Below are 57,036 nucleotides of genomic sequence, written 5' to 3'. Positions count from 1 at the left end.
GATGGTACTGATCACTTGACTGCAAGGAGCGCAGGATGCCAACCATCACCCCACGGGCCCAGGCGGTCATCTCCGCCTTCGGCAGCCGACCCGGTGTCACTCAGGACCACGTCAACAACCTCCAGGCCGTCATAACCGCATCGCCAGCACTGATCGACCAGATCAACAATGCAGTGGCGCAAGGACATCTCAAGCAGATCTTGCCGCTGACCAACCCCCACGCAGGCGGCGAGTATCACGGCCAGCACAAGGAAATGCACTTGCCGTTGGCCGGACTGGCGACGCCTCCCGCCGGGAAAGCGTTTGATGCAGGTGAAGTGACGTTCGTGCTTGGCCACGAACTGCAGCATGGCTTCAATCATGCCGCCACGACGCAGGCTTACCTGGACTTCATGAAGGATGCCACGCAGGCGGCCAGAACGGATCACGATTACACCGACGAGATCGACAGGCTGCTCGCCGCCAATCGCCGTGACGAAGCCGGAGCGGAGATCGCCGGCTGGAACGCAGTTGTCAGTCTCGTCAAGACCACGAAACCGAATCCGACGTTGGGTGACATTTACAGCGCCCAATCGGGGAGGATGAGGGACTTCATCGATCAAGCCGGAACCTATCCGCACTACACCTATACCCTGAAACCCAACCTGACCCTGAACCCCGATCTCACGCTGAGCTTCACACCCGCCAATCTCGAAGCGATGGGAAAGAACTTCTTCGACAAAGCGCCGGTCGACAGCAGGGCCGGGCACCGCGGCAATTCCGACTACGCCAACCACTACGGCGCGTGGCCCGTCCAGCAAGCGGCGCAGCTTGAGCGCCAACACAATCCGAAGCCCCAGGTGAGGGTCGATCTGTCGCAGCTGCGGTTGTCCGAGAAGCTGCTTGAGGAGAATGGCATTAATCTCGGAACCAATCAGCAGCCGATACCGTACCTGGACACGGGCACCAATCCGCCGAAGGCCGGACTGTTCCAGCATACGGCTGTCTCGCACGTACACACCTCACCCGTGTCAACGCTGGCATGGGAAGCCGGGAGCGCGCGATCAGGTGCGACCGGAGTGAATCCTGGCGCGCCCAGCCCGACCGATCCCGACCACCCGAACCACGCCATGCTGCAGCAGATCCGCGAGGGCGTGCGCAGGATCGACGATGGCATCGGCAAGCCTTACGACGACGCGAGCGAGCGCATGAGTCGATGCCTTCTCGCGCAATGCAGGGAAGCCGGCCTGCGTCGCGTTGACCACGTGGTCATGGGCGTGGACGGCGCCAACGTGTTCGCGGTCGAGGGGCAATTGAGCGATCCCGCGCACCTGCGCACGCGTGTCGCCACGGGCCAGGCAATCGGCACGCCCGTGGAGCAGTCGGACGAACGGCTGCTTGCTGCCAGCCATGCCTCCACCCGAAAACAGGAATCCGCGCAGCAACGCGAACTGGCGAAAGTGCCCGGCGACCCTGGCCGGAGCAGTCCGGTCATGCAGATGTAGGGGCCTGCCGTCGCGGAAGACGCACGCCGCAAAGAAAAAGCCCCGCAGTGATGCGGGGCTTTCCTGGTACTTCGCGGAAGGCGTGGATCAGAAGCCCATGCCGCCCATGTCGCCCATGCCGCCGCCGGCAGGCATCGCCGGCTCGTCCTTCTTCGGCAGCTCGGCCACCATGGCTTCGGTGGTGATCATCAGGCCGGCGATCGAGGCGGCGTTCTGCAGCGCCGAACGGGTGACCTTGGTCGGGTCCAGGATGCCGAACTCGATCATGTCGCCGTATTCGCCGGTCGCGGCGTTGTAGCCGTAGTTGCCCTTGCCGTCCTTGACCTTGTTGAGCACGACCGACGGCTCTTCGCCGCAGTTGGCAACGATCTCGCGCAGCGGCGCTTCCATCGCGCGCAGTGCGATGACGATGCCGTGGTTCTGGTCTTCGTTGATGCCCTTGAGCTCACCGATGGCCTGCAGCGCGCGCACCAGGGCCACGCCGCCGCCCGGGACCACGCCTTCTTCCACCGCCGCACGCGTGGCGTGCAGGGCGTCTTCGACGCGGGCCTTCTTTTCCTTCATTTCGATCTCGGTCGAGGCGCCGACCTTGATCACCGCCACGCCGCCGGCCAGCTTGGCCACGCGCTCCTGCAGCTTCTCGCGGTCGTAGTCGGAAGAGGTCTCCTCGATCTGCGCCTTGATCTGCTTGATGCGGCCTTCGATGCCACCGGTCTCGCCGGCGCCGTCGATGATGGTGGTGTTTTCCTTCGAGACCTGGATCTTCTTCGCGCGGCCGAGGTCCTTGATCGTCGCCTTCTCGAGCGACAGGCCCACTTCCTCGGAGATCACGGTGCCGCCGGTGAGGATCGCCATGTCCTCGAGCATCGCCTTGCGACGGTCGCCGAAGCCCGGGGCCTTCACGGCGCAGACCTTGACTATGCCGCGGATGGTGTTGACCACCAGGGTCGCCAGCGCCTCGCCTTCGACTTCCTCTGCGACGATCAGCAGCGGCTTGCCGGCCTTGGCGACGCCCTCGAGGACGGGCAGCAGGTCGCGCACGTTGGAGATCTTCTTGTCGTGCAGCAGGATGAACGGATCGTCCAGCTCGGCCGACATCGACTGCTGGTTGTTGATGAAGTACGGCGACAGGTAGCCGCGGTCGAACTGCATGCCCTCGACGACGTCGAGTTCGTTGTCCAGGCCCGAGCCTTCCTCGACGGTGATCACGCCTTCCTTGCCGACCTTCTTCATCGCGTCGGCGATGATCGTGCCGATGGACTCGTCGGAGTTGGCCGAGATCGTGCCGACCTGGGCGATCGCCTTGTCGTCGGCGGTGGGCTTGGACAGGTTCTTGAGCTCGGCGACGGCGGCCTTGACGGCCTGGTCGATGCCGCGCTTGAGGTCCATCGGGTTCATGCCGGCGGCGACGGCCTTGGCGCCTTCGCGGATCAGGGCCTGGGCCAGCACGGTGGCGGTGGTGGTGCCGTCACCGGCGTTGTCGGAAGTCTTGGACGCGACTTCCTTCACCATCTGCGCGCCCATGTTCTCGAACTTGTCGGCCAGCTCGATCTCCTTGGCGACGGACACGCCGTCCTTGGTGATGGTCGGGGCGCCATAGCTCTTGTCGAGCACGACGTTGCGGCCCTTCGGGCCGAGGGTGGCCTTGACGGCATTGGCGAGCGTGTTGACGCCGCGCACCATCTTTGCGCGCGCGTCTTCACCGAAACGGATTTCTTTTGCGGACATGGTGGAACTCCGGGATTGGGGATTCGGGATTGGGGATTCGGGACATCAAGGGCTGGATTCAGGCCTGCGGGACAGAGACTCGCAAGCGCGGTGCGCTTTCACGAATCCCCAGTCCCCAATCCCGAATCCAGGCGGGGGTCGCTTACGCGAGCACCGCGAGGATGTCGTCCTCACGCACGATCTTGTATTCGACGCCCTCGAGCTTGTAGGCGCTGCCCGAGTACTGGCCGTAGATGACCTTGTCGCCGACCTTGACCTTGGGCGCGCGCAGCTGGCCGTTGTCCAGCGCCTTGCCTTCGCCTACGGCCACCACTTCGCCCTTGGTCGGCTTTTCCTTGGCGTTGTCTGGGATGACGATGCCGCCGGCGGTGACTTCGTCGGCTTCGATGGGCTTGACGACCACGCGGTCGTAGAGCGGCTTGAGATTCATTGCGATCCTCACAAGTGGTTGATTGTTCTGGGAATGACGAACGAACGGGCGCGGATTCTAGCAGTCGCCTGAAACGAGTGCCAAGGCCGCGGGCGAACAAAACCCGGTGCGACCGGGATGCCGCTGAGATGGGGTGGCCGGCACGACTTTCAAGGGCCGGCGTGAAATTGCCTCCGCGTCCCACTTTCGACGATCCGGGGGTCGAATCCGGCCGCGCATAGGGTCGGCCCGGGTGGCAGCGGCCCGCCGGGCGTCGGCACGATGGTCCGATGCAACCCCCGGAGCCCGCCATGGCCCTCGCTTTCGCCCGACCCGCCCACCTCCTGCTTGCCGGCAGCCTGCTGCTGGCGTGCGGCAGCGGCCACGCGGCGGTCTTCGTCAACGAGCTGCACTACGACAATGCCGGCAGCGACAGCGGCGAGCGGATCGAGGTGGTCGCCACCGCTGGCGAAGACCTGTCCGGTTACCGGATCCACCTTTACAACGGCGGCAGCTCGCCGGGCAACGCCTCGGTCTACGGCAGCAAGGCGGTGCCCAACGGCAGCGTTTCGAGCTGCGGCGGCAGCGTGCGGATCGCCACGGTCGCCTACCCGCGCGACGGCCTGCAGAACGGATCCAACGATGCCATTGCGCTGGTCAACGCCGGCGGCCAGATGGTGCAGTTCATCGGCTACGAGGGCAGCGTCACCGCCGGCAGCGGCCCGGCAGCGGGCCTGACCAGCGACAGCCTGCCGGTAGCCGAGAACAGCAGCACGCCGGTCGGCACCTCGCTGCAGCTGCGCGGCAACGGCAGCGGCTACGACGACTTCAGCTGGGCGGCTTCGTCGGCGCACAGCTTCGGCGCCTGCAACGCCGGCCAGGGCTTCAGCGGCGGCGGCAACCCGGCACCCGTTCTGGTATCGACCACGCCCGCCGACGGCGCCACCGGCTTTCCGGCCGCCGGCGACCTGGAAGTCGTGTTCAACGAAGTGGTCGATGCAAGCAGCGGCGCGTTCTCGCTGGCCTGCGACGTGTCAGGCAGCGTGGCGCTGGCGCACCCGGCCTCGGGCGGCAGCTTCACCCTGTCCACCGCCACCGCGCTGCACGGTGGCGAACACTGCGTGCTGTCGATCGACGCGGCGAAGATCAGCGACGCCGGCGGCGCGCATCCGGGCACCAGCGCATCGGTCGGTTTCACGGTTGCCGATGGCGGCGGCGGGGACGGCGACTACTACGCGCACGTCAACGCCAGCAGCCCGGGCCAGCTGCGCTGCTCGCTGCACCAGACCATCCGCGGCCACACCGTCTATCCGTACAGCGGCAGCGGCACCAGCACCTGGACGATCCTGGAGATCGCCGACGAAGATCCCGCCAACGCGGGCCGCATCCTCGACGCCTACCGCAACCGCAGCTACGCCAAGGGCACCGACCGCGCCGGATCGGGCTCCGGACTGAAGTACAACCGCGAGCACAGCTGGCCCAACTCGCTGGGCTTCAGCAGCACCGGCGGCGACAAGGGCCTGCCCAACGCGCCCTACACCGACACCCACATGCTCTATCTCACCGACGCGGCCTACAACAGCGACCGTGGAAACAAGCCGTACGCCGACTGCCCGGCGTCGAGCAACTGCGGCGCGCGCGCCACCGAAGCCAACAACGGCAGCGGCGGCGGCAGCGGCGCGGGCGACTCCAACTGGGTGAAGGGCCCGGACGGCAACGCCGGCTCGTTCGAGGTCTGGGACAAGCGCAAGGGCGACATGGCGCGCGCCGTGATGTACATGGCGATCCGCTACGAGGGCGGCAGGGACATCCACAGCGGCCAGTCCGAACCCGACCTGGAGCTCACCGACGTCCGCAGCAAAATCGTCAAGACCTCGGGCTCGCCGGCCTACATGGGCCTGCTGTCGACCCTGCTGGCCTGGCACCAGGCCGACCCGCCGGACGCCGCGGAGCGCGAACGCAACGAAGTGGTCTTCAGCTTCCAGGGCAACCGCAATCCGTTCGTGGACCACCCCGAATGGGCGACCCGGGCCCTGTTCGAATCCACCCAGCCCGCGACCTGCCAGCTGAACTGACCCGACCCGCCGCAACCTCCGCCGCAGGCCAGCGCATCACCGCTCCTGCGGCGGCGGCATCGACGCCGGTACAGCCCAAGGGCCCAGACGGCCCAAGTACCCGCGGTCCTTGCTGGCACCCCTTTCATGCCGGCATCCGGGGTCGCCGGAGCACATGCACTTCCCTCCCCTGTTCAGCTACATTCGCGGGCGAACCCGGAGGGGCCGGGTCATCTAGGGGAAACCATGAAAGCGACACTGGCATCAGTGGTACTGCTGGGCGGGCTGTGTCTTCTGCCAGCCATGCCTGCACAGGCGGCACAAAGCTATGACGGCTGCAAGGGCTTCATCGACTCGGTGCCCGCCACGATCAGCACGCAGGGGACCTGGTGCCTGCGACGGGACGTGAGTACCTCGCAGGCCAGCGGCCAAGCGATCAACATCACGACGAACAACGTCACCATCGATTGCAACGACTACAAGCTGGGCGGCCTGGGCGCGGGCCAGGGCACGCTCACGATTGGCATCAATGCGCTGGAACGCTCCAACATCACGGTGCGCAACTGTGCGATCCGAGGCTTCCTGAAGGGCGTGGTGATCAACAACGGCACCGGCGGCGGGCACCTGGTCGAGAACAACCGCTTCGACAACAACACCTGGCTCGGCATCGACATCGGCGGCGAGGGAAGCGTCGTCCGCGGCAACCGCATTCTCGATACCGGCGGCACCACCGTCATCGGCAACCCGATCAAGGCGGTAGGCATCTATGCCACCGGGAACGTCGAGGTGCAGGAAAACCTGATCAACGGCGTGGCCGCCGCATCGGGCAGCAATGGCTATGCGATCGGCATCAATCCCGGCCATTCGGCCGCCGGCACGATCATCGGCAACAACGTCAAGAACATCGTCGCCGACGGCACCGGTTGGGCATATGGCATCAGCTTGTTCGGAACGACCGGCCGCGCCAGCGTCGAGAACAACACCCTGGTTGGAACCGACGCGGCCAACTCCGTCGCGGTCTGGTGCCCGCCCGGTAACCTGGTGTCGCTGGCCGGCAACCTGGCCATGGGCTTCGCCGAGCCCCACTTCGAGTGCGCATTCGACGATGGCAACATCGTCCACTGAACCCGGCTGACCGGGGGCGCGCGCCGCCAGGGCTGGCGCGCGCTTTTCCGCCGACCGGACGACGCATCACCGCAGCCGGCCGGCGGGATCGCGGTATCAGCGCCATCCACACCATCCGCGGCGCACCGCAGGCAGGGCCCTTACAATCGGGGCCATGCCACAAGCCGTCATCGCGTTCTGCACCTGTCCCGATGCCGCCACCGCCTCGCGCATCGCCGATGCGCTGGTGGGCGAGCGCCTGGCCGCCTGCGTCAGCGTGCTGCCGGGCGTGCAGTCGGTGTATCGCTGGCAGGGCGCGGTGGAACGCGCCGATGAAGTGCAGCTGCTGATCAAGACCGTGGCCGCGCGCATGCCCGCGCTGATGGCGCGGATCGTTGCGCTGCATCCCTACGAACTGCCGGAGGTGGTCGCGGTCGAAGCCGCCGCCGGCCTGCCGGCCTACCTGGAATGGATCTCCGCCCAAGTCTCGCCGGACGCCGGCGGACAGGAGCCCTGAGCACGTGATGTCGAAGTCGTTTGCAACCCGCTGGCCGCGCGTCGCCGCCGCTGTCCTTTGCCTTGCCTGCATCGCGCCCACGCTGGCCGCGATCGACGAGGACGACCTGCTGCCGGTCGACCAGGCCTTCGTGCTGACCGCGAAGGCGACCGCTGCCGACCGCATCGCGCTGGACTGGAAAATCGCCGACGGCTACTACCTGTACCGGCACCGGACCAAGGTGAGCGCGGCCGATGGCAGCCGGCTGGGCGAGCTCGACCTGCCGCGCGGCGAGCCGCACGACGACGAGTTCTTCGGCCGGGTCGAGACGTTCCGCAAGCACCTGGCCGGCGGCGTGCCGGTGCAGGCGGCCGACGGCGGCAAGGTCACGCTGAAGGTGAGTTACCAGGGCTGCGCGGATATCGGCGTGTGCTATCCGCCGCAGACGCGGACGCTGACCGTGGCAATGCCGGCGGGCACTTCGGCTTCCTCTGTTCCCGCGGGGAGCGCGGGCGATGCCGGCTTCGCCGCGCTCGGCCGGTCGCTCGGCAAGCCGCGCGGCGCGGGGCTGGCCGGCGCAGCCGCCGGTCGCGACGCCCTGCCGCTGCCGCCGGAACAGGCGTTCGGTTTCGACGCCATCGCCGACGGCGGCAACGCGCTGCTGCTGCGCTTCACCCCGGCACCGGGCTACTACCTCTATCGCGACAACACCACCCTGAAGCTGGCCGCCGATGGCATCGCGCTGGACAAGCCGCGCTGGCCGCAGGGCAAGCAGTACCACGACGAGCACTTCGGCCAGGTGGTGGTGTATTTCGACCAAGTCGAGGTGCCGCTGCCGCTGCGCCGCACGAAGGCGGACGCGCAGCAGGTCACCCTGACGGCCACCTTCCAGGGCTGCCAGGACGAAGGCATCTGCTATCCGCCGATGACGCGGACGGTGCGGATCGCGCTGCCGGCGGGGGTGGTGGGTGTCGTGGCCGCCGGGGGAAACCCCATCCCCACCCCAGCCCTCCCCTTGAAGGGGAGGGAGCAAGGGCCGGCGGCTTCGGATACCGCTGCAACAGCCGCCCCTCCCCTAAAGCCCTCCCCTTCAAGGGGAGGGTTGGGTGGGGACGGGGTTCCCACCGCAACCGACAAAACGCCGGCCATCGCCGCACCACCGACCGCCGCCGATTCGAGCGACGAACAGGCCGAAGACACCCGCCTGGCCGCCGGCCTGTCTGGCACCGGCCGCTGGCTGACCCTGCTGTGGTTCTTCCTCGGCGGCCTGGGGCTGGCGTTCACGCCCTGCGTGCTGCCGATGATCCCGATCCTGTCGGGCCTGATCGCCGGCGCCGGCACGCGTATCGGCACGCGGCGCGCGCTGTGGCTGTCCTTCATCTATGTGCTGGCCAACGCGCTGGTGTTCACCGCGGCCGGGGTGATCGCCGGGCTGGTGGGTGCCAACCTGCAGGCCGCGTTCCAGGTGCCGTGGGTGCTGGTGCTGTTCGCGCTGCTTTTCGTGGCGCTGGCGCTGTCTTCGTTCGGGCTGTACGAACTGCAGCTGCCCGCCGCTCTGCGGGCGAGGCTCGGCGGCGTCAGCGACCGCCAGCGCGGCGGTTCGCTGGCCGGCGTGGCGGCGATGGGCGCGCTGTCGGCGCTGATCGTCGGACCCTGCGTGGCGCCGCCGCTGGCCGCGGCGGTGCTCTACATCAGCCAGAGCCAGGACCCGGCGTTCGGCGGGCTGGCGCTGTTCCTGATGGCGATGGGCATGGGCCTGCCGCTGCTGGCCTTCGGCGCGGCCGCGGGGCGCGGCATGCCGACCAGCGGGCCGTGGATGAGCGGCGTGCAGCGCGTGTTCGGCTTCGTGTTCCTCGGGCTGGCCGCCTGGATGCTGTCGCGGATCGTGCCCGGGCCGGTGACCTTGGCGCTGTTTGGCATGCTGGCGCTGGCCGCGGCGGCCTGGGCGTGGGGCGGCACCCGCAGCGACAGCGCGCGCCTGCGCTGGTTTGCCCGCTTCGCCGGCCTGCTGCTGGCGGTGATCGGCACCGCGCAGCTGTTCGGCGCGCTGGCCGGGGCGCGCAATCCGCTGCAGCCGCTGGCCGGCTTCGGCGGCGGCCAGGGCGCGCAGGCCGAGCTGGCGTTCCGCGTGATCAAGTCCAGCGAAGACCTAGACCGCGAGCTGGCCGCCGCGCAGGCCGCGGGCACGCCGGTGATGTTCGACTTCTATGCCGACTGGTGCGTGTCGTGCAAGGAAATGGAGGCCTACACCTTCACCGACCCGGCGGTGCAGGCGGCGCTGGCCGCCGTGGTCCTGCTCAAGGCCGACGTGACCGCCAACGACGAGGTCGACCAGGCGCTGATGCAGCGCTTCGGCATCATCGGTCCGCCGGCGACGCTGTTCTTCAACGCCTCGCCGGAGGAGCGCCGCGGGCTGCGACTGGTCGGTTTCGAGAAGGCCGCGCCCTTCGTCGAACGCGTCCGCCGCGCGACCGGAGCGCCGTGATGCGCTCGACAACGAAGATTGTGCTGGTGGCGCTGGCCGCCGGCGCGCTGGGGGTCGTCGCCAGCCTGACGATGAACGGCCCCGGCCCGCTGCTGGGTACGGAAGCGGGGCAACGGGTGCTGCAGGAGGCCTACAAGGCCACGGCGCCAGAACCGCCCACGGGTGTGGTCGTGGCCGGGCGCGGGGACGCGATCCCGGCCTTCACCGTGCCCGGCCTCGACGGCAAGCCGGTCAACGTGTCCACCGCCTGGGCCGGCAGGCCGATGCTGATCAACGTCTGGGCCAGCTGGTGCGGCCCCTGTATCGAGGAAATGCCGGAACTGCAGCGATTCCATGCGAAACAGGACGCGAACGGCGTGCAAGTCGTCGGCATTGCACTGGACGACGCGGAGGCGGTGCGGGACTTCCTGCAGCGGGTGCCGGTGGATTACCCGATCCTGGTCGACGACGCCGGTCCCGCCGATGCCGGCGTGCGCCTGGGCAACCCCAAGGGCGTGTTGCCCTATTCGGTGCTGGTGTCGGCGGACGGCGTGCTGCTCAAGCAGCGCATCGGGCCGTTCGCGCACGGCGAGATCGACGCCTGGGCCACGCACTGACGACAGGCGCTCGCGGGCGCGGCTCTAGAGCCAAAACTCAAACAAGCGCTTAAATTGCGTAAATGGGCAAAACTTCGGCGATCTGGACAGCATCCGCCGCATCGCGCAGACTGGCCGCCCGTTTCGTCACGCGTCCCCATGGCCAAACTGCTGGTCCTGCACGGCCCCAACCTCAACCTGCTCGGCACGCGCGAGCCGGAGGTTTACGGCCGCACCACGCTGGACGAAATCGACGCCGACCTGCAGGCCCGCGCGCTGGAAAAGGGGCATGAGCTGGCCAGCTTCCAGTCCAACGCCGAGCACGCCCTGGTCGACCGCATCCAGGCCGCCGGCGACGACGGCACCGACTTCATCCTGATCAACCCGGCCGGCTTCACCCACACCTCGGTCGCCCTGCGCGACGCACTGGCGGCGGTCGCCATCCCCTTCATCGAGGTCCACCTGTCCAACCCGCACGCCCGCGAGCCGTTCCGCCGCCAGAGCTACTTCAGCGACCTGGCCGTCGGCGTGGTCTGCGGCTTCGGCGCGCTCAGCTACGGGCTGGCGCTGGTTGCGGCAGGCCGCCACCTGGAAGCCGCTGCCGGCGCCGGGGGCCGCGCATGAGCCGACGCCCCGGACCGGCACTCCGCTGACGCGGCCGCATCCGAACACCGCCCGCTGCCAAGCGGGCCACCACGACACAGCACGAGAGGCCTTCATGGACCTGCGCAAGATCAAGAAACTCATCGACCTGCTCGAGGAATCCAACCTCGCCGAAATCGAGATCAAGGAAGGCGAGGAATCGGTGCGCCTGGCACGCACCCCGTCGGGCGCCACGCCCGTCGCCTATGCCGCGCCCGCCCCGGTCGCGCCGATGGCGGCCGCGGCCCCGGTGATGCCGATGCAGTCCCCGGTCGATGCCGCCACCGGCGGCCGCCCGCTCGAAGGCGGCCCCGCGCTGCCCGACGGCCACGTCGTGCGCGCGCCGATGGTCGGCACCTTCTACGCCTCCCCGGCACCGGACAAGCCGGCCTTCGTCACGGTCGGCCAGGCGGTCAAGGCCGGCGAGACGCTGGGCATCATCGAGGCGATGAAGATGTTCAACCCGATCGAGGCCGACGTCGCCGGCACCGTGCTCGCGATCCAGTGCGAGAGCGGCCAGCCGGTCGAGTTCGACCAGCCGCTGTTCGTGATCGGCTGATGCCGATCACGACGGGATTCGGGATTGGGGATTAGGGATTGGCGGAGAACCTGCCCCTGCCGCGACCGCATGAGCGCCTGGATGTCTGGCAGGACGCGATGCTGCTGGTGGAAGCGATCTACCGGATGACCACCCACTTCCCGGCGGACGAGCGCTTCGGCCTGGCCACGCAGATGCGCCGCGCTGCCGTCAGCGTCCCGTCGAACATCGCCGAAGGCGCTGCCCGGCGTTCCACTCCCGAGTACCTGCGGTTTCTTTCGATGGCACGGGGCTCGTTGTCCGAGCTTTCCACGCAGATTGAAATCGCACACCGCCTGGACCTCGCTGGCAGGGAGTTTCCCGCTCCCGCACTCGTCGATCGCACGTTCGCCCGCCTCAATGCCCTGATCCGCACGCACGAACGCCGCATCCGCGAGCCGGATGCCTTTCCCGAATCCCCAATCCCGAATCCCGAATCCCATGCTCGATAAAGTCGTCATCGCCAACCGCGGCGAGATCGCGCTGCGCATCCTGCGCGCGTGCCACGCCCTGGGCATCCGCACGGTCGCGGTGCATTCCACCGTCGACCGCAACCTCAAGCACGTGGCGATGGCCGACGAGTCGGTCTGCATCGGCCCGGCGCCGTCGACCGACAGCTACCTCAACATGGCGTCGATCATTGCAGCGGCCGAAGTCACCGACGCGCAGGCGATCCATCCGGGCTACGGCTTCCTCGCCGAGAACGCGGACTTCGCCGAGCGCGTCGAGCAGTCCGGCTTCATCTTCATCGGGCCGAAGGCCGACACCATCCGCCTGATGGGCGACAAGGTGGAGGCGATCCGCGCGATGAAGGCCGCGGGCGTGCCCTGCGTGCCCGGCAGCGGCGGGCCGCTGGGCGACGACGCCGAGGAAAACCTGCGCATCGGCGCAGAGATCGGCTATCCGGTGATCGTCAAGGCCGCCGGCGGCGGCGGCGGCCGCGGCATGCGCGTGGTCCACACCGAGGCCGCGCTCAACAACGCCATCGCCACCACCAAGTCCGAGGCCAAGGCCGCGTTCGGCAACGACATGGTGTACATGGAGAAGTTCCTCGAGAACCCGCGCCATGTCGAGATCCAGGTACTGGCCGACGGCCAGGGCAACGCGATCCACCTGGGCGAGCGCGACTGCTCGATGCAGCGCCGCCACCAGAAGGTGGTGGAGGAAGCGCCCGCGCCCGGCATCAGCGCCGAGCAGCGCGCGCAGATCGGCAAGGTCTGCACCGAGGCCTGCGTGCGGATCGGCTACCGCGGCGCCGGCACGTTCGAGTTCCTGTACGAGAACGGCCGCTTCTACTTCATCGAGATGAACACCCGCATCCAGGTCGAGCACCCGGTCACCGAACTGGTCACCGGCATCGACCTGGTGCGCGAGCAGCTGATGATCGCCGCCGGCCACAAGCTGACGATCCGGCAGGACGACGTGGTACTGCGCGGCCACGCGATCGAATGCCGCATCAACGCCGAGGATCCCGAGACGTTCATGCCCTCGCCCGGCCTGATCCAGCACTTCCACGCCCCCGGCGGCCCCGGCGTGCGCGTGGACTCGCACATCTACGAAGGCTATCGCGTGCCGCCGAACTACGATTCGATGATCGGCAAGCTGATCGTCCACGGCGCCGACCGCGAGCAGGCGATCTGCCGCATGCGCGTGGCGCTGAGCGAGATGGTGGTCGACGGCATCAAGACCAACATCCCGCTGCAGCAGCGCATCCTCGCCGACGGCGGTTTCAGCGAGGGCGGGCAGAACATCCATTACCTCGAGAAGCGGCTGGCCGAACGCAAGGACAAGGCGCTGTCGATCGGGTAAGGGCGCGCGCCGTCAGTCCCGGGCCTCGTGCTTGCGCAGCTTGAGGGTCCAGCCGACCGGGTTGATCGGGATCGCGACAACCGTGCCCGGTGGCGCCGCCTCGAACCGCGTCGCATGCGAGCGGAAATCGAGGTCCGCGTAGGGCCTGACGACCCAGCTGGCCGGGATCGCCACCAGCAGCACCGTCGCCAGCAGCAGTCGCGCCGACCAGCGCACCACGCGGCGCCCGTCACGGAACGCCAGCCAGAGCAGCGCACCGTGGAAGGCCACGATCGGGATGAACGCGTAACGCCCGCCTGCACCTGGATTCATTAACACCGGCCACTGGGGCGCGGTGCTCGAAACCTGCGGGGCAACCAGCGCAGCGGCGAAGAGCGCAGCCCCCAGGAACATCAGCCCCGGTAGCAGCCGATCGGGCAACAACAGCGTCCTGGCGAACACGCCGGCAACCAGCAACGCGCCCGCGAGCGGCAAGGCGATGCCATGTTGCCAGGCGCCGGCATGGAACAGCGTCGTCGCCCAGAGGTTTCCAAGCAGGCCCGCCGCCGCGACCTGCCCGCCCACGATCCGCACCAACCCCGCCCACGACGCACCGAGCGGCGCCGCCGTGCGCGTCGCATCGCTGGTCATCGCGATTGCAAGCACCTGGATGGCCGCCGCCGCGGCAATGATCGCCAGCAGCGCGAACGAACGCCGGCTGCGCTCGCGATGCCAGCGCCACAGCGCGACCGGCGCGAGGAACAGCGCGAACGGCCCGCTCAGTCCACACAGCGCGACGAGCGCCACGTCGAACGCCTTGCGCCAGCCCCCTTCCCATGAGCCCATGCACAACACCAGCAGCGCGGACAGCGCCAGGTGCCAGTGGATGTTGGTGACGTTGGCGAACACCTCGAACGAATAAGGGTGCGCGAGGTACAAAAAGCTGGCCAGCAGCCTTGCCCCCGCATTCGGTACCAGCCCGCATCCGCGCGCCGAGTTGAGCAGCACGACCGGCAGGATCCGGAACGACAGCGCCGCGAGGTTGAACAACAACGGCGCGTGCGCCAAGGCAACCGGGAGGCTGAGCAGCGCGATCAACTTCGAAACGGTCTGGAAATAGCCGTTCTGCGGCAACAGCAGGCACTGCCAGCCAAGCTCGTAGGCCTGGCGATACCAGACCGCGCCATCCTCCGCCCAGAACTGGGCGTTGAGGACAGCGTCGGGCTTCCGGCTCAGCAGGATCAGGAACGATAGCGCCGCGATGCCGAACAGCGTGCGCCCGCGTGATCCTTCCAGCATCCGATCCAAGCGGCATCCTCCTTGTCCGTTCCGGGCCGACAGGATGCCGCAGCGACGCGGCGTGCGCCACAATGGAAGCCGGACGCCACCTGAATTCCCCGCCATGCCTTTCCTCGAGCTCACCGTCCCCTGCCGCGAATCCGAACAGCCGCGCTACGAGCACGCGCTGGCGGACGTCGGCGCGCTGGCGGTGACGATGCTCGACGCCAACGCGGACACCGACAACGAGCACGCGATCCTCGAACCGGGCGTCGGGCAGACGCCGCTGTGGGACGCGATCACGCTGACCGCGCTGTTCCCGCACGACGCCGATGCGCTGCTGCTGCTCGCCGCGCTGGAGGCGTTCGACCCGGCGCTGGACTGGTCGCAGGCGGCGTTCCGCAACGTCGAGGACCAGGACTGGGAGCGCGCGTGGATGGACCAGTACGCACCGCTGCGCTTCGGCGCGCGCACCTGGATCGTGCCGTGGGACCACGCACTGCCGACCGAAGCCGACGACCCCGATGCCGCGGTGGTGCGGCTCGATCCGGGCCTGGCATTCGGTTCCGGCACGCATCCGACCACGTCGCTGTGCCTGCAGTGGCTGGACGCGCTGGCCGCGCGCGGCGAACTGCAGGGCCGCGATGTGCTGGATTTCGGCTGCGGCAGCGGCATCCTCGCGCTTGCCGCGCTCAAGCTTGGCGCCGCGCGCGCGATGGGCGTCGACAACGACCCGCAGGCGCTGCTGGCCACGCGCGACAACGCCGACCGCAACGGCGTCGGCGATGCGCTGGCGGTGTGCCTGCCGCAGGATGAAGTGCCGGCGACGTATCCGGTCGTGGTCGCCAACATCCTGGCGTCCGCGCTCGATGCACTGGCCGGCACGCTGGCCGCTCGCGTGGCGCCGGGCGGGCGGATCGCACTGTCGGGCATCCTCGACGGCCAGCAGGACGCACTGCTGTTGCGCTACCGCGAGTGGTTCGATGACCTGCACGTGGCGATCGAAGGCGACTGGATCCGCATCGAAGGCATGCGTCGCGCATAGGTCGTGAAGCGCAGTCGCAACCGGCGGGTTTCGATCCCCTTGCCGCTGCAGCCGCTTTGCGCCGCATCCCCATCGCGGCATCTCGGGCTGGCCCCACCTACAAAAGCCATGGGCCCGTGATTGAATAGGCGCCATGTTCACCAACTGCCCATTTTGCAAGGCGCTGGTCGCCACCGACCCGGCCACCGACCTGCCGCCCGAGCACTGCCCGCGCTGCGCGGCGAAACTGCGCGGCATCGAGACGAGCGTGGCGGCTGCCGCGATGTCCACCGCGCCGCAGGGCGGCGACCTGGCCACCGCGCCGCGACTGGACCCCACCTTCCTGCTCCAGCCTCCGCTGCCAGAAGCATCACTTCCCGAAGGCAGGGACGGCACGACGCTTTCGGAGCTGTCTTCGCGGATCCACCAGATTGTCGCCCTGGAAACGCCGGCCCAGGCATCGCCCCCGCCGCCCGGCATCGCGCCGATCGCGACCATGCTCAAGCGCACCGACGACGAGCCCGCATCGCCGAGCCAGCCGGATACGGCCGCCCGCTCCGCGGGCACGGCGGCCTCGACGCCGGAACCCGCATCCGTCACCGGGTCCGCGCCGGCGGCCCCGCCGGCAGCGGTCGCTGCGCGTGTCGCGAAGGACAGCGATGCCGATGTCCGGAAGATGGATGCCGCGACCGGCGCGACGGCCATCGCGGATGCAGCCCGTACTCCCACGCAAGGTGCGACCGGACCCGACACGACGCGACGCGACGCAGCCGCGGACACGACTGCCGCGCCCGCGCCCCTCGTTTCGGATCCATCCGCCGCAGCCGCAGCCACGGCGGCGCCGACAGCCGCGGCAGCCACTCCCGCCATGCAGCCGGCAACCCGTTCGCTGCCCAGCTTTGCGCATCGCCGCGGCCGGCTCGGCGCATCCGGATTCCACTGGAAAACCGGGGCCGCGATCGCTGCACTCGCATTGCTCCTGGTGCTGCAGCTGCTGCTCGCGGACCGCGCGCGGCTGTCTGCTCAAGCACGCTGGCGTCCGCTGCTGTCGAACGTGTGCAGCGTCTTGGGCTGCGCGCTGCCGCCATGGCGGGAACCGGCGGCATTCACCGTGCTCGCGCGCGAGGTGCGCCCGCATCCGTCGACGCCCGGCGCACTGCGCGTCACCGCGACGTTCCGCAACGATGCGCGCTGGCCGCAGCCCTGGCCGCAGGTGCAACTGACGCTGTCGGACGTCAACGGCAACCCCGTCGCCGCCCGCGACTTCAGCGCGCGCGACTACCTCGACGCCGGGCCGGCGCAGGCCGAACTTGGCAGCGGCCAGAGCGCATCGATCGCCTTCGACATCGTCGAGCCCGAGTCGCGCAGCGTCGCGTTCGACTTCAATCTGCACTGAACCACGTGCGCTCCGACGGCAGCATGGCCCCGTCGTGCATCGCATTGGCGTGCGCGACGGCGGCGCGCTAGACTCGCTGTCCCGTCGCCCGTCGCCGGGCTGTCCACCCGGGGACGCACCACTTGAACGCCGACCGTTCCGACAACGCCAACCGCAGCGGTGCACGCGCGCCGCTGCGCGAGCACGTTGCGAACTCGGTGCGCCGCTACATCGGCGACCTCGACGGCTGCAGCGCCGACAACCTCTACGAGATCGCGCTGCGCGAACTCGAGATCCCCCTGTTCGTCGAAGTCCTCAACCATTGCGACGGCAACCAGAGCCGCGCCGCCGGGATGCTCGGCATCCACCGCGCCACGCTCAGGCGCAAGCTGCGCGAATACGGGCTGGCCTGAAGGCCACCACTGGTGGCTGCCGCTCCGCGGGAGCGGCGGAAGCGGCCGGCGTTTCCCGGGAGTACTCGCCGCAGTGCCCGTCAGCCAGGGGATCGCGGCTTCCACCGCTCCTGCAAGAACGGGCGGGGATCGACGCCCGCGCTGCCGCGCTCTCGTACAATGGCGCCCCCACCGCACCGCCTCCCCGACATGCCCGCCCATTCGCCCGCCGCGCCGGTGAAGATCACCCGCGCCCTGCTGTCCGTCTCCGACAAGACCGGCCTGGTCGAGCTTGCCCGCGCGCTGGCCGCGCACAACGTCGAACTGCTTTCGACCGGCGGCACCGCGAAGACGATCCGCGACGCCGGCCTGCCGGTGCGCGACGTGTCCGAGGCCACCGGCTTCCCGGAAATGATGGACGGCCGGGTCAAGACCCTGCATCCGGTGGTGCACGGCGGCCTGCTGGGTCGCGCCGGCCTCGACGACGCGGTAATGGCGCAGCACGGCATCGCCCCGATCGACCTGCTGGTGCTGAATCTCTACCCGTTCGAGAAGGTGTCCGCCAATCCGTCCAGCACGATGGACCAGATCGTCGAGAACATCGACATCGGCGGCCCGGCAATGCTGCGCTCGGCGGCGAAGAACTTCGCCCGCGTGGCCGTCGCCACCGACCCGGCGCAGTACGCCGGCATCGTCGACGAACTCGATGCCAGCGACGGCGCGCTGTCGGCGAAGACCCGTTTCGCGCTGTCGGTGGCCGCGTTCAACCGCGTGGCGCAGTACGACGCCTGCATCAGCGACTACCTGTCGTCGATCAACGACGACGGTAGTCGCAGCCCTTTCCCGGCGCAGAACAACGGCAGCTTCATCAAGGTCGCCGACCTGCGCTACGGCGAAAACCCGCACCAGCGCGGCGCGTTCTACCGCGACCTGTACCCGGTGCCCGGCACCCTGGCCACGTTCACCCAGCTGCAGGGCAAGGAGCTGTCCTACAACAACCTGGCCGATGCCGACGCGGCGTGGGAGTGCGTGCGCCAGTTCGACGTTCCCGCCTGCGTGATCGTCAAGCACGCCAATCCCTGCGGCGTCGCGCTGGGTGCGGCCTGCGGCGACGCCTACGAGCTGGCCTATGCCACCGACCCGACCTCGGCGTTCGGTGGCATCATCGCCTTCAACACCACGCTCGACGCGGCCACCGCCCGGGTCATCCTCGACCGCCAGTTCGTCGAAGTGCTGATTGCGCCTGACTACGAACCTGCGGCGCTCGATTACGCCACGAAGAAGGCCAACGTACGCGTATTGCGGATCCCGCACGGCGACGGCCGCAACAACATGGACGTCAAGCGCGTCGGCTCCGGCCTGCTGATGCAGGACAGCGACAACCGCGAAGTCTCGCGCGACGAACTGAAGGTGGTGACGCGGCGCGCTCCGGGCGCGGCCGAACTCGACACCCTGCTGTTCGCCTGGCGGGTGGCGAAGTTCGTCAAGTCCAACGCGATCGTGTACGCGAAGGACCAGCGCACCATCGGCATCGGCGCCGGCCAGATGAGCCGCGTGGTCAGCGCGAAGATCGCCGGGCTCAAGGCCGGGGAAGCGGGGCTGGTGGTGCCCGGCTCGGTGATGGCCAGCGACGCGTTCTTCCCGTTCCGCGACGGCATCGACGCCGCCGCCGCGGCCGGCATCCGCGCGGTGATCCAGCCCGGCGGCTCGATGCGCGACAAGGAAGTGATCGCCGCGGCCGACGAGCACGACATCGCCATGGTGTTCACCGGCGTCCGCCACTTCCGGCATTGATCGTTTGCCCGTAAGCCAACATTCCTTGTGGGAGCGGTGTTGAATGGAGATCCGCGCATGAAGATCCTGGTCATCGGTTCCGGCGGGCGCGAACACGCCCTGGCCTGGAAACTCGCGCAGTCCGCGCGCGTGGACGAGGTGATCGTCGCCCCCGGCAATGCCGGCACCGCGACCGAAGGCAAGTGCCGCAACGCCGACGTCGCCGCCACCGACATCGACGGCCTGCTCGCGCTGGCCCGTGATGAAGGCGTGGCGCTCACCGTCATCGGCCCGGAAGGCCCGCTGGTGGCCGGCATCGTCGACCGCTTCCGCGAGGCCGGCCTGCGCATCTTCGGCCCCACCGCCGCCGCCGCGCAGCTGGAAGGCAGCAAGGCCTTCGCCAAGGATTTCCTCGCCCGGCACGGCATCCCGACTGCGCACTACGCCGTGCACACGCACGTCGAGGACGCGCTCGAATACATCCGCGAGAAGGGTGCACCAATCGTCATCAAGGCCGACGGCCTGGCCGCAGGCAAGGGCGTGATCGTGGCGATGACCGAAGCCGAGGCCGAGGCCGCGGTCACCGACATGCTCGCCGACTACGCGTTCGGCGCCGCCGGCGCGCGGGTGGTGATCGAGGAGTACCTCGACGGCGAGGAAGCCAGCTTCATCGCGATGGTCGACGGCCGCTTCGCGCTGCCGATGGCGACCTCGCAGGACCACAAGCGCGTCGGCGACGGCGACACCGGGCCGAACACCGGCGGCATGGGCGCGTACTCGCCGGCGCCGGTGGTCACACCGGAAGTCGAGGCGCGCATCCTGCGCGAGATCGTCGCGCCGACGGTGCGCGGCATGGCCGCCGACGGCATTCCGTTCACCGGCTTCCTCTACGCCGGCCTGATGATCGACAAGGCGGGCGCGCCGAAGGTGATCGAGTTCAACGTGCGCTTCGGCGACCCGGAAACGCAGCCGATCCTGATGCGGCTGCGTTCGGACCTGCTCGAACACATCGAGCATGCCATCGACGGCCAGCTCGACCGCAGCCGCGCGCTGTGGGACCCGCGCCCCGCGCTGGGCGTGGTGATGGCTGCCGAGCACTATCCGGGCAAGCCGCGCACCGGCGACACGATCAACACCTGGGACGTGCCCGACGTCGAGGACACCAAGGTCTTCCACGCCGGCACCCGCCTGGACGGCGAGCGCGTCGTCACCGCCGGCGGCCGCGTGCTGTGCGTCTGCGCGCTGGGCGACAGCGTGGCCGATGCGCAGCAGCGCGCGTATGCGGAAGTCGCGGGCATCTCCTGGCCCGGCGAATTCCACCGCCACGACATCGGCTGGCGCGCGATCGAGCGCGAGCGCGGCGCGGCCTAGGCGTCGCCGGCGATGGACTGGGGGGAGATCGTCAAGGCGCTCGGCACCGCGCTCGGCATCGGCCTGCTGGTCGGCGCAGTGCGCGAACGCCAGCACGGCGACCACCCGGTCGTGGCCGGCATGCGCACGCACGCCCTGCTTGCGCTGCTCGGTGCGGTCGCGGCGGGCTTCGGCACCGCCACGTTCGCCACCACGCTCGCGGCGGTGGCGCTGTTTGCGGCCGCGAGCTACCACGCCACTCGCACCGAAGACCCGGGCCTGACCGGCGAAGTCGCGATGCTGGTGAGCGTGATGCTCGGCGGGCTGGCGCGCGAATCGACCGCGCTCGCCGCGGGCCTCGGCGTGGTGGTCGCGCTGCTGCTGTGGGCAAAGGAGCCGCTGCGCCGCTTCAGCCGCGAGCTGGTCAGCGAGCGCGAACTGCAGGACGCCTTGCTGCTGGCGGCCGCGGCGCTGGTGGTGCTGCCGCTGCTGCCGACGGGCGCGATCGATCCGTGGGGCGTCGTGCAGCCGGCGGTGCTGTGGCGGCTGGTGGTGCTGGTAATGGCCGTGGGCATGCTCGGCCACATCGCGCTGCGCGCGGTCGGCGCGCGTCGCGGACTGCCGGTGGCCGGGTTCTTCTCGGGATTCGCATCGTCCACCGCGGCGGTGGCGGGTTATGGCCAGCTCGCGCGCACGCAGTCCGCGCCGGTGCCGGCGGCGGCCGCCGCGGCGCTGCTCGCCAACCTCGCTTCACTGCTGCTGCTGGCGGCGGTGGTCGGTGCGGTCTCGCCGCTGCTGCTGCGTGCGTCCGCGTGGTCGTTCGCCGCCGGCGCGCTGGGACTGCTGGCGGTCGCCGCCACGGGGCTGCATCGCACCCGCGATGCGCCGACGATGCCCGCCGCGCCGCAGGCGCGCGCCTTCCACCTGACCCATGCCCTGGCGGTGGCCGCGCTGATCGCGGTGGTGATGCTGGTCTCCGAAGCGATGCGCCGCTGGTTCGGCGACGCTGGTGCGCTGGCGGCCGCGGCGCTGGCGGCGCTGGCCGAACTGCAGGCGGCCGGCGCCAGCGTTGCGCGCCTGGCGGGCACTGGCGGCCTCGACATCACCCATGCGCGCTGGGGCTTGGTCGCGCTGCTCGCGGCATCGGCGCTGTCCAAGTCGGTGCTTGCCTTCGCCAGCGGCGGCGCCCGCTACGGCCGCATCGTCTGCACCGGACTGGTGGCGATGGTCGCCGCCGCCGCGCTGGTCGCGTGGCTGGCGCCGGCCTGACACCCGGGCCTGGCGTCGACGCGCACGGCGCGCACATGGGACGCGCTAAGCTCCCGCCATCCACAGGGGGATGACGAAATGACGATGCGTTTTCGCGCGGTCTGCGGACTGCTGGCGGGGCTGGTGTTTGCGTGCGCCTCATGGGCCCAGGAGGCCGTGCAGGCCGATCCGGAGGTCTGGGGCGTCTATGCCACGCTGGCGGGGCAGGAACGGCAGCAGGCCGGCGCAACCGATACCTATCTGATGCGCTGGCACTGGGTCGTGCCGGGTGTCCGCCTGCGCGAGGAGTACCGCGTGCCATCCAGCGGCACGCTGGCGCACTACAACGAGATCACCCTGGGCACGCAGCCGCGCACGCTGCACCTGAAGGCCTCGTACATGGGTGGCAAGGAGTGGAACGGCACCCTCGACGCCAGCGGTACGGTGCACTGGGTGGGCAAGGGCCTGTTCAAGCTGCGCTACTCGGTGGGACCGGGACCGGACGGCGCGCTGGTGTACGGAGCAGAGGGTCCAAACCCGGTGTTCTTCGTCCGCACCGATGACGGTGCGGCGGCAGCCACGAAGACGACGGCGGCCAACGCGCTTGCGGATGCGCAGGCGACGTCGGTGGCCGCGCCCGGCGCAGGCGCGGCATCGACGGCAGTCCAGCACGCGGCACAGGCAGCGGCGCTGGAAGCGCAGGCACGCGAGCTGCGCGCGATGGAGGCGGCAGCCGCGACGCAGCGCCAGGCGGCCGAGGCCGCGGGACAGGCGAAGCTGGCGGCGCTGCAGGCCGAGGTGCAGGTGAAGGCGGCGCTGGCGGCCGAAGAGATCGAGGCGCAGGCCCGGGCGCAGGCACAGCTGGCCGGATCGGCGGATACGGCGGTCGCCCCGATCCCGGCCGCAACCACGGGTGCCCAGCCCGACGCCGATCCCGCGCAGCCTTCCGCGACCGGGGTCGCGGCGCAACCGGATGCCGCGCAGCGAGCCGACGCGCCGTCTCGCGCGGCAACAGACGGTGCGCCGGCCGATGCCATCCCGCCGGCCGGCGTTGCCAAACAATCCATTGCCCCGGCGCCCGCAGCCGCGCCAGCGCCCAGCGCCGGCGCGCAGGCCGTGGCGACGAACGCACCGACGCCGGCGCCAGCGCCGGCCTCCACGCCGGCACCGCCCCCGGCCTCGCCCACCGACGGCTTCACCGCGGGCACCTACAGGCTTGACGGCGGCAGCTACGTGATAGAGGTCCAGCGCGACGGCGACGGGCTGCTGGTGGTGGAGCCGAACAAGCGCTCGCCGTACGCATGGAAGCACGGCCGCGACTTCCATTTCTACAATCCCAACACCGACACCACCTACGGCATCCGCATCGTCGATGCGCGCACCATCGAGGCGTTCAAGCCGTTCGCATCCGGCAGCACGCCGAGCCGGCTGGTCCTGATCAGCGCCGCGGCAGGCGCCGCGCAGGAAAACCTCGGTGATCCGGCGTTCGAGGCGATCGCGCAGAAGTACGCGACGCTGGCCGCGGAGGACGGCAGCAACGTCCAGGCCTGGACGGCGTGCGCGGCCGCGGCGCTGAAATACAGCATGGCCACCCGCGAGGACGCCGATGCGCATGCGCGGCAGGTGATCGGGATGCTGCGGCTGATGGACGCGCAGTCCACGCCGTGCGAGGACGCATTGCCGTCGCGCCTGTGGTGAACGCTGTGCGCATCCGGGCCGCGGCGTCCGGACGCTGATGCAGGAACGCCGCTCCCGGGAGCGGCCTTGGCGACACTGGCTGCGCCTCGCGGGCGCGAATCCGGCGGCGGTGCGCACCGGCGACCTGCGGCGCGGGGATGCGTACGCGAGCGATGCCGCGCGTGCAGGCACAGGCCTCTGCTAGTCTCCCGCGGTCACCACGGGAAGCACGCATGCCGGGCCACAACCAGTTCCAGCTGCTCGGGCAGCGCCGCTTCCTGCCGTTCTTCGTGACCCAGTGCTTCGGCGCGTTCAACGACAACGTCTATCGCCAGGCGATCATCGGGCTGCTGTTCTGGCTGGGCGTGTCGCCGGAGCAGCGCACGCTGTACACCAACCTGGCGCCGGCGCTGTTCATCGCGCCCTACTTCCTGTTCTCGGCCACCGCGGGGCAGATCGCGGAGAAGCTGGAGAAATCCAGGCTGATCCGGATCACCACCACGATGGAAATCGTGATCATGTCGCTGGCAGCGGTGGGCTTCCTCACCCAGAGCATGACGGTGTTGCTGGTGGCGCTGTTCTGCACCGGGCTGCAGTCGACGCTGTTCGGGCCGGTGAAATACTCGATCCTGCCGGCGGTGCTCAAACCGGAGGAACTCACCGGCGGCAACGGCCTGGTGGAGATGGGCACCTCGCTGTCGATCCTCACCGGGATGATCTTCGGCGGGCTGGTGTTCAAGCTCGCCGGCGACCACGGGCCGGAGGTGGCGGCCACGGCGATCATCGCCCTGGCGGTGGCCGGCAACCTGGTCAGCCGCGCGATCCCGCGCGCCGAAGCCGGTGCCCCGGGCCTCGCGATCAACTGGAACCCGCTGCCCGAGTCGCTGGCGATCTTGCGCATGGCACGGCGCCAGCTGGCGGTGCGCAACGCGATCCTCGGGGTGTCGTGGTTCTGGTTCGTCGGCACGGTGCTGACCTCGCAGCTGCCGACCTACGCGGAAGTGAACCTCGGCGGCGCGGAGACGCTGTACATCTTCGCGCTGGCGCTGTTCTCGGTGGGCACCGGCGTGGGTTCGGTGCTGTGCGAGAAGCTGTCGGCGCGCACGGTGGAGATCGGGCTGGTGCCGCTGGGCGCATTCGGGATGAGCGCGTTCATGCTCGATCTGTACTTCGCCCGCAGCGGCGCGGCGGCTGTGTCCGGGCTGGACGTCGCCGGGTTCCTCGCCCAGCCCGGCGGCTGGCGGGTGGCGATGGACCTGGTGGGGATCGGCCTGTTCGCAGGCTTCTTCGTGGTGCCGCTGTTCGCGCTGATCCAGAGCCGCACGCCGAAGGACGAGCTGTCGCGGGTGATCGCGGCGATGAACATCCAGAACGCGGCGTTCATCGTGCTGGCCGCTGTGCTCGGGATCGTGGTCCAGCGCTTCCTGGGCTGGACGATCCCGCAGGTGGTTTTGGCGCTGATGGTCGCCAACGTGCTGGTGGCGATCTACATCTTCACCCTGGTGCCCGAGTTCCTGATGCGGTTCCTGAGCTGGGTGCTGGTGCGCTCGCTGTACCGGCTCGAGCTGCACGGCATCGAGCGCAACGTGCCCGACGAAGGGCCGGCGCTGGTCGTGTGCAACCACGTCAGCTACATGGACGCGCTGATCCTGTCGGCCAGCATCCCGCGGCCGGTGCGCTTCGTCATGTACTACCGGATCTTCAACATCCCGGTGATGCGCTGGATCTTCCGCACCGGCAAGGCGATCCCGATCGCCGGCGTGCGCGAGGACCGGGCGCTGATGGAACAGGCATTCGACGCCATCGACGCGGCGCTGGCCGAGGGCGAGATCGTCGGTATCTTCCCGGAAGGCAGGTTGACCACCGACGGCGAAATCGCGGCGTTCAAGTCCGGCGTCGAACGGGTGCTGGCGCGCGCCGCTGCGGCCGGGCGCCCGGTGCCGGTGGTGCCGATGGCGCTGCGCGGGATGTGGAGCAGCATGTGGAGCCATCGCGACGACCGCATGGGTCGGATGCGCGCGCCGCGGCGCTTCCGCGCGCATGTCGGCGTGGTGGCGGGCGAGCCGGTGTCGGGCGTCGAGGTGACGGCCGGGATGCTGGAGGCGAAGGTGCGCGCGCTGCGCGGGGATGCGGCTTAACGGGGGAGCGGCCTCAGCTCACCCAGCCGGCCACGACGAACAGCGCGATCACCGCCACCCACGCCAGCAGCACGCGCCAGGCCAGGCTCATCGCGTCACGCAGTTCGGGCAGGTCCGGTGCGCTGGCCACCAGTGCGCCGGGGGCGGTGACGCCGGATTCGGTTTCGTCGTCGGCCTCTTCGGCCAGTTCGCTGCGGACGCAGGCGCGCGCCGCGGCGGCAAGGAAGCCGGCGTCGAGCGCGAACGTGGCGCCGCCGTTCTCGCGCCAGGCGGTGAACACAGCGTCGAAGTTGCCCACCAGCGCCATCGCCAGCGTCATCAGCTGCGCCACCGGCCAGTCGAGGATCGCCAGCAGTCCGCGCGCGCCGGCGCGGGTGTCCAAGGGCAGCAGGTGGCTGTCGTCGCCCTCGGCGGCGAGCGCGGCCAGCCGGTACAGCAGCGCGCCGACCGGGCCGAGCACGAGGAACCAGAAGAGCACGCCGAACCAGCGCCGCCTGGCGTTGCGGAACACCGCGCCGACCAGCGACGCACCGGTCAGCGATACCGCTTCGCCGGCAGGCCACAGCCGCGCCGCGGCGGCGTGGCGTGCAACCGGGTCATCGGTGCCAACGACCGCATCGACGTCGACGTCCAGGTCGCGCGGACCCCAAGCGTAGAACAGCACCGCGATGCCGAACACGATCGCGGGCAAGCCGAACACCGCACCGTCGAGCGCGAGCTGGAACAGCCCCACCAGCAACAGCGGCGGCAGCAGCGCCAAGGCGATGCCGTAGCGGCCGCGCCAGAAGCCATCGCCGGGAAAGCGGCCGTCGATCCAGCGCATCCACTGGTCGAACCAGCCGTACTGTCGCACGGCCACGGCCAGCGGCTGCGCGAGGTGTCCCAGCGCGAGGGCGACGACGACGGCGAGCAGGGTGGTGAACATCGCCGGAGTTTAATGCAGCGACGCGGCCGGACGCATGGCGCGCCGCGTCAGTCTGTCGGCGCGCGCTCCGCATGCCACGCCTCGACCAGCCAGCGTGAGATCGAGATCGATGGCGACAGCAGCAGTCCGCCTTCCGGCGACTGGCCGCGCAGCGCGGCGTCGATCTCGTCGAGGGTGAACCAGCGCACGTCCTCGAGTTCGTCGCCGACCTCCGGCTCGTCCGGCTCGGCCCAGGCGGTGAAACCGAGCATCAGCGACGACGGGAACGGCCACGGCTGCGAGGCCAGGTAATGACTGTGGCGGACGCGCACGCCGCTTTCCTCGAACACCTCGCGCGCGACCGTCTGCTCCAGCGATTCACCCGGTTCGACGAAGCCCGCGAGCGTCGAATAGCGATGCGGCGGCCAGCCCGCGTTGCGGCCCAGCAGCAGGCGCGGGCCGTCGGTGACGGCCACGATCACCGCCGGGTCGGTGCGCGGATAGTGCTCGAGTTCGCAGCGCGGGCACCAGCCGAGCCAGCCGGCGCGGCGGTACTCGAGCGCGCTGCCGCAGACGCCGCAGTGGCGATGCCGCGCCTGCCAGTGCAGCACCGCGCGCGCCTGTGCGAAGGCGGTGGCTTCGAACGCAGGCCAGGTGGCCGCGGCGCCGCGCAGATCGACCCAGCGCGGGATGCCGGCGGTGACCGCATTGCCGGCGATCGCCTCGGCGCGCACCGCGAACCAGGTTTCGTCGCCGCGCAGGCCAAGGAACAGCGCCGACGCGGCCATGTCGCCGCCCCCGGTCGCGGCGACGAGCCCGGCACCTTCCAGCATCCGCGGACTGCCATCGCTTTCGGCCGCGGCGCGGCCCTCGGCATCGAGCACCACCACCCGCGCGCGCGGCCAGCGCGCGGCCAGCACGTCGGCGTGGTCGCGCAGGTGTTCGGCGCGGTCGAGGGGCGATTCGAGGAAGGCGAACGCCGGCGGGCGTCCGACATGGGGCGTTGTCATGCGTGCGGGTCCCGTCGTCGTGCAGGCGGCCATTCTCCCATTTGCGGGTCGGGGCCTGGCTGGCAGGACCGCCCTACACCGTGAAGCTGCTCCCGCAGCCGCAGGTGGACTTGGCGTTGGGGTTGCGGATGGTGAACTGCGCGCCGTGCAGGCTTTCGACGTAGTCGACCGCGGCGCCCATCAGGTACTGCAGGCTCAGCGGGTCGACCAGCAGCACCACGCCGTCGGTGTCGATCGCCAGGTCGTCCTCGCCCTGCTGTTCGTCGAATTCGAAGCCGTACTGGAACCCCGAGCAGCCGCCGCCCTGGATGTACACGCGCAGCTTCAGCGCCTGGTTGCCTTCCTCGGCAATCAGCTGCCGGACCTTGGCCGCGGCCGCGGGCGTGAAGTCGAGCGGGCGCTGCAGCGACTGGTAGCCGGGCTCGGCGCCGTGGACAACATTGTTTTCCATGACCACAGGATGGGGCGCGCGGCCGCGGGCTTCAAGCGCCGGGGTCGGAACGCCGCGTCGCATCGGCCCATGGGAACGCCTGCTCGACCGCGGATCCGCTCTTCGGCGCCAATCGCACCACCACCCGCAGCGGCTGGTAGCCGGCCGGCAGCACCAGGTCGCCGCCGATTTCCTGGAAATACTTGAACGAATACGCGATCCCGGCCGCGCCGGGCTGCTGGCGCAGATCGGCCCAGGACAGCTTCTGCAGCTTGCCGTCGCGGGTGCCCTCGACCGACAGCGTCACTTCGCCGCTGCTGACCGAGCCGCGGTTGAGGTTCTGGGTCAGCGTGGCGGTGAAATGCCACGCCTGGCCCGACTGCGGCTGCAGCTGCAGCGTGTGCACGGTCAGGCCGCGGCGCTGCCCGGTGGCGCCGACGAAACGTTCATAGAAGGCGACATCGGCGCGCAGGCCGGCGATTTCCTCGTCGCGCTCGGCCAGGGTGCCCTGGAGGTCGCGGTTGGCATCGCGGCTGATCTGGTCGGAGCGCTTGAGGGTGGCGATCTGCTGTTCGAGCGCGTCGAGCCGGGCGCGCTGGCCGCGGGTCTGCACCGCTTCGCCCGCCGGGGCCAAGGTCGTCCACAGCCCCCAGGCGCCGAATCCGAGCGCGGCCACGAACACCGCCACCCGCCACCAGCGCCGCCGGCCCGTCCCCGGCCCGGCCGGCGGCGGCGCGGGGGCGACTACGGGCGCCGGCACGGCTTCCGGCGCGGGGTCCTGCGACTGCGGTTCCGGGGTCTGTTCGGGCTCGGCCATCGGCACGGTATAGCGATCGCGTTGCGCCGACGTCAAGCCGGCGCCGGCTGCGCTAACCTGCGCCCGCGACCCGGCCTCCGCGCGGGTCCGTGCGAGGTGCAAGACCATGACCGAAGCCCACCTGTTCGCGATCGGCGTGCTGCTGGCCTGGCTGGCCGGGATCCGGGTCTACCTGACCGTGTTCGGCATCGGCGTGGCCGGCTGGTTCGGCTGGCTGGACCTGCCGCAGGCGCTGGAAGTGACCACCTCGCCGTGGGTGCTGGGCGTGTCCGGCGTGCTGGCGATCGCCGAATTCTTCGCCGACAAGATCCCCGGCGTGGACAGCGGCTGGGACCTGCTGCACACCCTGCTGCGGGTGCCCGCCGGCGCGTTCCTCGCCGCGGCCACGCTGTCGCCCGACGGCCAGCTCGGCGCCGGCATGCTCGCCACCGGCGCGGGCGTGGCGCTGACCAGCCACCTGCTCAAGAGCGGCGCGCGGGCCATGATGAACACATCCCCCGAACCGGTCAGCAACTGGACCGCGTCGTTCACCGAGGATGCGGCGGTGGTCGGCGGCCTGGCGCTGGCATTCGCGCATCCGTGGATCGCACTGGCGATCGTGGTCGCGATCAGCCTGTCTTTCGCCCTGTTGGTGTGGTGGATCTGGCGCAAGCTGTTCCGCCGCGCGCCGCGTCCGCAAACGGGCTGAGCGTGAAGGCGCGGGGCGCGTACCTCGGGTATTCCCTGTCCTGATCGAAGTGTGCGGTCCGTAGTAGGCTGTAAGCAGGCGCGTGCGCATAATCGCCCGCGTCCACAGGGGAGTCAGGTTGTGCCCGCGTCCAACAGAACCGCTGCCGCGAATGCATCCGGCGGCGCCCGGCAGGGGTCTGCCGCGGCGTCCCCCGAAGCGGCCGTGCGTGCGGAGTTCCCGCCGCCCCACTACTGGCGCCGATGGTGCGCCGATGCGCCCGAGGCGGTGCTGCCGGCCAGCGAAGAGGTTCCGGCCGCCAACGAACCGTTGCCGCAGGTGCTGCCGCAGGGCGACGGCAGCGACGCGCCGTACCGGGTGCTGATCGTCGAGGACGACCCCAGCCAGGCGCTGTTCGCCGAGACGGTGCTGGCCGGCACCGGCATGCAGGCGCGGGTGGTGGGCATCAGCAGCGAGGTGATGGCGGCGATGGACGAATTCCGCCCCGACCTGGTCCTCACCGACCTGCACATGCCGGGCCTCAACGGCACCGAGATCACCACCATGATCCGCGCCAACCCGGGCTTCGCGCACACGCCGATCGTGTTCCTGACCGGCGACCCGGATCCGGAAACCCAGTTCGAGGTGCTGCAGGTCGGCGCCGACGATTTCCTGACCAAACCGGTGCGGCCGCGGCACCTGATCGCCGCGGTCGAAAGCCGCGTGCGGCGCGCGCGCGCGCTCGAGCGGCAGCGCAGCGGCGACGGACGCCACCCGGTGACCGGCCTGTACACGCGCACGGCGATGCTGCAGCGGCTGGGCGCCGCGGTCCCGCAGCAGTCCCGGGGCGCCGTGTACTTCGTGGAGATCGAGAACACCACTGCGCTGCGCGACCGCTTCGGCTACGCCGCGCTGGAAACCGCGCTCACCGACACCGGGCGCCACGTCGGCCAGCTGGCGGGGGAACACCTGGTGTCGCGGCTGAACGACAACACCTTCGTGGTCTATGCCGAAACCCTGGAAGGCCACGCCCAGGACACCTTCGCGCGCACGCTGCGCGACGGCGTCGGCCGCCACGAGGTCACCATCGACGGCCAGGTCCTGCGCCTGCGCGCGCTGGTCGGCTATGCCTCGCTGCAGTCGGGGTTCAGCGACGCCAGCACCGCGCTGGCCGCGGCCGAGCAGGCGCTGCGCGAGGCGCGCAGCCTGCCCGTCGGCATCGCCGCCCACGCTCCCCCGGAGACGGCTGCGGTGGAAGCCGACGCCGACCGCGTGGTGATGCTCCACGACGCGCTGATGAACAACCGCTTCGAGCTGGCCTTCCAGCCGATCGTGGCCGTGGCCGGCGGCGAGGAGGCGCAGTACCAGACGCTGCTGCGCCTGCGCGACGGGGACGGCAACCTGCATACCGCCGCCGAGATCCTTCCGACCGCGGAGGCGGCCGGGGTACTGCACGAGATCGACCGCCGGGTGCTGGAACTGGCCATCGCGGTGCTCGACCAGCGCGCGGGCGAGAACCGCCCCGTGCGACTGTTCGTCAGCCAGTCGCCGCGCTCGCTGACCCGCGACGGTTATGCCGCGGCGCTGCTCGAAACGCTTTCCCGGACCCGGATCGACGGCCCTTCGCTGGTCATCGACGTCCGCCAGGACGAAGCCCTGGTGCATGCGGTGGCGCTGCAGGAGTTCTGCAACGCGATGGTGCCCGCCGGCGTGCAGTTATGCCTGAGCCAGTACAGCGCCGGCGCCGAGTCCGACGCCCTGCTCGCACGCATGCCGCTGGGCTTCATGCGCCTGGCGGCGCGCTACTCCAGCCGGCTCGGCGAAGGCGGCGTGCGCGACGAGATGCGCGCGGCGATCGAACGCGCCCACCGGCTCGGCCTGCAGGTGATCGGCCAGCAGGTCGAAGACCCGCAGGCCGCGGCGACGCTGTGGATCAGCGGCGTCGACTACATCCAGGGCAACCTGGTGCAGCACGCCGCCGGCGGCCTCGACTTCGACTTCCAGAACTCGGTGCTGTGACCGTGATCGTCACCCGCGCCCGCCCTTCCGCCGTGATGCTGCGCTGGCTGGCGCTTGGCGCCGCCGCGGGCGCCGCGCTGACCCTGTCGCTGGACGTGCTCGGGCTCGACGGCCCATGGCAGGGCTTCGCCCTGGTGCTGGCGCTGCTGGCGGCGTTCGCTTCGATCGGCGTTTTCATCTCCGGCCGCCAGCGCGAGCGCGAAATCGAGGAGGCCGGCATCCGCGCCCGCCGCGACGAAGCCGAACTGGGCGAACTGCAGCGCGAGCTCGACCGCCACACCCAGCTCGAGCAGCAGCTGCGCCAGGCCAAGCAGGCGGCGGAATCGGCGGTGATGGCCAAGGGCGAGTTCCTGGCCACGATGAGCCACGAGATCCGCACCCCGCTCAACGGCATCGTGCCGATGCTCGACCTGCTGATGCACGCGCAACTCGCGCCCGACCACGCCGAGATGGTGCGCACCGCCTACACCTCGTCGCAGCAGATGCTGCGGATCGTCGACGACATCCTCGACTACTCCAAGCTCGAGGCCGACAAGCTGGTGCTCGAGTCCACCGGCTTCAACCTGCGCGAGCTGCTCGAAACGGTGATCCAGCTGATGGACCGCCCGGCGCAGAGCAAGGGCCTGCGGCTGTCGCTGAACATCGATCCTTCCGTGCGCCTGCCGGTACGTGGCGACCCGGTGCGCCTGCGCCAGGTGCTGAGCAACCTGTTGAGCAACGCGGTGAAGTTCACCGACCGCGGCGCGATCACCATCAACGTGCGCCGCATCGGCGAAACCGCCGCCCAGCACCAGCTGCGCTTCGAGGTGCACGACACCGGCATCGGCATCGCGCGCGAGGCGCAGGGACGGCTGTTCCAGGCCTTCAGCCAGGCCGACACGTCGACCACCCGCCTGTACGGCGGCACCGGCCTGGGGCTGGCGATTTCGCGCCGCATCATCGAACTGATGACCGGCCGCATCGGCGTCGATTCCGAATCCGGGCGCGGCGCCACGTTCTGGTTCGAGATCCCGCTGCTGAAAGTGCACGGCGACATGCCGAGCGCCGAGACCTCCGCCACCAGCGGCGGCCGCCTGCTGCTGCTCAGCGCCGACCCGCGCCTGCGCCTGCGCCTGTCGATGCTGTTGCCCAACTGGGGACTGCGGGTGAGTTCGGTGGAAACGACCCAGGAAGCGCTCGACCGCCTGCGCACCGCCGCCAACCAGGGCAAGCCCTGGGCGTACTCGGTGGTGCTCGCCGACCTGAGCGGCATCCGCAACACCGCCGTGGCCCTGCATCGCAACATCAGCCGCAGCACGATCTACGGCGACCTGCGCCTGGTCTGCCTGTACGGCGAGGACCCGGTTGCCGACGAACTCCAGCACAATGTCACCCTGCTCAGCCGCCAGGCGCCCGACGAGGACCTGCGCGCGGCGCTGACCAACGCGCACTCGTCCGCCACGCCAGACACGTTGCAGCGTGAAGCTGCCGCCACGCCAGCCACCACCATGGTCACGAACAACGACGCTGCAACGCTGCGCAAGGCCCGGGTCCTCCTCGTTGAGGACAACCCGGTCAACCTGATGGTCGGCCAGCGCCTGCTCGGCGTGCTCGGCATCACCTGCGACACCGCCAGCAACGGCGAGGCGGCGCTGATGCGGATGTCGGCGTCGCGCTACGACCTGGTGCTGATGGATTGCCAGATGCCGGTGATGGACGGCTACACCGCCACCCGGCGCTGGCGCGAGAGCGAGGCCCTTGCCGCCGACGGCCGCCACCTGCCGATCGTGGCGATGACCGCCAACGCGATGGCCGGCGACCGCCAGAAATGCCTGGATGCCGGCATGGACGACTACCTGCCCAAGCCGGTCACGCGCAGCGAACTCGAACGCTGCGTGCACCATTGGTGGAATCCGCAGGTCGCGGCCCTGGACGCCCTGGAAGCACCGGTCGATGCCAGCGACGCAGGCGACGAGGCCGTGCCGCCCGGGAACGCGGCAGAGGCCGTCGTGGAAGATTTTGCCGCAGCCATCCCGGAGGCGATGCCGCCGGTTGCCGCGCCCGCCTGGGCGCCCGCGCCTGCACCGGCGACGACACCCGGCCTGGCAACGACCGTCGCCGTGGCGGCACCCGCCACCACGATCGACACGGCGGCGATGCCGCCGGTCGCGACTCCTCCCGCCACGCCGGCATGGACTGCGGTTCCGGCGCACGCGCCTGATCCGTCCGTCGCCGCCGCGGGGCCGGCATCGTCGCGCGTTCCGCCGCCCCCCCTGATCGACCATGAAGTGCTTGACGAGCTGCGCGCGCTGCTCGGCGGCGAGGTCGATCGCCTGATCGATGTCTTCCTCGAGGACACGCCGCGGCTGGTCTCGACGCTGGAAGCCGCCGCCAGCAACGGACCGGACTACGCGGCCCTGCGCGATGCCGCACACTCGCTCAAGTCGTCCAGCGCCAACCTCGGTGCGATGTCACTGTCCGCCGCCGCCAAGCGTATCGAGGCCGGCGCACGCCAGCAGTCGCTGGATCGCCCCGCGGTCGCCGTGGCGCTGGTCGCCAACGAGTTCCAGCGCGCCCGGCAGCAGCTGCGCGCAAGCCAGCGCAGCGAAGCCGACTCGATGTAAGCGCAGCCAGCGCAAAGCCAGGCATCCGCCGTCGCAGCAGCGGCCCCCGGCCGCGAGCGTTCCCCGGTCATCCATGCGGCGCGAGAAGCTCGCGGCCATGGGCGGCGCCTGCACGACATCCGCAGGGCGGCCGCAGGCGAAGGCGGGGCGTTCCCGCCCGGGCCGCGATCAGTCGTCGCCGTCGATCTTGGTCTGCAGGTAGTTCTGCTCACCGATCCGCGCGATCAGCGCGAGCTGGGTTTCCAGCCAGTCGACGTGTTCTTCCTCGGACTTGAGGATATCGGTGAACAGCCGCCGGCTGACGAAGTCGCCGACCTGCTCGCAATGCGCGATCGCGGCCTTGAGCGGCGGGATCGCCTCCATCTCCAGCGCCAGGTCGCACTCGAGCACTTCCTTCGGGTTCTCGCCGATCTTGAGCTTGCCCAGCGCCTGGAAGTTCGGCAGTCCGTCGAGGAACAGGATCCGCTCGGCGAGCATGTCGGCATGCTTCATCTCGTCGATCGATTCCTCGTACTCGTGCTTGGCGAGCTCGTGCAGGCCCCAGTTCTTCAGCATCTTGGCGTGCAGGAAGTACTGGTTGATCGCGGTCAGCTCGTTGTAGAGCGCCTCGTTGAGGAACTTGATGACCTGTGCGTCGCCTTGCATGGCACGTCTCCGTTGTTGCGTGATCCCACGACTCTAGCGCCGCCGCAAGAACGATGGCGGAACGCGAATCGTATGCATCACCGTGCCCAGACGGGCGGCTGCCGGGGCTCAGGCGGCGTGGCGGACGCCGGGGAACCCGACGACGTTGTCGCGCTGCGGCTGCAGCTCGGCGCGGAGCTGTTCGAGCGTTTCGGTGGCGGTCTCGACGCAGCTGCCGCAGCAGGCGCCGCAGCCGGTGCGCATGGTGAGTTCGGCCATGCCGCAGCAACCGGCCTTCACGGCCTGGCGGATGTCACCGTCGGTCACGCCATTGCAGATGCACACGTACATGGGACTGGAAACGCCGCCGTTGCAGGGAACGTGCGCATTGTCGCTGCGGATGAGAATGATTGTCAATCATGAACGCGGCGAAACCGCTCCACCGGCGGTTCCGCGCGCTATCCGCCGCGGCGCTGCCCGGACTGGCGCCGCGCCGGCCGCGGCCGGGCGTGCTCGGGATGCGGATGCGGGATCGCCCGCTGCCCGGCGATCTGCCGTGCGGACGGTGCCAGGTGGCGCAGCGCGCTGGCGTAGACGCCGCGCTTGAAGGTGACCACGTGTTCCAGCGGGTACCAGAAGTCGACCCAGCGCCAGTGGTCGAATTCCGGCTTGTCGGTGCCGTCCAGGCACAGGTCGCCCTCGCTGCCGGTGAACTGCAACAGGAACCACACCTGCTTCTGGCCGATGCACACCAGCTTGTCGTTGCGGCGGATCGCGCGCTGCGGCAGCCGGTAGCGCAGCCAGCCCGGCGTCACCCCGAGCACGTCCACGTGGTCCGCCCGCAGGCCGGTTTCCTCCTCCAGCTCGCGGTACATCGCCTCCAGCGGCGTCTCGTCGGTATTCATCCCGCCCTGCGGGAACTGCCAGCCGTCACGACGCACGCGCCGCGCCCAGAAGACGCGGCCGTCGGGATGCATCAAAACGATGCCGACATTGGGCCGGTAACCGTCCGGATCGATCACGATGCGGACTCCAAATTCACTGTGACCGACTCTGCCACGGCCACGCCGGGCCGACAAGCGGCCCGGCCAGCGATTGACGCCGCGCCCCGGCACGGGAATAATTCGCGGTTCCGCGCGGCTATGTAGCTCAGACGGTTAGAGCGCGAGACTCATAATCCCGAGGTCGGTGGTTCGATTCCACCCATAGCCACCACGCGCAGAGCCACCGACCCCGCGGATTTGCGGGGTTTTTTGTTCCCGGCGCACGTCGTCCGGGCATCGCCGGAGGACGGCGCCCGGCCCACGGATCGCCATGGACATCTTCAAGACCTTCACCATCGAAGCCGCGCACCTGCTGCCCAACGTGCCGCCAGGGCACAAGTGCGCGCGGCTGCACGGGCATTCGTTCGTGATCGAGCTGCACGTGTCCGGCGAGCCGGGCGCCGACAGCGGCTGGATCATGGACTTCGGCGACATCAAGACCGCCTTCCGGCCGCTGTACGAGCAGCTTGACCACCATTACCTCAACGAGGTCGAGGGGCTGGAGAACCCGACCAGCGAGCGGCTGGCGATGTGGATCTGGGAGCGGCTCAAGCCCGCCCTGCCGCAGCTGGGCGAGGTGGTCGTGCGCGAGACCTGCACCTCCGGCTGCCGCTATCGCGGCCCGGCTGCGGCGCCGGTTCCGCCGCGGGCGTAGGCCAGCCGGGCCCGCCGTGCTGGTAGTGGGCCGATGCCTTAAACGCAGGGACCCCTCTGGTGGGTCGGGCACCGCTTCGCGCATATCGTCGTTCGCGCAACCCTTCGTCCGTAGGAGCGCCCCATGGGCGCGAAAGGCTTCCGGGAAGTCTTTCGCGCCCATGGGGCGCTCCTACGGGCCTCCAAGCTACTGATTTCAACTGAAACTGAACGGATGAGCGATGCACGCCCTCCGGATGTTGCATCGCAACATATCCAGCGTTATGCTGCACCGCACAATACCGGCAATCCCTGCCGGACATCTGCAGGAGCCCGCCATGTACCAGGATTTCAACCAGCAGTTCGCCGCTGCGTCGCGCCAGTTCGCCGACACCGCCGCCCAGGTCAACCGCCTGGCCCTCGAGAACGCCGAAAAGGTGTTCGGCCTGCAGCTGGCCACGTTCGAAGAGAACGCCAACGCCGCCTTCGCCTTCTGGGGCGAGATCGCCGAGGCCCGTGATTTCGACGGCCTGAAGGCCGTGCTGCCGAAGGGCGTGCAGGTTGCGCGCGAGAACGTCGAGCGCGCCGTGAGCACCGGCCAGGAAGTGTTCGGCCGCACGCTGAAGACCAACGAAGCCATCGCCCAGATCGCCAAGGCCCAGGTCGAGTCGGCCAGCGCCAACGTCCAGGCCAAGGCCGAGGAAGCCATCAAGGGCGCCGCCAAGGCCCGCAAGTAATCCAGCTCCAGACGGCCGGGCAACCGGCCACGCGGTCTCTCTCCCGCGTCGGAAACCCGGCAACGCAAGTTGCCGGGTTTTTTCGTGTCTTCGACTGCCCTGTAGGAGCGGCTTCAGCCGCGAGCTTTTGATGCGCGCGTCGAAAAACAACCGGATCGTTTCGAGCCATCCGTGGTCGCCTTCAAGAGCTCGCGGCTGAAGCCGCTCCTACAAAGCGGCTTCGCGCCTCAGCCGCGCGCCGGCGCGTCCACCAGGTCGACGAACGCCTGCAGCGCGGGCGCGCGCGGGCGATTGGCCAGTTCCAGCCGGTACAGCGGGCGCAGGATCCCGGCGTCGCCGGCCAGGCGCAGGATGCGCACGCGCTGCATCGCCACGAGGTCGCGCACCACGATCTCCGGCAGCAACGCCACGCCGGCACCGGCGGCAACCGCGCGCGCGATCGCCTCGTTGCTGCCCAGTTCGATCACGCGCGCCGGCTTGATCCCGCGCGAACGCAGCACGCGCTGCGCGACCTGCCGTGTCCCGGAACCCGCCTCGCGCAGCATCCACGGCTGCCGCGCGAGTTCCGCCACCGATGCGCGCCGATGCGCGCCGAGCGTCGCATCGGCAGCGACCACGAGCTGCAGCGGCTCGTCGCGCCACGCCGTGGCCACGATGCCCGGATCGTCCACCACGCCTTCGACGAACGCCACGTCGATGCGGCCCTCGGCGATGGCATGGCCGATCCCGGCCGTGTTGCCGACCTGCAGCTCGAAATCCACTCCCGGATGACGCTGCACGAATGTCGCCACGTGCGGCGGCAGCCAGTAGCCGGCGACGGTGGTGCTGGCACCCACGCGCAGCGAGCCCTTGCGCAGGCCGACGCGGTCGCGGACGTCCGCGATCGCAGCGCGTTCCATGGCGAAGATCGCGCGTGCGTGCTGGTGCAGCGACTGGCCGTGGTCGGTGAGCACCACGCCGCGGCTGCGCGCTGCGCCGCGCTCGACCAGCGGCAGCCCGAGCTGGCGCTCCAGTTCGCGCACCGCCTTGGACACCGCCGGCTGGCTGACGTGCAGCGCCTCGGCGGCGCGCGAAAAGCCCTGGTGCTCGACCACGGCCATGAACACGCGCAGCAGGTGCAGGTTCATTGATAACCAGAATTCATCGAATCGTGAATTATATGTACTGGATTCATTCGATGCGCGCGCCTAGCCTGCCGGCACCTCCGCTGGAAGCCCGCGCCGATGCACGCCGTTGCCGATACGCCGCCGCTCCTCGCCCGCCTCCAGCGTTACGCAGGCCTGTGGCCCGGGCTGGCGCTGGTCGCCGCGATCGCGGGCGCGGGCATCCTCGCCGCGCGGCTGCCGGCGCTGCAGGCGCTGGGCCTGAGCGCGCTGACACTCGCAATCGTGTTCGGCATCGCGCTGGGCAACACCGTGTTCCCGGCGGTCGCCGCGCGCAGCGGTGCCGGCGTCGATTTCGCCAAGGGCATGCTGCTGCGCACGGGCATCGTGCTGTACGGCTTCCGCGTCACCTTCCAGGATATCGCCGCGGTCGGCATGGAAGGCGTGCTGATCGCGGTGGCGATGGTCGGGCTGGTGTTCGGCCTGGCGGTGCTGCTGGGCACGCGGGTGTTCAAGCTCGACCGCGAGACCGCGATGCTGATCGGCGCCGGCAGCGCGATCTGCGGCGCGGCGGCGGTCATGGCCACCGAGCCGGTGGTTCGCGGGCAGGCGCACAAGGTGTCGGTGGCGGTGGCGACCGTTGTGGTGTTCGGCACGCTGGGGATGTTCCTGTACCCGTGGCTGTATCCGTACCTGGGACTCGGCGAGCACGCGTTCGGCGTGTATGCGGGCTCGACGATCCACGAGGTGGCGCAGGTGGTGGTCGCCGGACGCGCGGTCGGCGAGGCCGCCGGCTCCGCGGCGGTGATCGAAAAGATGCTGCGGGTGATGCTGCTGGCGCCGTTCCTGCTGCTGCTGTCGTCGCGCCTGTCGCGCGAGGCGAATGCAGGCAGCGGCGAAAAGGCGGGCATCGTGATCCCGTGGTTCGCGGTGCTGTTCGTCGCCGTGGCCGGCGTCAATTCGCTGCAGCTGCTGCCGGCGGCCTGGGTCGAGGTACTGGTGCAGGCCGACACCGTGCTGCTGGCGATGGCGATGGCTGCACTCGGACTGCGCACCCACGTCGGCGCGATCCGCCAGGCCGGGCTGCGGCCGCTGCTGCTGGCCAGTGCGCTGTTCGTGTTCCTGCTGGTGGGCGGCTACGCGGTGAACGTCGGCATCGGCGCATTGTTCGCAAGCGCCTCCTGACCGGCGCGCCCGGAAACAGGAAGGCCGCGTCTCCGCGGCCTTCCCGTCACTTCACTTCGAGCGCCTTCGCCTAGTCGTGCGCGATGGCCGGCTTCTCGTCGAGCTTGTCGCCCAGCAGCCTGCGCACCACCACGTAGAACACCGGGATCAGCAGCAGCCCGAGGAAGGTGGCGAACAGCATGCCGCCGATCACGCCGGTGCCGATCGCATGGCGCGCGTTGGCGCCGGCGCCGGTGGAAACCGCCATCGGCAGCACGCCCATGATGAAGGCGAACGAGGTCATCAGGATCGGGCGGAAGCGCAGGCGCGCGGCCTCGATGATCGCCTCGCGCAGCGGCCGGCCCAGCTGGCGCTGCTCGATCGCGAACTCGATGATCAGGATCGCGTTCTTCGCCGCCAGGCCAATCACCGTGATCAGGCCGATCTTGAAGTAGATGTCGTTGGGCAGTCCGCGCATGAGCGACAGCGTGACCGCGCCCAGCACGCCCAGCGGCACCACCAGCAGCACCGCCACCGGCACCGACCAGCTTTCGTACAGCGCCGCCAGGCACAGGAACACCACCAGGATCGACAGCACCATCAGCATCGTGGACTGGTTGCCCGACAGGATTTCCTGGTAGGACTGCCCCGTCCAGTCGTAGCCGAAGCCGGGCGGCAGGTCGTTCTCGACGATCTGCTGCATCGCCGTCATCGCCTCGCCCGAACTGTGTCCCGGCGCCTGCGAACCGACGATCTCCACCGCGGCATAGCCGTTGTAGCGGCTCAACGACGGCGATGCCGTGGTCCACTGGCTGTCGACGACGTTCGAGATCGGGATCATCGAGATGCCGTCGCCGGACCCGCCCTCCGCCGATGCCGACTGGTTCGGCGCCGGCGTGTAGAAGCGCGACAGCGACTCGGGGCCGGTGCGGAACGTGCTGTCGGCCTGCATCGTCACCCGCTTGACGCGGCCGCCGTCGGTGAAGTCGTTGACGTACACCGGCGCCAGCATGAGGCTGATCGCGTTGTAGATGTCGGTCACCGACAGCCCCATCGCCTGCGCCTGGGTGCGGTCGACGTCGAGCCGCAGCTGCGGCGCGTCGGCCAGCGTGTTCGGCCGCACGCCGGTCAGGGTCGGATCCTGCGACGCCTTGCCCAGCAGCGCGCCCATGGCCTGCGCGAGCGCGTCGCGGCCCTGGCCGCTGCGGTCCTGCAGGTACATGTCGAAGCCGCCGAACTGGCCCAGGCCGTTCACCGTCGGCAGGTTCATCACGAAGATCTGCGCGTCGCGGATGCCGAACGCCACCCCGTTGGCCTGCTGGATGAACTCCTGTGCAGTGATGTCGCGTTCGTCCCAGGGCTTGAGCTTGATGAACGCCATGCCGACGTTCTCGCCCTGGCCGACGAAGCTGAAGCCGGCCACCTGCATCATGCCCTCGTAGCCGTCCAGCTTCTCGATGCCGCCGCGCATTTGTTCGAACACGCGCTTGGTGCGGTTGAGCGTCGCGCCCGGCGGCAGCTGCACGATCGCCATCGCATAGCCCTGGTCCTCCTCGGGCAGGAAGCTGCCGGGCATGCGCGTGAACAGGAAGCCGCACAGCAAGGTCAGCGCCGCGAACACCAGCATCCAGCGCGGCGCATGTCGCACCGCGCCGCCGATGTGGCCGACGTAGGTGCGTGCCACCCGGTTGTAGATCTTGTTGAACCCGCGGAAGACCGGGTTGCGGCTCTCGTGGTGGCCGGTGGGCTTGAGGATCGACGCGCACAGCGCCGGGGTGAAGCCCAGCGCCAGGAACGCCGAGAAGCCCATCGCCATCGCGATCGTGACCGCGAACTGCTTGTAGATCTCGCCCGCGCTGCCGGCCTGGAACGCGCTGGGCACGAACACCGCCGCCAGCACCACCGTCACCGCCACCACCGCGCCGCTGATCTGGCCCATCGCCTTGATCGTGGCGTCCTTCGGCGACAGCCCTTCCTCGGTCATGATGCGTTCGACGTTCTCGATCACGATGATCGCGTCGTCGACGACGATGCCGATCGCCAGCACCATGCCGAACAGGCTGAGCTGGTTGATGGTGAAGCCCAGCACCCACAGGCCGATGAACGTGCCCATCAGCGCGACCGGGATCACCAGCGTCGGGATCAGCGTCGCGCGGAAGTTCTGCAGGAAGATCAGCATCACCAGGAACACCAGCACGATCGCCTCGAACAGGGTCTCGACGACCGCCACGATCGAGGTTTCCACGAACGTCGAGCTGTCGTACGGCGAGAACCAGGTCACGCCCTGCGGGAACGTCGCCTGCAGCTCGTCCATGCGCTCGCTCACCGCCTCGGCCACGCCGAGCGCGTTGGCGCCGGGCGCCAGCTGGATCGCGAAGCCGGACGCGGGCGTGCCGCTCCACTGCAGGTCGAAGCCGTAGGCCGACGCGCCCTTCTCGACCCGCGCCACGTCCTTCAGGCGCACCGTGGTGCCGTCGCCTTCCGCGCGCAGGATGATGTTGCCGAACTGCTCGGCGGTGCTGAAGCGGCCCTCGGCCGAGACCGTGGCGGTGAACGCCTGGCCCTCCGGCGAGGGCTCGGCGCCGACCGAACCAGCGGCGAACTGCACGTTCTGCCCGCGCACCGCCGCCAGCACCTGGCTGGCCGACAGGCCGTAGCCGCGCAGCTTGTCGGGGTTGAGCCAGATGTTCATCGCGTACTCGCCGCCGAACAGCTGAGTGCTGCCGACGCCCGGCGTACGCGAGATCTGGTCGAGCACGCGCGCGGCGATCAGGTCCGACAGCGCGTCCTTGTCGTACTCCGGATTGCTCGAGCGCAGTGCCGCGATCATCAGGAAGCCGGGGTTGGCCTTGGCCACCACCACGCCCTGCTGGACCACCTCCGACGGCAGGCGCGGGGTCGCCAGCGCGACCTTGTTCTGCACCTGCACCTGGGCGATGTCCGGGTCGGTGCCGGGCTTGAAGGTCAGCGTGATCGAGGCCCGGCCGCTGGAGCTCGACGAGGAGCTGAAGTAGTCGAGGTTGTCGATGCCGGTCAGCTGCTGCTCGATGACCTGGGTCACCGCGCCCTCGGTGGTCGCCGCGCTCGCGCCGGGATAGGCGGCGGAGACGGTGACCTGCGGCGGGGCGATGTTCGGGTACGACTCGACGCCCAGGCTGTTGATCGCGAGCACGCCACCGAGCGTGATCAGGATCGCGATGACCCAGGCGAAGACCGGGTGGTGGATGAAGAAGCGTGACATGGGCGATCAGTCCTTCTGCGCCGCGTCGCCGGCCTGCTGCTTGCCTTCCGCGGGCTTGTCGCCTGCGGGCGCACCGGCCGCCGCGGGCTGGGCGCCCGGCGGCTGCCACGGCGACGCCTTCGCGGGCTGTCCGGGCTGCGCCTTCTGCAGGCCCGAGACGATCACCTGCTCGCCGCCGGCCAGGCCGCCGGTGACGATCCAGTCGCTGCCCTGGGCGCGGTCGGCGGCGATGTCCTTGCGCGCGACCTTGCCGTCCTGTCCGACCACCAGCACGTAGGCACTCTTGGCGTCGCGCTGCACCGCGGTCTGCGGGATCAGGAACGCGTCGGGCACCTGCCCCAGGGTGATGCCGAACGACACGAAGGTGCCCGGCAGCAGGGTCTTGTCCGGGTTGGGCAGCTGCGCCCGCAGCGCGACCGAACCGGTTTCCGGATCGACGATGTCGCCGGAGAAATCGAGTTCGCCGGGATGGCCGTAGACCGAACCGTCCGGCAGGCGCACCTGCACCGTCGGCGTCTGGCCGTTGGTCTGCAGGCTGCGCGCCTGGGCCAGCTCGGACACGCTCATCGAGAAGTTCACGTACAGCGGATCGATCTGGTCGACCGTGGTCAGCAAGGTCGCGTCTCCCTGGCCGACCAGCGCACCTTCGGTGACCTGCTGCTTGCCGGCGCGGCCGTCGATCGGCGCGCGCACGGTGGCATAGCCTAGGTTGATCTGCGCGGCATCCACGGCGGCGCGCCCGGCCTGCACCGCGGCGACGGCGCTGCGCTCGGCGGCCAGCGCGTTGTCGTAGTCGGACTTGGAGATGAATTTCTGCGGCAGCAACTGGCGCGCGCGGTCGGCGCTTGCCCTGGCGTTGGCCTGGCTCGCCTGGGCCTGCGCCAGCGCGGCCTGCGCCTGTCCCAGCGCGGCACGCAGCGGCGCCGGGTCGATCAGGAACAGCACCTGGCCCTTGCGCACGTCGCTGCCTTCCTCGTAGACGCGCTTCTGCACCACGCCGGGTATCCGCGCGCGCACGTCGGCGCTGCGGAACGCCGCCAGCCGGCCCACCATTTCCTGGTGCAGCGGCACGCTGGCCTTCTTCGCGACGATCACGCCCACCTCCGGCGGCGGCATCGCGCCCATGGCGCCCGGACCGGCTTCGTCGCCCTTTCCGCAGGCGGACAGCAGGAGGATCGCGCCGGCGACTGCCAGCGTACGGATTTGCATCGTCATGGGTGGGGGCTCCGGGGCAAAGGCGCGCGCGCAGCAGGGAGCTGCAGCGGCAATTCCTATACCCGCCAGTGTAGCATCGCCCCCCGGCCGGCCCACGTGCCGGAAGTCAGGATTTTCAGCCTGGCATCAGCTTGGCTGTGTACACCTCCGCGGCCATCGCCGCGGGCTCCCGTCCCGGGCTCCAGCGCAGGCGCCCGAGGCAGGGCGCGGGCAGACGTCCGCACAGGGCGTCGAAGTTCTCGTCGCGGCAGTCCATGTCCGGATCGACTTCGCTGGCGATCCAGCCGGCCAGCCGGGCACCGTCTGCGGCGATCGCGCGTGCGCTGAGCCGGGCATGGTTGAGGCAGCCCAGGCGCATCCCCACCACCAGCAGCACCGGCAGGTCCAGCGCGCGCACCAGATCCACCTGGTCGAGCGTCGCGGTCAGCGGCGCCAGCCAGCCGCCGACGCCCTCGACCAGGACGAACTCCGCCCGCGCGGCCAGCCGTGCATGCGCGGCAACGATCGGCGCCATCGTCACTTCGATCCCCGCCTCGCGCGCGGCGAACTCCGGCGCGATCGCCAGCGGCAGCGCGAACGGATTGACGTCGTCGTACTCCGGGCGCGGGTCGCTCGCGGCCTGCAGCGCCAATGCATCGTCGTTGCGCCACTGGCCGCGCGCATCGCGCGTGCAGCCGCTGGCCAGCGGCTTCATGCCCACCGCGCGCAGCCCGCGCGCGCGCAGCGCATGCAGCAGCGCCACGCTGGCGGTGGTCTTGCCGGCGCCGGTGTCGGTGCCGGTGACGAACACGCCCGGCGCGATCACGTGCCCGCGCCACCCGCGGACGCGGCGCCGCGGACCGGGATCGCCGCAACCGCCGCGCGCATGCGCGGTGAAAATGTCGGCGCTGCTAGACTGCTGCACATGTTCACGACGCACAGTTTAAGCGGCGACAAGGCCGAGCAGTACGCACAGCTCTCCCGGCAGGCGGAGGCGCTGGTCGCCGGCGAGCACGACCGCATCGCCAACGCCGCCAACCTGTCGGCGCTGGTTTACCACGCACTGCCGCGGCTCAACTGGGTCGGCTTCTACTTCTTCGACGGCCACGAGCTGGTCGTCGGCCCGTTCCAGGGCCTGCCCGCATGCATCCGGATCCCGCTCGACAAGGGCGTGTGCGGCGCGGCGGCCCGCAGCGGCGATACCCAGCGCGTGCCGGACGTCAACGCCTTCGAAGGCCACGTCGCCTGCGACTCGGCCTCACGCTCGGAACTGGTGGTGCCGCTGTTCCGCAACGATGCGCTGGTGGGCGTATTCGACCTCGACAGTCCGGATCTGGACCGTTTCGACGTTACAGACCAGAGGGGACTCGAAGAACTCGCACGGATCTACGTGCGATCACTGGGATAGCAAACCAATGAAGCTGCGCATGATCGGGCGGAACACCGCCACACCCACGCGGCATGGCCATGGACTTCCATGCAGGTCGAACCGGCGCGCCGCCGCGCCGCACGCGGGCGCGAGCCCATGAGCACGCCGCCGCTGAAGATGCGCAACATCGGCCCGAAAAGCGCCGCGTGGCTGCGCCAGGTGGGCCTGCACACGGCCGAGGACCTTGCCGCCGCCGGCCCCGTGGACGCCTTCATGCGCGTCAGGCGCGCCGGCTTCAAGCCCAGCCTCAACCTGCTCTATGCGCTGGAAGGCGCGCTGTGCGATTGCCACTGGCAGGAAGTCCCCGACGAACGCCGCGCCCAGCTGGTCGAACAGGCCGAGGCCGCGACCGCGCTGCTGCCGCCGCCGCGCAATCGACCTGCCGCCTCGCCCGTCACCACCACCGTGATGATGCAGGAAGACGACCCGATGCCGTCGATGCGGCTGTTCGACGAAACCGACGACTGACCGCGGGATCCACGCACGAGCCGGGATTCGGGATTCGGGGAAGCTGCCATCGGCGGGCGCATTGCGACGACCGCCTGCCGCCGCGCGCACCCGGCCGCCATGACGTACAATCGCCCCGCTTCGCGGTGACCCGGCGGCATCCGCCAACGGGTTGAAACGGGAAGCCGGTGACGTCCACCGCGTGCCAGCACGCGCCACGACCATTCCGGCACTGCCCCCGCAACGGTAAGCGAGTCGCGCCAACGCATCCGCCACTGTCCAGGCCCGCAACGGGTCCGCACGGGAAGGCGCCGCGGCCGGAGTTGAACACTCCCACTCGCCAGTCCGGAGACCGGCCACGAAGCAGGGGTCCCTCGACCCCGTCCGATTGCGATGCGGAGGGCATCGCGGCGGCGATGCCGGCGCGTGCCCCACGCCTGCTCCGCAGCCACCATCCTCCCACTGCAAACGGATGCGGGTGCTTCGCAGGCCGGCACGTGCACGCGTGCAACTGCTCGGCTCCCGCGCGGGCCCGTGCATGCCGTACGGGCTTCCACACTTGTTTCGCGTGCGTGGGTGCGCGCGAAGGAGAAGCGTCCAATGCAGTCCCGAATCCTCGCGCTGGCCGTCGCCGGCATCCTGTCCGCACCGTCGCTCGCCGTCGCCGAAGGCGCCGCCGCCACCGACCTCGACGAAGTCGTGGTCACCGCCACGCGCACCGAAGTGGCACTGGCCGACAGCCTGTTCCCGGCCCAGGTCATCGACCACGACGAGATCGTGCGCAGCCAGGCGCGCAGCCTGACCGACCTGCTGCGCGGCCGCGCCGGCATCGACATCGGCAACCAGGGCGGGCCGGGCAAGCTGAGCAACGTGTTCATGCGCGGCGCCGAGGCCGACCAGGTGCTGGTGCTGGTCGACGGGGTGCGCGTGGGCTCGGTCAGTGCCGGGCTGGCCGCGTTCCAGGACCTGCCGGTCGACCAGATCAACCGCATCGAGATCGTGCGCGGCCCGCGTTCGAGCCTGTACGGCTCGGAGGCGATCGGCGGCGTGATCCAGATCTTCACCCGCCGCGACGACGGTGCATTCTCGCCGCGCATGCGCGCCGGGATCGGCAGCCATGGCCTGCGCGAAGCGAGCGCCGGCATCGGCGGCGGCGGCGAGCGCGGCTGGTTCGGCGCGGACGTCGCCTACCAGCGCACCGACGGCATCAATGCCTGCCGCGGCACGGCTTCCGCGCCGGGCGCGCCGTTCGGCGCCGGTTGCTTCGCCGACGAACCCGACCGCGACGGTTACCGCAACAGCTCGGTCAACCTGCGCGGCGGCGTGCGGCTGGGCGAGACGCTGGAACTGCAGGGCAACGCGCTGCGCGCCGAGTCGCGCAACGAGTTCGACGGCAGCTTCCAGAACCTCGCCGAGAACGTGCAGCAGGTCCTCGGTGCGAAGCTGGCCTGGACGCCGACCGACCGCATCGACATCACCACGCAACTCGGCCGCAACGACGACCGCTCCGAGAATTTCCTCGACGACCACGCCGGCAGCCGGGTCGACACCGGCCATTTCTACACCAGCCGCGAGACCGCCTCGCTGCAGGCCGATTTCGCCGTCGATGCACGCAACCTGCTCAGCGCCGGCGCCGACTGGCAGCACGATGCGGTGGAAAGCAATACCGCGTTCGACGTCACCGAGCGCGACAACACCGGCGTGTTCCTCGAATACCAGGGCAAGTTCGGCGCGCACCGGCTGCAGGCCAGCGTGCGCAACGACGACAACGAGCAGTTCGGCAGCCACACCACCGGCGGCATCGGCTACGGGCTGGCCTTCGGCGACGACTACCGCCTCACCGCGAACTACGCCACCGGCTTCAAGGCGCCGACCTTCAACGACCTGTACTACCCGTTCTTCGGCAAGCCCGACCTGCGTCCCGAGGAATCGAAGGGATACAACGTCGGCATCGCGCAATACGCGCAGCGCTACAGCTGGACACTCAATGCGTACGAGACCCGCATCGACGACCTGATCTCCTACGACTCGTCGATCTTCCTGCCCAACAACATCGATCAGGCGCGGATTCGCGGCGTCGAGCTGACGTTCGACACCACGCTGGCCGGGTGGGACCTGTCCGCCCAGCTCAGCCACACCGATCCGCGCAACCAGACCCGGCACAACCCCGACGGCAGCGACAACGCGAACCGCGGCAACCTGCTGGCACGCCGCGCGCGCAACACCGGGCGCGTCGACGTCGACCGGGCGTTCGGCAAGTTCGCCTTCGGCGCCAGCCTCAAGGGCGCCGGCCACCGCTTCGACGATGCCGCCAACGCCGTCCGCCTGGGCGGCTACGCGACGTTCGACCTGCGCGCCTCGTACGCCTTCCATCCGGACTGGACGCTGGAGGCGCGCGTGGACAACGCGTTCGACCGCGATTACGAAACCGTCGCCTGGTACAACCAGCCCGGCCGCGAATACGGCCTGAGCCTGCGCTGGGCGCCGGCGCGCTGACACCCGCGCTCCTTGCAGGAGCGGCTTCAGTCGCGAGTTTTTGATTTTCGCTGCTGTAGGAGCGGTGGAAGCCGCGATGGCTTTCCCGGTCAAGCATCGCGGCTTCCGCCGCTCCTACAACGTCCAGGCCCAGGAGCTCGCGGCTGAAGCCGCTCCTACAGGGACTCGGGGCGGCCGGTCGAATCCGGCGAACGCTCCCCGTCGTCGAACAGGCTGCCCTGGCCGTCGGCCTCCCCGCGTTCGCGGAATCCCGATACGCCGACACCCACCAGCCGGTAACGCGTCGACGGCGGCAGGTCGATGCGGTCGCGCAGCGACAGCGCGATCGAGGTCAGTTCCTCCAGCGACGCCGGCGGGACTTCCGGGGTGAAGCTGCGGGTCAGGATCCGGAATTGCGCGGTCTTGAGCTTCAGCACCACGGTGCGGCCGACGCGCTGCGTCCTGCGCGTCGCCAGCCAGGTCTTCTCGGCGAGGCGGCGGATGTCGCCTTCGAATTCGTACAGCTGCAGGTCGCGCTCGAACGTGTCCTCGGCCGAGATCGATTGCACCGGCTGGTCCGGCTGCACCGGACGTTCGTCGATGCCGCGGGCGCGCAGGTGCAGGCGGCGGCCGAAGGTGCCGAAGCGCAGCTGCAGCTCCTCGGCGCTGAACGCGCGCAGGTCGCCGACGGTGGCGACGCCGAGCTCGGCCAGCTTCTTCTCCATCACCTTGCCCACCCCGGGGATCTTCGCCACCGGCAGCGGCGTGAGGAAGGCCTCGACCTGCGACGGGCGGACCACGAACATGCCGTCGGGCTTGTTCCAGTCCGAGGCGATCTTGGCGATGAACTTGTTCGGCGCGACGCCAGCCGACGCGGTGAGCGCGGTCTCCTCGCGGATCTGCGCGCGGATCGCCTGCGCGGTCGCGGTGGCGCTGGGCGAGGGAATCTTCGGTTCGGTGACATCGAGGTAGGCCTCGTCGAGCGACAGCGGTTCGACGAGATCCGTGTGGCGCAGGAAGATCGCCCGCACCTGCCGCGACACCGCCTTGTAGCGCGTGAAGTCCGGCGGCACGAACACCGCGTCCGGGCACAACCGCTCGGCGCGCACCGCCGGCATCGCCGACCGCACCCCGAACACCCGCGCCTCGTAGCTGGCCGCGCACACCACCGAGCGCGCGCCGCGCCAGGCCACCACCACCGGCCGCCCGCGCAGCGACGGATCGTCGCGCTGCTCGACCGACGCGTAGAACGCGTCCATGTCGACGTGGAGGATCTTGCGCATGCGCCGATTATCCCGCAGCAGCCGGAGAACCGCCTTCTGTAGGAGTGGCTCCAGCAGCTAACTTCTGGCCCGGCCGTCGAGAAGCTCGCAGTTCAAGCCCACCGTCACCACCGATCCTGACCTTGCCGTTGCCGTTGCCGTTGCCGTTGCCGTTGCCGTTGGCGTTGACGTTGCACCTCCGGGGCCCCTCCGAAGCGGCGGAGTCGGCGGGTAAAACCCGCAGGGCGCCGCACAAGGACGTGCGGCGTTTTTCGCAGGGGCAGGAGGCCCGTTCGAAAAATTCCCGCCGGCGCCGCGGACCCGGTGCGCAGCACCGGGCGCGCAGGCGGGGTGTGTTTCTTTGGGTCACGTTTCTTTGCACAAGCAAAGAAAGGTGACTCGCGCCGTCACGGCGCGAAACGCCTTCAGATTTAGACGGGTCATCGCCAGCGACTGAAAAGAACAGTGGCCCCACGGAATCCCGCGCACCTCTCTCCCGCGCACGCCAGCCTACGGGCCATCGCCCACCGGCAGCGTCACCAGCATCACCATCGCATCATCGGGATCCGGCACCACGTCAAACCCAAGGTGCCGGCACATCGACAGCATCGTGCTGTTCTCGCGCAGCACCTGGCCTTCGATGAGGTTGAGGCCGAGCCAGTGCGCGACCTCGATCATCGCCTCCATCAGCTGCCAGCCGATGCCGGCTCCCTTGAGGTCGGAGCGCACCATGATCCCGTACTCGCCGCGGTCGAAGTTCGCGTCGGCCAGCAGGCGCACCGCGCCGAGCATCTCGCCGCTGGCGGTGTCGATGGCCACCAGCGCCATCGAGCGCGCGTAGTCGAGCTGCACCAGCCGGGCGATGAAGTCGTGGCTGAAATCGCGCACCGCGCGGAAGAAGCGCAGGCGCAGGTCCTCCGCGCTCACCCGGGCGAAGAACGCCCTGAACATCGCGTCATCTTCCGGCCGGACCGGGCGCACGAACGCCTCGCGTCCGTCGGCGAGGGTGATGTTGCGCTCCCATTCCTTCGGATACGGCAGGATCGCGAAGCGCGGATGGCCGCGGCCGCGATGCAGCTGCCGCGACGGCGCCACCGCTACCCGCGCATCGAGCGCAACCACGCCGTCGGCATCGACCAGCAGCGGGTTGATGTCCAGCTCGCGCAGCGCCGGGATGTCCGCCGCCAGCTGCGCCAGCTTGACCAGCACCAGCGCCAGCGCGTCCTCGTCGGCCGCAGGCACGTCGCGATAGGCCTTGAGGATGCGCGACACGCGGGTGCGGCCGACCAGTTCCTTCGCCAGGCGCAGGTCCAGCGGCGGCAGCGCCAGCGCCTTGTCGTCGATCACCTCCACCGCGGTGCCGCCGCGGCCGAACACGATCACCGGGCCGAAGACGGCATCGTCGGCGATGCCCGCGATCACCTCGCGCGCCTTGGGCCGCTGCACCATTGGCTGCACCAGCACGCCGTCGATGCGCGCGCCTGGCCGGCGTGCACGCGCGCGACGCACGATGTCTTCGGCAGCCTCGCGCACGGCATCGGCATTGCCCAGGTTCAGCCGCACGCCGTCGACGTCGGACTTGTGCATGACGTCGGGCGACAGCAGCTTCACCGCGACCGCGCCGCCCGCTTCGAGCAGCGGCGCGGCGATGCGCGCCGCTTCATCGGCATCGCGCGCGGGCAGCGACGGCACGAAGGCGATGCCGTAGGCGGCGAACAGGCGCGCCACCGCCCCGGGCTGCAGCCATTCCTCCCCGTTCGCCAGCGCCTCGGCGACCACCGCCTGCGCGGCGGCACCGTCGACGACGAAATCCTGCGGCAGGCTCGGCGGCGTCTCCATCAGTGCCTGCTGCGCCTCGCGGTGGCGCACCAGGTACATGAAGCCGCGCACCGCCTCGGCCTCGGTGGCGTAGGTCGGCACGCCGGCGTCGTTGAGCGTCGACAAGGCCTGCGCGTCGCCGCCCATCCACACCGCCAGGGTCGGCTTGCGCGCGCCGCCTCCCGCCTGCGCCTGCAGCGCGCGGACCACCGCGTCGGCAGTGTCCTGCGGCTGCGACAGCGCCGTGGGCACGTGCATGGCCAGCACCGCGTCGTTGTCGGGATCGGCGAGCAGGGCCTGCATGCCGGCGAAGTAGCGCTCGCCGTCGGCGTCGCCGAGCATGTCGACTGGATTGCTCCGCGACCAACCGCGCGGGTACGCATGGTCGAGCGTTTCGATCGTGGGTTGCGACAACGTCGCCGGCACGCCGCCCAGGTCCATCAGCCGGTCCAGCGCCAGCATCCCGGTGCCGGCACCGTTGGTCAGCAGCGCGAGCCGCTTGCCCGGCACGTTGCCCAGGTGCGAGAGCGTTTCGGCCGCGGCGAACAGTTCGTCCAGCCCATGCACGCGCAGCAGGCCGGCGCGGCGGAAGGCGGCGTCGTAGGTCGCATCGGGCGTGGCGAGGCGCGCGATGTGGGTTTGCGCATCGGCCGGGGCGCGGACGTGGCGCCCGGGCTTGACCACCACCACCGGCTTGCCGCGTGCCGCCGCACGTGCGGCCGAGAGGAACTTGCGCGCGTCGCGCACGTGTTCGAGGTACAGCAGGATCGCGCGGGTGTGGCGGTCGACGGCGAAGTAATCGAGCAGGTCGGCGAAGTCGACGTCGATCGCGTCGCCCAGCGCCACCACCGCCGAGAAACCGATGCCGCGCGGGCGCGCCCACTCCAGCACCCCCGCCGCCACCGCGCCGGACTGCGAGACCAGCGCCAGGTCGCCCGCCAGCGGCCGGTGTGCGGCGAAGCTGGCGAACAGGCTGGCGTGCGGCGCGATCACGCCCAGGCAGTTGGGCCCCACGATCCGCAGCCCGTGCGCACGCGCCACGGCCTGCAGCGCCTCGTTGTGCGAACCGGCGCCCGCGCCCATGCCGCGGGTCAGCACGATCGCCGCCCTGGCACCGGCGTCGACCGCGGCCTGCGCCACTGCCGCCACGTCCTGCGGTGGCGCGGCGATCACCACCAGTTCCGGCGCGAACCCCAACGCATCGAGCCGCGGCGCGGCCGCCATGCCGTCGATGTCGCGGTAGTGCGGGTTGACCAGCCCGACCGGCCCGGCGAACCCGCCTTCGCGCAGTTGCTGCAGGACCAGCCGCCCGAGCGAGCGCTCGCGCGGACTGGCGCCGACCACCGCCACCGAGGCGGGAGCGAACACGGACTGGAGTGCGTAGGTGCTCATCGGACTCCCGCGGCTGGGCGAGCCGCAGACCTTAGCACCTGGAAAACCGGACGCACCTCAAAGGCGCTCCCGGCGATCGCAGGGCAACCCGTCAAGGCGGCTCCCGCACGCATCGACCTGCCTCTTGCGCTGGCTAGCTGGGGACGCGCCGCTTGCGCCGCACGCGGATCGCCCGAACAACCGGGTGCAGCGCCGGGGGCCGCGTCACACCGCCGGCGGGATCGCCTGCTGCACCGCCAGCGTGCGCGGATCGTCGGCGCGCCCCACCACCGCGAAGCCGTAGCCGTTGCGGTACCAGTATCGCAGCGCCAGGCCGTCGTTGAGGCGGCTGCCGCGCGCATCGGCGAAGCGCGTGCTCGGGCGCACGTAGAAGCTGATCCGCCGGCCTTCGACGTCCTGGTACATCAGCATCGCCGCGGCGCCGTCGGGGGTGGCAAGCATGCGCCCGCCAAGCAGGGTGAAGCCGTAGGACTGCAGGTCCGGCAGCGACATCGGCCGGCCGAGCCGCGCCGACAGCCACGCCTGCAGTTCCGGCCCGCGACTGGCATCCATCTCGACCGGGCGGGTGCGGTCGGTGGCGAAGATGCGGTAGGCGGTAACCGCATCGTCCATCGGCGGCGCAGCGGCCGCGACGCGCATGGTCTTCGCCTGCCAGCCGCCCATGCCACCAAGGCCGAGCGCCAGCACCAGCGACGCGCACAGCGCGAGCCGGCGCTGCGTCCGCGCGCGACGCGTGCGCCGGATCGACGCCGGATCCAGTCGCGCCTGCGGTGGCAGCGACAGGCCGCCGGCGAGCGCCGCGCGCAGGCCGGCCGCATCGCGCTGCCACTGCGCCACGCGCGCGGCCAGCGCGGGCTGCGCGGCCAGGCAGGCCTCCACGTCGCGACGCCGCGCCTCGTCCAGCTGGCCGTCGACGTAGGCCTGCAGGGTGTCGTCATCGGGCATCGTGTCGTTCATCCGATCCTCCGCAGCCGGGCGCCGCCGGGTTCGTCGCCGGTGAGCTTGCGATACGCGGCCCGGGCGCGCGAGAGCCGCGACATCACCGTGCCGACCGGCACGCCCAGCGCCTGCGCGGCCTCCCGGTATTCGAGTCCTTCCACCACCACCAGCAGCAGCACCGCGCGATGATCGATGGCCAGCGCATCGAACGCTTCCAGCGACGATCGCGCCACGAACGCGTCCTCCGCCGACGGCGCCGCGCCCGGTTCGCCGCCGAAGGCCGCGAGCACGCGACGCCAGCGGCCCGCGCGCCGGCGCTGGTCGATGAACTGCCGGTGCAGGATCGCGAACAGCCAGGCTTTCATGCTGGAATCGCCGCGCCGCGTGGCCCAGCGCGAGAGCGCGCGCTCCAGGCAGGCCTGCACCAGGTCGTCGGCGTCGCTGGCGTCGCGCGCCAGCCACAGCGCGAAGCGCCGCAGCGACGGCAGCAGCGCGTGCAGTTCGTCGTCGTCGACGGTCGTCATGGCGTTATTCGTCCTGGCCGCACGCGGGGGCTCCTCCACTGGTCACAGGGTACGACGCGCGGCAGCGGCGTTTATTCCCCGCGCGCGAATCGCGCCTGCAAACCAGCGCTCGATGGAATAAGCCGGCGCCCGCGGCGTCCCACTGCCATCGAACACCACGCAGGAGCCACGATGCCGCTTTCCTCCCCTTCCCCGCAGTCGCTGCGCCGCCTGTGGCGTCGGCGGCGCCGGGTGATCACCGGCCTGGGCGCGATCGCGCTCACAGTCGGCATCCTCGCGCTGGCCTTCGCCTGGACCGCCGGCTGGCTGACGCCCTCGCGCCTGTCGGGCGCGGATGTCGCCGACGTGCTGGAACGCCACAACGGCGAGCACCCCGGCTTCCGCCGCGCACACGAGAAGGGCGTGTGCGTCGTCGGCTATTTCGACAGCAACGGCCGCGGCCAGGCGCTGTCGAAGGCGGCGGTGTTCGCGCCCGGGCGCACGCCGGTGTTCGGCCGCTTCGCGCTGGCCGTCGGCTCTCCTTACGCGCCCGACGGCGTGCCTGCGCCGCGCAGCCTGGCGCTGGACTTCAGCGCCGCCGACGGCAGCACCTGGCGCACGGCGATGAACAGCGTGCCGCTGTTCCCGGTCGGCAACGTGCGCGATTTCGTCGCGCTGCAGCGCGCGACCACGCCCGATCCGATGACCGGCAAGCCCGACCCGGCCAGGGTCGCCGCATTCATGGCCGCGCACCCGGAAACCCGCGCCTTCAACGCGCTGATGGCCTCGCGGCCGATCGCCTCGAGCTTTGCCAACGACGGCTACCACTCGATCAATGCGTTCCGCTTCATCGACGCCGGCGGCACGGCGCGCGCGGTGCGCTGGTCGATGCTGCCCGAGGCGGCGTTCTCCGCGCTCGACCGCGGCCGCTTCGATGCGATGAACGCGCGCGACCGCGATTTCCTGTTCAACGACCTGTTCGCGCGCCTGCGCCGGGAACCGCAGCGCTGGCACCTGGTGGTCACGCTGGCCGCCGCCGGCGACCGCACCGACAACGCCACCGTGCAGTGGCCGGCGTCCCGTGAGCGCATCGATGTCGGCACGCTGGTGATCGAGCGCGCGCTGCCCGAGGCGGCCGGCCCGTGCCGTGACGTCACCTTCGATCCGCTGGTGCTGCCGCCGGGCATCGCCGCTTCCGACGATCCGCTGCTGAGCGCCCGCTCGGCCGTCTACGCGGCTTCGCTGCGACGGCGCTCGGGCGAAGGGCCGCATCCCGGCGCACCGGGCAGCGCGCCCGCCACCCTCCCGCAGGAGTCGCAGCGATGAGCACGCCAGTCCCCCTGTTCCACGCCCGCGCGCGCCTGCTGCACTGGATGATGGCGCCGCTGGTGGTCGCGATGCTGTTCATCGGCATCGGCATGCTGTCCACCACCTCGTCCGCGTACGCGCTGCTGCTGGCGATCCACAAGCCGCTGGGCGTCGCGATCCTCGTGCTGGTGCTGCTGCGCATCCACACCCGCCTCCGCCATCCGCCGCCGCCGCTGCCCGCCGACCTCCCCCGCCTGCAGCGGCGCGCGGCCACCCTCTCCCACTGGCTGCTGTACGCGCTGCTGCTGCTGATGCCCGTCAGCGGCTGGGCAATGCTGTCGGCGGCGGGCTATCCGGTCACGCTGTTGGCCGGGATCCGCCTGCCGCCGATCGCGCCGCACGATGCAGGGCTGTTCGCGTGGCTGCGCGGCGCGCACCACTGGCTGGCGCTGCTGCTGTTCGCCACGTTCCTGCTGCACCTGGCCGCGGCCCTGTTCCATGCCCTTGTCCGGCGCGACGGCGTGCTGGCGAGCATGGCGCCGTGGCTTGGCCGCAGGCGACGCTGACCTCGGTCGCATCGCACCCCGCCCCGCCCGGCGGCGAGCCGGGCCCGTCGCGCGGCAATGATGTCAAGATCGTGCCAGGCCGCGCACGACGCGCGGCCACCGGCACGCGGGAATTCATCCATGGCCAACATCGTCGGACTGTGCGGCAGCCTGCGACGCGATTCGTTCAACGCCGCCCTGCTGCGCGCTGCCGCAGCGCGGGTGCCGGACGGCAGCCACGTCGACGCGCGCACGCTGCACGGCGTGCCGCTCTACGACGGCGACGTGGAAGCGGCCGAGGGCATCCCGCCTGCGGTCGCCGCGCTGAAGGACGCTGTCGCCGCGGCCGACGGCCTGCTGATGGTGACCCCCGAGTACAACAACAGCCTGCCGGGCGTGTTCAAGAATGCGATCGACTGGATGTCGCGCCCGGCCACGGACATCGCCCGGGTGTTCGGCGGCAAGCCGGTCGCGGTGATCGGTGCTTCGCCCGGCGGTTTCGGCACCCAGCTGGGCCAGAACGCGTGGCTGCCGGTGCTGCGCACGCTGGGCGCCGCGCCCTGGTTCGAAGGCCGGCTGATGGTGGCGCGCGCCGGACAGGTGTTCGACGCCGACGGCCGCATCGTCGACCCCGGCATCGAAGACCGCCTGCGCGCCTTCGTCGCCGGCTTCTGCGCGCACGTCGATCGTGTGGCCGGCTGGACTGCTGCCGGTTCCGTGGACACCATCCTAAGCTATCTGTAGTTGCTGCTCGTACTGCGCGGGGCTGATGTGGACTGCTGCCGGTTCCGTGGACACCATCCTAAGCTATCTGTAGTTGCTGCTCGTACTGCGCGGGGCTGATGTAACCCAAGGTCGAATGACGACGACGGGTGTTGTAGAACCGCTCGATGTAATCAAACACATCGGCCTTGGCTTCGTCGCGGGTGCGATAGACCTTGCGATCGGTGCGCTCGGCCTTCAGCGACTTGAAGAAGCTCTCCATCGCCGAGTTGTCCCAGCAGTTGCCCGCCCGGCTCATGCTGCAGGTGATTCCCATCTCGTCGAGCAGGCGCTGGAACTGGTCGCTGGTGTACTGGCTGCCGCGGTCGGAATGGTGCATTACCGCTTCGGGCCGACCACGGCGCCAGAC

The 57,036-nt window shown here is 70.1% G+C and carries 50 protein-coding genes, 1 tRNA gene and 1 riboswitch (1 of these 52 only partly in view); of the genes, 32 read left to right on the top strand and 19 right to left on the bottom strand.

Annotated features, from left to right (window positions below; genetic code table 11):
* Together H570_RS0100405 and H570_RS0100400 are read left to right on the top strand one after the other, a co-directional pair.
* Positions 1-19 carry the end of a hypothetical protein gene (locus H570_RS0100405; protein WP_156899777.1) on the top strand. The gene continues 638 nt to the left of window position 1, outside the view, so 19 of the gene's 657 nt are visible here — the last part of the coding sequence; its start codon lies beyond the left edge, outside the window; the stop codon is at positions 17-19.
* A gap of 16 nt (positions 20-35) precedes the next feature.
* Entirely contained in the window at positions 36-1,484 is a 1,449-nt protein-coding gene (locus tag H570_RS0100400) for an XVIPCD domain-containing protein (protein WP_051175929.1), read from the top strand.
* A gap of 87 nt (positions 1,485-1,571) precedes the next feature.
* Here H570_RS0100400 and groL read toward each other — a convergent pair whose 3' ends face one another.
* Together groL and groES are read right to left on the bottom strand one after the other, a co-directional pair.
* Entirely contained in the window at positions 1,572-3,212 is a 1,641-nt protein-coding gene (groL, locus tag H570_RS0100395) for a chaperonin GroEL (RefSeq protein ID WP_027079034.1), read from the bottom strand.
* 142 nt (positions 3,213-3,354) lie between these two features.
* The gene (groES, locus tag H570_RS0100390) at positions 3,355-3,642 is read right to left on the bottom strand and encodes a co-chaperone GroES (protein WP_027079033.1); all 288 of its coding nucleotides are present in this window, start codon (positions 3,640-3,642) and stop codon (positions 3,355-3,357) included.
* A gap of 269 nt (positions 3,643-3,911) precedes the next feature.
* On the opposite strand from groES, the gene H570_RS0100385 reads away from it, so the two are divergent.
* From H570_RS0100385 to accC, 9 genes are all read left to right on the top strand, one after another.
* Positions 3,912-5,696 (top strand): endonuclease, encoded by a 1,785-nt coding sequence (locus H570_RS0100385; RefSeq protein WP_027079032.1) that lies wholly within the window; start codon positions 3,912-3,914, stop codon positions 5,694-5,696.
* 225 nt (positions 5,697-5,921) lie between these two features.
* Positions 5,922-6,800 (top strand): right-handed parallel beta-helix repeat-containing protein, encoded by an 879-nt coding sequence (locus H570_RS0100380; protein ID WP_156899776.1) that lies wholly within the window; start codon positions 5,922-5,924, stop codon positions 6,798-6,800.
* Positions 6,801-6,954: 154 nt separating this feature from the next.
* Positions 6,955-7,296 carry a divalent-cation tolerance protein CutA gene (gene cutA / locus H570_RS0100375; RefSeq protein WP_027079030.1) on the top strand — a complete coding sequence of 114 codons (342 nt, stop codon included), beginning with the start codon at positions 6,955-6,957 and terminating at the stop codon, positions 7,294-7,296.
* 7 nt (positions 7,297-7,303) lie between these two features.
* Positions 7,304-9,760, top strand: a complete 2,457-nt coding sequence (locus H570_RS0100370) for a protein-disulfide reductase DsbD (RefSeq protein ID WP_036134537.1) — start codon at positions 7,304-7,306, stop codon at positions 9,758-9,760.
* A complete protein-coding gene (locus tag H570_RS15665; RefSeq protein ID WP_036134535.1) occupies positions 9,760-10,356 on the top strand; it encodes a TlpA family protein disulfide reductase in 597 nt (198 codons plus the stop codon). The genes H570_RS0100370 and H570_RS15665 overlap by 1 nt, the downstream gene beginning before the upstream one ends.
* Before the next feature lie 138 nt (positions 10,357-10,494).
* Positions 10,495-10,959, top strand: coding sequence for a type II 3-dehydroquinate dehydratase (aroQ, locus tag H570_RS0100360; protein ID WP_027079027.1), 465 nt, complete (start codon positions 10,495-10,497; stop codon positions 10,957-10,959).
* 94 nt (positions 10,960-11,053) lie between these two features.
* Positions 11,054-11,536: an acetyl-CoA carboxylase biotin carboxyl carrier protein gene (gene accB, locus H570_RS0100355; RefSeq protein ID WP_027079026.1), complete on the top strand. Its 483-nt coding sequence runs from the start codon at positions 11,054-11,056 to the stop codon at positions 11,534-11,536.
* Between the two features lie 98 nt (positions 11,537-11,634).
* Entirely contained in the window at positions 11,635-12,006 is a 372-nt protein-coding gene (locus H570_RS0100350; protein WP_051176003.1) for a four helix bundle protein, read from the top strand.
* Positions 11,996-13,363, top strand: a complete 1,368-nt coding sequence (gene accC, locus H570_RS0100345; protein WP_027079024.1) for an acetyl-CoA carboxylase biotin carboxylase subunit — start codon at positions 11,996-11,998, stop codon at positions 13,361-13,363. Before H570_RS0100350 ends, accC begins: the two co-directional genes overlap by 11 nt.
* 12 nt (positions 13,364-13,375) lie before the next feature.
* Here the strand turns inward: accC and H570_RS0100340 are convergent, their stop codons facing one another.
* A complete protein-coding gene (locus tag H570_RS0100340; protein WP_027079023.1) occupies positions 13,376-14,650 on the bottom strand; it encodes a hypothetical protein in 1,275 nt (424 codons plus the stop codon).
* A 94-nt stretch (positions 14,651-14,744) separates the two neighbouring features.
* Here H570_RS0100340 and prmA point away from each other — a divergent pair, with 94 nt between their 5' ends.
* The 8 genes from prmA to H570_RS0100300 all read left to right on the top strand — a co-directional run bounded on the left by prmA (position 14,745) and on the right by H570_RS0100300 (position 25,597).
* Positions 14,745-15,665, top strand: coding sequence for a 50S ribosomal protein L11 methyltransferase (gene prmA / locus H570_RS0100335; RefSeq protein ID WP_027079022.1), 921 nt, complete (start codon positions 14,745-14,747; stop codon positions 15,663-15,665).
* Positions 15,666-15,798: 133 nt separating this feature from the next.
* A complete protein-coding gene (locus H570_RS18410) occupies positions 15,799-17,040 on the top strand; it encodes a DUF3426 domain-containing protein (RefSeq protein WP_084499554.1) in 1,242 nt (413 codons plus the stop codon).
* A 122-nt stretch (positions 17,041-17,162) separates the two neighbouring features.
* Positions 17,163-17,432, top strand: a complete 270-nt coding sequence (fis, locus tag H570_RS0100325) for a DNA-binding transcriptional regulator Fis (protein WP_027079020.1) — start codon at positions 17,163-17,165, stop codon at positions 17,430-17,432.
* Positions 17,433-17,621: 189 nt separating this feature from the next.
* Positions 17,622-19,205 (top strand): bifunctional phosphoribosylaminoimidazolecarboxamide formyltransferase/IMP cyclohydrolase, encoded by a 1,584-nt coding sequence (purH, locus tag H570_RS0100320; RefSeq protein ID WP_036134530.1) that lies wholly within the window; start codon positions 17,622-17,624, stop codon positions 19,203-19,205.
* Positions 19,206-19,262: 57 nt separating this feature from the next.
* Positions 19,263-20,555, top strand: coding sequence for a phosphoribosylamine--glycine ligase (gene purD / locus H570_RS0100315; RefSeq protein WP_027079018.1), 1,293 nt, complete (start codon positions 19,263-19,265; stop codon positions 20,553-20,555).
* 12 nt (positions 20,556-20,567) lie between these two features.
* On the top strand, positions 20,568-21,803 hold the full coding sequence (locus H570_RS0100310; RefSeq protein ID WP_051175928.1) for a DUF4010 domain-containing protein: 1,236 nt from the start codon (positions 20,568-20,570) through the stop codon (positions 21,801-21,803).
* Between the two features lie 78 nt (positions 21,804-21,881).
* The gene (locus H570_RS17925) at positions 21,882-23,480 is read left to right on the top strand and encodes a hypothetical protein (RefSeq protein WP_051175927.1); all 1,599 of its coding nucleotides are present in this window, start codon (positions 21,882-21,884) and stop codon (positions 23,478-23,480) included.
* A gap of 212 nt (positions 23,481-23,692) precedes the next feature.
* Positions 23,693-25,597, top strand: coding sequence for an MFS transporter (locus tag H570_RS0100300; RefSeq protein ID WP_027079016.1), 1,905 nt, complete (start codon positions 23,693-23,695; stop codon positions 25,595-25,597).
* 13 nt (positions 25,598-25,610) lie between these two features.
* Here H570_RS0100300 and H570_RS0100295 read toward each other — a convergent pair whose 3' ends face one another.
* The 4 genes from H570_RS0100295 to H570_RS15655 form a co-directional block, all read right to left on the bottom strand.
* On the bottom strand, positions 25,611-26,522 hold the full coding sequence (locus H570_RS0100295) for a membrane protein (RefSeq protein WP_027079015.1): 912 nt from the start codon (positions 26,520-26,522) through the stop codon (positions 25,611-25,613).
* A 47-nt stretch (positions 26,523-26,569) separates the two neighbouring features.
* Positions 26,570-27,511 carry an NAD(+) diphosphatase gene (gene nudC / locus H570_RS0100290; protein ID WP_027079014.1) on the bottom strand — a complete coding sequence of 314 codons (942 nt, stop codon included), beginning with the start codon at positions 27,509-27,511 and terminating at the stop codon, positions 26,570-26,572.
* 73 nt (positions 27,512-27,584) lie between these two features.
* On the bottom strand, positions 27,585-27,962 hold the full coding sequence (gene erpA, locus H570_RS0100285) for an iron-sulfur cluster insertion protein ErpA (RefSeq protein ID WP_027079013.1): 378 nt from the start codon (positions 27,960-27,962) through the stop codon (positions 27,585-27,587).
* Positions 27,963-27,993: 31 nt separating this feature from the next.
* On the bottom strand, positions 27,994-28,758 hold the full coding sequence (locus H570_RS15655) for a DUF6776 family protein (protein ID WP_051175926.1): 765 nt from the start codon (positions 28,756-28,758) through the stop codon (positions 27,994-27,996).
* A 106-nt stretch (positions 28,759-28,864) separates the two neighbouring features.
* On the opposite strand from H570_RS15655, the gene H570_RS0100275 reads away from it, so the two are divergent.
* From H570_RS0100275 to H570_RS15645, 3 genes are all read left to right on the top strand, one after another.
* Positions 28,865-29,446 carry a DUF4126 domain-containing protein gene (locus H570_RS0100275; RefSeq protein ID WP_027079012.1) on the top strand — a complete coding sequence of 194 codons (582 nt, stop codon included), beginning with the start codon at positions 28,865-28,867 and terminating at the stop codon, positions 29,444-29,446.
* A gap of 204 nt (positions 29,447-29,650) precedes the next feature.
* A complete protein-coding gene (locus H570_RS15650) occupies positions 29,651-31,444 on the top strand; it encodes an EAL domain-containing protein (RefSeq protein ID WP_051175925.1) in 1,794 nt (597 codons plus the stop codon).
* Positions 31,441-34,047 carry a hybrid sensor histidine kinase/response regulator gene (locus H570_RS15645; protein ID WP_169447715.1) on the top strand — a complete coding sequence of 869 codons (2,607 nt, stop codon included), beginning with the start codon at positions 31,441-31,443 and terminating at the stop codon, positions 34,045-34,047. Before H570_RS15650 ends, H570_RS15645 begins: the two co-directional genes overlap by 4 nt.
* 168 nt (positions 34,048-34,215) lie before the next feature.
* On the opposite strand, the gene bfr is transcribed toward H570_RS15645, so the two are convergent.
* The 3 genes from bfr to H570_RS15635 form a co-directional block, all read right to left on the bottom strand.
* Entirely contained in the window at positions 34,216-34,692 is a 477-nt protein-coding gene (bfr, locus tag H570_RS0100260) for a bacterioferritin (protein WP_027079010.1), read from the bottom strand.
* Positions 34,693-34,800: 108 nt separating this feature from the next.
* A complete protein-coding gene (locus tag H570_RS15640; RefSeq protein ID WP_051175924.1) occupies positions 34,801-35,022 on the bottom strand; it encodes a (2Fe-2S)-binding protein in 222 nt (73 codons plus the stop codon).
* A gap of 107 nt (positions 35,023-35,129) precedes the next feature.
* A complete protein-coding gene (locus H570_RS15635; protein WP_036134526.1) occupies positions 35,130-35,693 on the bottom strand; it encodes an RNA pyrophosphohydrolase in 564 nt (187 codons plus the stop codon).
* A gap of 116 nt (positions 35,694-35,809) precedes the next feature.
* On the opposite strand from H570_RS15635, the gene H570_RS0100245 reads away from it, so the two are divergent.
* From H570_RS0100245 to H570_RS0100235, 3 genes are all read left to right on the top strand, one after another.
* Positions 35,810-35,886, top strand: a tRNA-Met gene (locus H570_RS0100245).
* A 99-nt stretch (positions 35,887-35,985) separates the two neighbouring features.
* Positions 35,986-36,369, top strand: a complete 384-nt coding sequence (queD, locus tag H570_RS0100240) for a 6-carboxytetrahydropterin synthase QueD (RefSeq protein WP_027079009.1) — start codon at positions 35,986-35,988, stop codon at positions 36,367-36,369.
* A 316-nt stretch (positions 36,370-36,685) separates the two neighbouring features.
* Positions 36,686-37,084: a phasin family protein gene (locus tag H570_RS0100235; RefSeq protein ID WP_027079008.1), complete on the top strand. Its 399-nt coding sequence runs from the start codon at positions 36,686-36,688 to the stop codon at positions 37,082-37,084.
* A 227-nt stretch (positions 37,085-37,311) separates the two neighbouring features.
* Here the strand turns inward: H570_RS0100235 and H570_RS0100230 are convergent, their stop codons facing one another.
* Positions 37,312-38,211, bottom strand: a complete 900-nt coding sequence (locus H570_RS0100230; protein ID WP_027079007.1) for a LysR substrate-binding domain-containing protein — start codon at positions 38,209-38,211, stop codon at positions 37,312-37,314.
* Between the two features lie 96 nt (positions 38,212-38,307).
* Here H570_RS0100230 and H570_RS0100225 point away from each other — a divergent pair, with 96 nt between their 5' ends.
* Entirely contained in the window at positions 38,308-39,372 is a 1,065-nt protein-coding gene (locus H570_RS0100225; protein ID WP_027079006.1) for a YeiH family protein, read from the top strand.
* A 70-nt stretch (positions 39,373-39,442) separates the two neighbouring features.
* On the opposite strand, the gene H570_RS0100220 is transcribed toward H570_RS0100225, so the two are convergent.
* From H570_RS0100220 to bioD, 3 genes are all read right to left on the bottom strand, one after another.
* Positions 39,443-42,592, bottom strand: coding sequence for a multidrug efflux RND transporter permease subunit (locus H570_RS0100220; RefSeq protein ID WP_027079005.1), 3,150 nt, complete (start codon positions 42,590-42,592; stop codon positions 39,443-39,445).
* 6 nt (positions 42,593-42,598) lie between these two features.
* Positions 42,599-43,807: an efflux RND transporter periplasmic adaptor subunit gene (locus H570_RS0100215; RefSeq protein ID WP_027079004.1), complete on the bottom strand. Its 1,209-nt coding sequence runs from the start codon at positions 43,805-43,807 to the stop codon at positions 42,599-42,601.
* 115 nt (positions 43,808-43,922) lie between these two features.
* The gene (gene bioD, locus H570_RS0100210; protein WP_027079003.1) at positions 43,923-44,612 is read right to left on the bottom strand and encodes a dethiobiotin synthase; all 690 of its coding nucleotides are present in this window, start codon (positions 44,610-44,612) and stop codon (positions 43,923-43,925) included.
* A 99-nt stretch (positions 44,613-44,711) separates the two neighbouring features.
* On the opposite strand from bioD, the gene H570_RS0100205 reads away from it, so the two are divergent.
* The 3 genes from H570_RS0100205 (at position 44,712) to btuB (ending at position 48,158) form a co-directional block, all read left to right on the top strand.
* Positions 44,712-45,194 carry a GAF domain-containing protein gene (locus tag H570_RS0100205; protein ID WP_027079002.1) on the top strand — a complete coding sequence of 161 codons (483 nt, stop codon included), beginning with the start codon at positions 44,712-44,714 and terminating at the stop codon, positions 45,192-45,194.
* Positions 45,195-45,311: 117 nt separating this feature from the next.
* Complete coding sequence (locus tag H570_RS15630) at positions 45,312-45,683, top strand: TfoX/Sxy family protein (RefSeq protein ID WP_084499634.1); 372 nt, start codon at positions 45,312-45,314, stop codon at positions 45,681-45,683.
* 106 nt (positions 45,684-45,789) lie between these two features.
* A riboswitch (cobalamin riboswitch) is annotated at positions 45,790-46,037 on the top strand.
* Between the two features lie 225 nt (positions 46,038-46,262).
* Entirely contained in the window at positions 46,263-48,158 is a 1,896-nt protein-coding gene (btuB, locus tag H570_RS0100195) for a TonB-dependent vitamin B12 receptor (protein WP_027079001.1), read from the top strand.
* 155 nt (positions 48,159-48,313) lie between these two features.
* Here btuB and dinB read toward each other — a convergent pair whose 3' ends face one another.
* The 4 genes from dinB to H570_RS0100175 form a co-directional block, all read right to left on the bottom strand.
* Complete coding sequence (gene dinB, locus H570_RS0100190) at positions 48,314-49,420, bottom strand: DNA polymerase IV (protein WP_027079000.1); 1,107 nt, start codon at positions 49,418-49,420, stop codon at positions 48,314-48,316.
* A 489-nt stretch (positions 49,421-49,909) separates the two neighbouring features.
* The gene (locus H570_RS0100185) at positions 49,910-52,609 is read right to left on the bottom strand and encodes a bifunctional acetate--CoA ligase family protein/GNAT family N-acetyltransferase (protein ID WP_027078999.1); all 2,700 of its coding nucleotides are present in this window, start codon (positions 52,607-52,609) and stop codon (positions 49,910-49,912) included.
* 204 nt (positions 52,610-52,813) lie between these two features.
* Positions 52,814-53,566, bottom strand: a complete 753-nt coding sequence (locus H570_RS0100180) for an anti-sigma factor family protein (protein ID WP_027078998.1) — start codon at positions 53,564-53,566, stop codon at positions 52,814-52,816.
* Positions 53,563-54,072, bottom strand: coding sequence for a sigma-70 family RNA polymerase sigma factor (locus H570_RS0100175; RefSeq protein WP_027078997.1), 510 nt, complete (start codon positions 54,070-54,072; stop codon positions 53,563-53,565). The genes H570_RS0100180 and H570_RS0100175 overlap by 4 nt, the downstream gene beginning before the upstream one ends.
* A gap of 171 nt (positions 54,073-54,243) precedes the next feature.
* Here H570_RS0100175 and H570_RS0100170 point away from each other — a divergent pair, with 171 nt between their 5' ends.
* The 3 genes from H570_RS0100170 (at position 54,244) to H570_RS15625 (ending at position 56,648) form a co-directional block, all read left to right on the top strand.
* A complete protein-coding gene (locus H570_RS0100170) occupies positions 54,244-55,377 on the top strand; it encodes a catalase family peroxidase (RefSeq protein ID WP_084499549.1) in 1,134 nt (377 codons plus the stop codon).
* On the top strand, positions 55,374-55,925 hold the full coding sequence (locus H570_RS0100165) for a cytochrome b (RefSeq protein WP_027078995.1): 552 nt from the start codon (positions 55,374-55,376) through the stop codon (positions 55,923-55,925). Before H570_RS0100170 ends, H570_RS0100165 begins: the two co-directional genes overlap by 4 nt.
* 120 nt (positions 55,926-56,045) lie before the next feature.
* Positions 56,046-56,648 (top strand): NADPH-dependent FMN reductase, encoded by a 603-nt coding sequence (locus H570_RS15625; RefSeq protein WP_051175923.1) that lies wholly within the window; start codon positions 56,046-56,048, stop codon positions 56,646-56,648.
* 58 nt (positions 56,649-56,706) lie between these two features.
* Here H570_RS15625 and H570_RS0100155 read toward each other — a convergent pair.
* Positions 56,707-57,036: IS3 family transposase (locus tag H570_RS0100155; protein WP_027078994.1), on the bottom strand; the 330-nt coding region annotated here is incomplete at its 5' end.

The organism is Luteimonas mephitis DSM 12574 (assembly GCF_000422305.1).
Lineage (GTDB): Bacteria > Pseudomonadota > Gammaproteobacteria > Xanthomonadales > Xanthomonadaceae > Luteimonas > Luteimonas mephitis.
This window is presented reverse-complemented; position numbering and strand designations above follow the sequence as displayed.

What these genes read in the sequence shown, in the direction of transcription:
- H570_RS0100400 (WP_051175929.1), top strand. Translation starts at nt 36, where the DNA reads ATGCCAACCATCACCCCACGGGCCCAGGCGGTCATCTCCGCCTTCGGC.
- groL (WP_027079034.1), bottom strand. Translation starts at nt 3,212, where the DNA reads ATGTCCGCAAAAGAAATCCGTTTCGGTGAAGACGCGCGCGCAAAGATG.
- groES (WP_027079033.1), bottom strand. Translation starts at nt 3,642, where the DNA reads ATGAATCTCAAGCCGCTCTACGACCGCGTGGTCGTCAAGCCCATCGAA.
- H570_RS0100385 (WP_027079032.1), top strand. Translation starts at nt 3,912, where the DNA reads ATGCAACCCCCGGAGCCCGCCATGGCCCTCGCTTTCGCCCGACCCGCC.
- H570_RS0100380 (WP_156899776.1), top strand. Translation starts at nt 5,922, where the DNA reads ATGAAAGCGACACTGGCATCAGTGGTACTGCTGGGCGGGCTGTGTCTT.
- cutA (WP_027079030.1), top strand. Translation starts at nt 6,955, where the DNA reads ATGCCACAAGCCGTCATCGCGTTCTGCACCTGTCCCGATGCCGCCACC.
- H570_RS0100370 (WP_036134537.1), top strand. Translation starts at nt 7,304, where the DNA reads ATGTCGAAGTCGTTTGCAACCCGCTGGCCGCGCGTCGCCGCCGCTGTC.
- H570_RS15665 (WP_036134535.1), top strand. Translation starts at nt 9,760, where the DNA reads ATGCGCTCGACAACGAAGATTGTGCTGGTGGCGCTGGCCGCCGGCGCG.
- aroQ (WP_027079027.1), top strand. Translation starts at nt 10,495, where the DNA reads ATGGCCAAACTGCTGGTCCTGCACGGCCCCAACCTCAACCTGCTCGGC.
- accB (WP_027079026.1), top strand. Translation starts at nt 11,054, where the DNA reads ATGGACCTGCGCAAGATCAAGAAACTCATCGACCTGCTCGAGGAATCC.
- H570_RS0100350 (WP_051176003.1), top strand. Translation starts at nt 11,635, where the DNA reads ATGCTGCTGGTGGAAGCGATCTACCGGATGACCACCCACTTCCCGGCG.
- accC (WP_027079024.1), top strand. Translation starts at nt 11,996, where the DNA reads ATGCTCGATAAAGTCGTCATCGCCAACCGCGGCGAGATCGCGCTGCGC.
- prmA (WP_027079022.1), top strand. Translation starts at nt 14,745, where the DNA reads ATGCCTTTCCTCGAGCTCACCGTCCCCTGCCGCGAATCCGAACAGCCG.
- H570_RS18410 (WP_084499554.1), top strand. Translation starts at nt 15,799, where the DNA reads ATGTTCACCAACTGCCCATTTTGCAAGGCGCTGGTCGCCACCGACCCG.
- purH (WP_036134530.1), top strand. Translation starts at nt 17,622, where the DNA reads ATGCCCGCCCATTCGCCCGCCGCGCCGGTGAAGATCACCCGCGCCCTG.
- purD (WP_027079018.1), top strand. Translation starts at nt 19,263, where the DNA reads ATGAAGATCCTGGTCATCGGTTCCGGCGGGCGCGAACACGCCCTGGCC.
- H570_RS0100310 (WP_051175928.1), top strand. Translation starts at nt 20,568, where the DNA reads ATGGACTGGGGGGAGATCGTCAAGGCGCTCGGCACCGCGCTCGGCATC.
- H570_RS17925 (WP_051175927.1), top strand. Translation starts at nt 21,882, where the DNA reads ATGACGATGCGTTTTCGCGCGGTCTGCGGACTGCTGGCGGGGCTGGTG.
- H570_RS0100300 (WP_027079016.1), top strand. Translation starts at nt 23,693, where the DNA reads ATGCCGGGCCACAACCAGTTCCAGCTGCTCGGGCAGCGCCGCTTCCTG.
- H570_RS0100295 (WP_027079015.1), bottom strand. Translation starts at nt 26,522, where the DNA reads ATGTTCACCACCCTGCTCGCCGTCGTCGTCGCCCTCGCGCTGGGACAC.
- nudC (WP_027079014.1), bottom strand. Translation starts at nt 27,511, where the DNA reads ATGACAACGCCCCATGTCGGACGCCCGCCGGCGTTCGCCTTCCTCGAA.
- erpA (WP_027079013.1), bottom strand. Translation starts at nt 27,962, where the DNA reads ATGGAAAACAATGTTGTCCACGGCGCCGAGCCCGGCTACCAGTCGCTG.
- H570_RS15655 (WP_051175926.1), bottom strand. Translation starts at nt 28,758, where the DNA reads ATGGCCGAGCCCGAACAGACCCCGGAACCGCAGTCGCAGGACCCCGCG.
- H570_RS0100275 (WP_027079012.1), top strand. Translation starts at nt 28,865, where the DNA reads ATGACCGAAGCCCACCTGTTCGCGATCGGCGTGCTGCTGGCCTGGCTG.
- bfr (WP_027079010.1), bottom strand. Translation starts at nt 34,692, where the DNA reads ATGCAAGGCGACGCACAGGTCATCAAGTTCCTCAACGAGGCGCTCTAC.
- H570_RS15640 (WP_051175924.1), bottom strand. Translation starts at nt 35,022, where the DNA reads ATGTACGTGTGCATCTGCAATGGCGTGACCGACGGTGACATCCGCCAG.
- queD (WP_027079009.1), top strand. Translation starts at nt 35,986, where the DNA reads ATGGACATCTTCAAGACCTTCACCATCGAAGCCGCGCACCTGCTGCCC.
- H570_RS0100235 (WP_027079008.1), top strand. Translation starts at nt 36,686, where the DNA reads ATGTACCAGGATTTCAACCAGCAGTTCGCCGCTGCGTCGCGCCAGTTC.
- H570_RS0100230 (WP_027079007.1), bottom strand. Translation starts at nt 38,211, where the DNA reads ATGAACCTGCACCTGCTGCGCGTGTTCATGGCCGTGGTCGAGCACCAG.
- H570_RS0100225 (WP_027079006.1), top strand. Translation starts at nt 38,308, where the DNA reads ATGCACGCCGTTGCCGATACGCCGCCGCTCCTCGCCCGCCTCCAGCGT.
- H570_RS0100220 (WP_027079005.1), bottom strand. Translation starts at nt 42,592, where the DNA reads ATGTCACGCTTCTTCATCCACCACCCGGTCTTCGCCTGGGTCATCGCG.
- H570_RS0100215 (WP_027079004.1), bottom strand. Translation starts at nt 43,807, where the DNA reads ATGACGATGCAAATCCGTACGCTGGCAGTCGCCGGCGCGATCCTCCTG.
- H570_RS0100205 (WP_027079002.1), top strand. Translation starts at nt 44,712, where the DNA reads ATGTTCACGACGCACAGTTTAAGCGGCGACAAGGCCGAGCAGTACGCA.
- H570_RS15630 (WP_084499634.1), top strand. Translation starts at nt 45,312, where the DNA reads ATGAGCACGCCGCCGCTGAAGATGCGCAACATCGGCCCGAAAAGCGCC.
- btuB (WP_027079001.1), top strand. Translation starts at nt 46,263, where the DNA reads ATGCAGTCCCGAATCCTCGCGCTGGCCGTCGCCGGCATCCTGTCCGCA.
- dinB (WP_027079000.1), bottom strand. Translation starts at nt 49,420, where the DNA reads ATGCGCAAGATCCTCCACGTCGACATGGACGCGTTCTACGCGTCGGTC.
- H570_RS0100185 (WP_027078999.1), bottom strand. Translation starts at nt 52,609, where the DNA reads ATGAGCACCTACGCACTCCAGTCCGTGTTCGCTCCCGCCTCGGTGGCG.
- H570_RS0100180 (WP_027078998.1), bottom strand. Translation starts at nt 53,566, where the DNA reads ATGAACGACACGATGCCCGATGACGACACCCTGCAGGCCTACGTCGAC.
- H570_RS0100175 (WP_027078997.1), bottom strand. Translation starts at nt 54,072, where the DNA reads ATGACGACCGTCGACGACGACGAACTGCACGCGCTGCTGCCGTCGCTG.
- H570_RS0100170 (WP_084499549.1), top strand. Translation starts at nt 54,244, where the DNA reads ATGCCGCTTTCCTCCCCTTCCCCGCAGTCGCTGCGCCGCCTGTGGCGT.
- H570_RS0100165 (WP_027078995.1), top strand. Translation starts at nt 55,374, where the DNA reads ATGAGCACGCCAGTCCCCCTGTTCCACGCCCGCGCGCGCCTGCTGCAC.
- H570_RS15625 (WP_051175923.1), top strand. Translation starts at nt 56,046, where the DNA reads ATGGCCAACATCGTCGGACTGTGCGGCAGCCTGCGACGCGATTCGTTC.